The sequence below is a fragment of the Sphingomonas sp. LHG3443-2 genome (assembly GCF_049896405.1).
Lineage (GTDB): Bacteria > Pseudomonadota > Alphaproteobacteria > Sphingomonadales > Sphingomonadaceae > Sphingomicrobium.
Genome location: NZ_JAFCUG010000001.1, coordinates 2,438,438 through 2,493,000, shown reverse-complemented (window position 1 = coordinate 2,493,000; position 54,563 = coordinate 2,438,438). Strand labels below are relative to the sequence as shown.

62 protein-coding genes and 2 tRNA genes (2 of these 64 running past the window's edge) are annotated in these 54,563 nt (G+C 65.6%); 42 read left to right on the top strand and 22 right to left on the bottom strand.

Annotated elements, in window-relative coordinates:
* Window positions 1-376 carry the 5' end (the start) of a replication-associated recombination protein A gene (locus ACP69Z_RS12515; protein ID WP_426267802.1) on the bottom strand. The gene continues 941 nt to the left of window position 1, outside the view, so only the first 376 of its 1,317 coding nucleotides appear in the window; it begins with the start codon at window positions 374-376; the stop codon falls past the left edge of the window.
* A gap of 98 nt (window positions 377-474) precedes the next feature.
* Here ACP69Z_RS12515 and ACP69Z_RS12510 point away from each other — a divergent pair, with 98 nt between their 5' ends.
* On the top strand, window positions 475-1,104 hold the full coding sequence (locus ACP69Z_RS12510; RefSeq protein ID WP_426267801.1) for a PadR family transcriptional regulator: 630 nt from the start codon (window positions 475-477) through the stop codon (window positions 1,102-1,104).
* A gap of 61 nt (window positions 1,105-1,165) precedes the next feature.
* On the opposite strand, the gene ACP69Z_RS12505 is transcribed toward ACP69Z_RS12510, so the two are convergent.
* The 4 genes from ACP69Z_RS12505 to secB form a co-directional block, all read right to left on the bottom strand.
* Complete coding sequence (locus ACP69Z_RS12505; RefSeq protein ID WP_426267800.1) at window positions 1,166-1,891, bottom strand: DUF4136 domain-containing protein; 726 nt, start codon at window positions 1,889-1,891, stop codon at window positions 1,166-1,168.
* A 112-nt stretch (window positions 1,892-2,003) separates the two neighbouring features.
* Window positions 2,004-3,053, bottom strand: a complete 1,050-nt coding sequence (gene trpS, locus ACP69Z_RS12500) for a tryptophan--tRNA ligase (protein WP_426267799.1) — start codon at window positions 3,051-3,053, stop codon at window positions 2,004-2,006.
* On the bottom strand, window positions 3,046-4,617 hold the full coding sequence (murJ, locus tag ACP69Z_RS12495; protein WP_426267798.1) for a murein biosynthesis integral membrane protein MurJ: 1,572 nt from the start codon (window positions 4,615-4,617) through the stop codon (window positions 3,046-3,048). The genes trpS and murJ overlap by 8 nt, the downstream gene beginning before the upstream one ends.
* A gap of 47 nt (window positions 4,618-4,664) precedes the next feature.
* Window positions 4,665-5,186, bottom strand: coding sequence for a protein-export chaperone SecB (gene secB / locus ACP69Z_RS12490; RefSeq protein WP_426267797.1), 522 nt, complete (start codon window positions 5,184-5,186; stop codon window positions 4,665-4,667).
* 206 nt (window positions 5,187-5,392) lie between these two features.
* Between secB and ACP69Z_RS12485 the strand changes: the two genes are divergently transcribed.
* Genes ACP69Z_RS12485 through ACP69Z_RS12470 form a run of 4 tightly spaced genes read left to right on the top strand, consistent with a single transcriptional unit; the run spans window position 5,393 to window position 9,525 of the window.
* Window positions 5,393-6,055, top strand: a complete 663-nt coding sequence (locus ACP69Z_RS12485) for a Tim44/TimA family putative adaptor protein (RefSeq protein ID WP_426267796.1) — start codon at window positions 5,393-5,395, stop codon at window positions 6,053-6,055.
* A 1-nt stretch (window position 6,056) separates the two neighbouring features.
* Window positions 6,057-7,262, top strand: coding sequence for a murein transglycosylase A (gene mltA / locus ACP69Z_RS12480; protein ID WP_426267795.1), 1,206 nt, complete (start codon window positions 6,057-6,059; stop codon window positions 7,260-7,262).
* Complete coding sequence (locus tag ACP69Z_RS12475; RefSeq protein WP_426267794.1) at window positions 7,243-7,788, top strand: Smr/MutS family protein; 546 nt, start codon at window positions 7,243-7,245, stop codon at window positions 7,786-7,788. Before mltA ends, ACP69Z_RS12475 begins: the two co-directional genes overlap by 20 nt.
* Window positions 7,789-7,845: 57 nt before the next feature.
* On the top strand, window positions 7,846-9,525 hold the full coding sequence (locus ACP69Z_RS12470) for a putative bifunctional diguanylate cyclase/phosphodiesterase (protein ID WP_426267793.1): 1,680 nt from the start codon (window positions 7,846-7,848) through the stop codon (window positions 9,523-9,525).
* Here ACP69Z_RS12470 and dapE read toward each other — a convergent pair.
* Entirely contained in the window at window positions 9,522-10,655 is a 1,134-nt protein-coding gene (gene dapE / locus ACP69Z_RS12465; RefSeq protein ID WP_426267792.1) for a succinyl-diaminopimelate desuccinylase, read from the bottom strand. The two genes, ACP69Z_RS12470 and dapE, sit on opposite strands and share 4 nt — an antisense overlap.
* A 27-nt stretch (window positions 10,656-10,682) precedes the next feature.
* Between dapE and ACP69Z_RS12460 the strand changes: the two genes are divergently transcribed.
* Window positions 10,683-11,132: a cupin domain-containing protein gene (locus ACP69Z_RS12460; protein ID WP_426267791.1), complete on the top strand. Its 450-nt coding sequence runs from the start codon at window positions 10,683-10,685 to the stop codon at window positions 11,130-11,132.
* Window positions 11,133-11,138: 6 nt separating this feature from the next.
* Here the strand turns inward: ACP69Z_RS12460 and ACP69Z_RS12455 are convergent, their stop codons facing one another.
* From ACP69Z_RS12455 to ACP69Z_RS12420, 8 genes are all read right to left on the bottom strand, one after another.
* Window positions 11,139-11,495: a hypothetical protein gene (locus ACP69Z_RS12455; RefSeq protein WP_426267790.1), complete on the bottom strand. Its 357-nt coding sequence runs from the start codon at window positions 11,493-11,495 to the stop codon at window positions 11,139-11,141.
* Window positions 11,496-11,516: 21 nt separating this feature from the next.
* Entirely contained in the window at window positions 11,517-12,188 is a 672-nt protein-coding gene (locus ACP69Z_RS12450; RefSeq protein ID WP_426267789.1) for a glutathione S-transferase family protein, read from the bottom strand.
* 24 nt (window positions 12,189-12,212) lie between these two features.
* Window positions 12,213-12,854 (bottom strand): ribosome biogenesis GTP-binding protein YihA/YsxC, encoded by a 642-nt coding sequence (gene yihA / locus ACP69Z_RS12445; RefSeq protein WP_426267788.1) that lies wholly within the window; start codon window positions 12,852-12,854, stop codon window positions 12,213-12,215.
* Window positions 12,854-14,596: a membrane protein insertase YidC gene (gene yidC, locus ACP69Z_RS12440; protein ID WP_426267787.1), complete on the bottom strand. Its 1,743-nt coding sequence runs from the start codon at window positions 14,594-14,596 to the stop codon at window positions 12,854-12,856. Before yidC ends, yihA begins: the two co-directional genes overlap by 1 nt.
* 17 nt (window positions 14,597-14,613) lie before the next feature.
* The gene (gene yidD / locus ACP69Z_RS12435) at window positions 14,614-14,826 is read right to left on the bottom strand and encodes a membrane protein insertion efficiency factor YidD (protein ID WP_426267786.1); all 213 of its coding nucleotides are present in this window, start codon (window positions 14,824-14,826) and stop codon (window positions 14,614-14,616) included.
* A complete protein-coding gene (gene rnpA / locus ACP69Z_RS12430) occupies window positions 14,823-15,149 on the bottom strand; it encodes a ribonuclease P protein component (protein ID WP_426268105.1) in 327 nt (108 codons plus the stop codon). The genes yidD and rnpA overlap by 4 nt, the downstream gene beginning before the upstream one ends.
* Window positions 15,149-15,283 (bottom strand): 50S ribosomal protein L34, encoded by a 135-nt coding sequence (rpmH, locus tag ACP69Z_RS12425; RefSeq protein ID WP_085219331.1) that lies wholly within the window; start codon window positions 15,281-15,283, stop codon window positions 15,149-15,151. The genes rnpA and rpmH overlap by 1 nt, the downstream gene beginning before the upstream one ends.
* A gap of 93 nt (window positions 15,284-15,376) precedes the next feature.
* Entirely contained in the window at window positions 15,377-15,823 is a 447-nt protein-coding gene (locus ACP69Z_RS12420) for a hypothetical protein (RefSeq protein ID WP_426267785.1), read from the bottom strand.
* A 135-nt stretch (window positions 15,824-15,958) separates the two neighbouring features.
* On the opposite strand from ACP69Z_RS12420, the gene ACP69Z_RS12415 reads away from it, so the two are divergent.
* The 7 genes from ACP69Z_RS12415 (at window position 15,959) to ACP69Z_RS12385 (ending at window position 21,048) form a co-directional block, all read left to right on the top strand.
* Window positions 15,959-17,467 (top strand): YifB family Mg chelatase-like AAA ATPase, encoded by a 1,509-nt coding sequence (locus ACP69Z_RS12415; protein WP_426267784.1) that lies wholly within the window; start codon window positions 15,959-15,961, stop codon window positions 17,465-17,467.
* A 62-nt stretch (window positions 17,468-17,529) separates the two neighbouring features.
* Complete coding sequence (locus tag ACP69Z_RS12410) at window positions 17,530-17,793, top strand: hypothetical protein (RefSeq protein ID WP_426267783.1); 264 nt, start codon at window positions 17,530-17,532, stop codon at window positions 17,791-17,793.
* A 58-nt stretch (window positions 17,794-17,851) separates the two neighbouring features.
* Window positions 17,852-17,935, top strand: a tRNA-Leu gene (locus ACP69Z_RS12405).
* A gap of 80 nt (window positions 17,936-18,015) precedes the next feature.
* The gene (locus ACP69Z_RS12400; RefSeq protein ID WP_426267782.1) at window positions 18,016-19,305 is read left to right on the top strand and encodes a cation:proton antiporter; all 1,290 of its coding nucleotides are present in this window, start codon (window positions 18,016-18,018) and stop codon (window positions 19,303-19,305) included.
* A gap of 9 nt (window positions 19,306-19,314) precedes the next feature.
* Window positions 19,315-19,656, top strand: a complete 342-nt coding sequence (locus ACP69Z_RS12395) for an Mpo1-like protein (protein ID WP_426267781.1) — start codon at window positions 19,315-19,317, stop codon at window positions 19,654-19,656.
* Between the two features lie 13 nt (window positions 19,657-19,669).
* Window positions 19,670-20,875, top strand: coding sequence for an AI-2E family transporter (locus ACP69Z_RS12390; RefSeq protein ID WP_426267780.1), 1,206 nt, complete (start codon window positions 19,670-19,672; stop codon window positions 20,873-20,875).
* 96 nt (window positions 20,876-20,971) lie between these two features.
* A tRNA-Asp gene (locus tag ACP69Z_RS12385) sits at window positions 20,972-21,048 on the top strand.
* Window positions 21,049-21,117: 69 nt separating this feature from the next.
* Here the strand turns inward: ACP69Z_RS12385 and ACP69Z_RS12380 are convergent.
* From ACP69Z_RS12380 to ACP69Z_RS12360, 5 genes are all read right to left on the bottom strand, one after another.
* Window positions 21,118-22,263, bottom strand: a complete 1,146-nt coding sequence (locus ACP69Z_RS12380; RefSeq protein ID WP_426267779.1) for a cell wall hydrolase — start codon at window positions 22,261-22,263, stop codon at window positions 21,118-21,120.
* A gap of 37 nt (window positions 22,264-22,300) precedes the next feature.
* The gene (locus ACP69Z_RS12375) at window positions 22,301-22,537 is read right to left on the bottom strand and encodes a DUF2842 domain-containing protein (protein WP_426267778.1); all 237 of its coding nucleotides are present in this window, start codon (window positions 22,535-22,537) and stop codon (window positions 22,301-22,303) included.
* Window positions 22,534-23,124, bottom strand: a complete 591-nt coding sequence (locus ACP69Z_RS12370; protein ID WP_426267777.1) for a 5-formyltetrahydrofolate cyclo-ligase — start codon at window positions 23,122-23,124, stop codon at window positions 22,534-22,536. Before ACP69Z_RS12370 ends, ACP69Z_RS12375 begins: the two co-directional genes overlap by 4 nt.
* 153 nt (window positions 23,125-23,277) lie before the next feature.
* Window positions 23,278-23,601, bottom strand: coding sequence for a cell division protein ZapA (locus tag ACP69Z_RS12365; RefSeq protein ID WP_426267776.1), 324 nt, complete (start codon window positions 23,599-23,601; stop codon window positions 23,278-23,280).
* 3 nt (window positions 23,602-23,604) lie between these two features.
* Window positions 23,605-23,778, bottom strand: a complete 174-nt coding sequence (locus ACP69Z_RS12360) for a hypothetical protein (RefSeq protein ID WP_426267775.1) — start codon at window positions 23,776-23,778, stop codon at window positions 23,605-23,607.
* A 135-nt stretch (window positions 23,779-23,913) separates the two neighbouring features.
* Between ACP69Z_RS12360 and tkt the strand changes: the two genes are divergently transcribed.
* The 4 genes from tkt to ACP69Z_RS12340 all read left to right on the top strand — a co-directional run bounded on the left by tkt (window position 23,914) and on the right by ACP69Z_RS12340 (window position 29,212).
* Window positions 23,914-25,956 (top strand): transketolase, encoded by a 2,043-nt coding sequence (gene tkt / locus ACP69Z_RS12355; RefSeq protein ID WP_426268104.1) that lies wholly within the window; start codon window positions 23,914-23,916, stop codon window positions 25,954-25,956.
* 101 nt (window positions 25,957-26,057) lie between these two features.
* On the top strand, window positions 26,058-27,065 hold the full coding sequence (gap, locus tag ACP69Z_RS12350; RefSeq protein ID WP_426267774.1) for a type I glyceraldehyde-3-phosphate dehydrogenase: 1,008 nt from the start codon (window positions 26,058-26,060) through the stop codon (window positions 27,063-27,065).
* A gap of 44 nt (window positions 27,066-27,109) precedes the next feature.
* Window positions 27,110-28,321: a phosphoglycerate kinase gene (locus tag ACP69Z_RS12345; RefSeq protein WP_426267773.1), complete on the top strand. Its 1,212-nt coding sequence runs from the start codon at window positions 27,110-27,112 to the stop codon at window positions 28,319-28,321.
* Between the two features lie 3 nt (window positions 28,322-28,324).
* Entirely contained in the window at window positions 28,325-29,212 is an 888-nt protein-coding gene (locus tag ACP69Z_RS12340) for a fructose bisphosphate aldolase (protein ID WP_426267772.1), read from the top strand.
* A 6-nt stretch (window positions 29,213-29,218) separates the two neighbouring features.
* On the opposite strand, the gene ACP69Z_RS12335 is transcribed toward ACP69Z_RS12340, so the two are convergent.
* A complete protein-coding gene (locus ACP69Z_RS12335; protein ID WP_426267771.1) occupies window positions 29,219-30,283 on the bottom strand; it encodes a winged helix-turn-helix domain-containing protein in 1,065 nt (354 codons plus the stop codon).
* A gap of 96 nt (window positions 30,284-30,379) precedes the next feature.
* Here ACP69Z_RS12335 and ACP69Z_RS12330 point away from each other — a divergent pair, with 96 nt between their 5' ends.
* Window positions 30,380-30,910: a hypothetical protein gene (locus tag ACP69Z_RS12330; protein ID WP_426267770.1), complete on the top strand. Its 531-nt coding sequence runs from the start codon at window positions 30,380-30,382 to the stop codon at window positions 30,908-30,910.
* A 9-nt stretch (window positions 30,911-30,919) separates the two neighbouring features.
* On the top strand, window positions 30,920-31,603 hold the full coding sequence (thiE, locus tag ACP69Z_RS12325) for a thiamine phosphate synthase (RefSeq protein WP_426267769.1): 684 nt from the start codon (window positions 30,920-30,922) through the stop codon (window positions 31,601-31,603).
* Here thiE and ACP69Z_RS12320 read toward each other — a convergent pair.
* Entirely contained in the window at window positions 31,590-32,246 is a 657-nt protein-coding gene (locus ACP69Z_RS12320) for an HAD family hydrolase (protein WP_426267768.1), read from the bottom strand. The two genes, thiE and ACP69Z_RS12320, sit on opposite strands and share 14 nt — an antisense overlap.
* A 110-nt stretch (window positions 32,247-32,356) precedes the next feature.
* Here ACP69Z_RS12320 and ACP69Z_RS12315 point away from each other — a divergent pair, with 110 nt between their 5' ends.
* The 4 genes from ACP69Z_RS12315 to ACP69Z_RS12300 all read left to right on the top strand — a co-directional run bounded on the left by ACP69Z_RS12315 (window position 32,357) and on the right by ACP69Z_RS12300 (window position 35,639).
* On the top strand, window positions 32,357-33,487 hold the full coding sequence (locus ACP69Z_RS12315) for a L,D-transpeptidase family protein (RefSeq protein ID WP_426267767.1): 1,131 nt from the start codon (window positions 32,357-32,359) through the stop codon (window positions 33,485-33,487).
* Window positions 33,488-33,499: 12 nt separating this feature from the next.
* Window positions 33,500-34,165: a M23 family metallopeptidase gene (locus tag ACP69Z_RS12310; RefSeq protein WP_426267766.1), complete on the top strand. Its 666-nt coding sequence runs from the start codon at window positions 33,500-33,502 to the stop codon at window positions 34,163-34,165.
* Window positions 34,166-34,235: 70 nt separating this feature from the next.
* A complete protein-coding gene (gene efp, locus ACP69Z_RS12305) occupies window positions 34,236-34,799 on the top strand; it encodes an elongation factor P (protein ID WP_168070227.1) in 564 nt (187 codons plus the stop codon).
* A gap of 24 nt (window positions 34,800-34,823) precedes the next feature.
* Window positions 34,824-35,639 carry an inositol monophosphatase family protein gene (locus tag ACP69Z_RS12300; RefSeq protein ID WP_426267765.1) on the top strand — a complete coding sequence of 272 codons (816 nt, stop codon included), beginning with the start codon at window positions 34,824-34,826 and terminating at the stop codon, window positions 35,637-35,639.
* A gap of 4 nt (window positions 35,640-35,643) precedes the next feature.
* Here the strand turns inward: ACP69Z_RS12300 and ACP69Z_RS12295 are convergent, their stop codons facing one another.
* A complete protein-coding gene (locus ACP69Z_RS12295) occupies window positions 35,644-36,162 on the bottom strand; it encodes a YbjN domain-containing protein (protein ID WP_426267764.1) in 519 nt (172 codons plus the stop codon).
* Window positions 36,163-36,490: 328 nt separating this feature from the next.
* Between ACP69Z_RS12295 and ndhC the strand changes: the two genes are divergently transcribed.
* The 19 genes from ndhC to ACP69Z_RS12200 all read left to right on the top strand — a co-directional run.
* The gene (ndhC, locus tag ACP69Z_RS12290; protein WP_426267763.1) at window positions 36,491-36,868 is read left to right on the top strand and encodes an NADH-quinone oxidoreductase subunit A; all 378 of its coding nucleotides are present in this window, start codon (window positions 36,491-36,493) and stop codon (window positions 36,866-36,868) included.
* Window positions 36,869-36,966: 98 nt separating this feature from the next.
* Entirely contained in the window at window positions 36,967-37,440 is a 474-nt protein-coding gene (locus ACP69Z_RS12285; RefSeq protein WP_168071064.1) for a NuoB/complex I 20 kDa subunit family protein, read from the top strand.
* On the top strand, window positions 37,437-38,327 hold the full coding sequence (locus ACP69Z_RS12280; RefSeq protein ID WP_426267762.1) for an NADH-quinone oxidoreductase subunit C: 891 nt from the start codon (window positions 37,437-37,439) through the stop codon (window positions 38,325-38,327). The genes ACP69Z_RS12285 and ACP69Z_RS12280 overlap by 4 nt, the downstream gene beginning before the upstream one ends.
* On the top strand, window positions 38,327-39,607 hold the full coding sequence (locus ACP69Z_RS12275) for an NADH-quinone oxidoreductase subunit D (protein ID WP_426267761.1): 1,281 nt from the start codon (window positions 38,327-38,329) through the stop codon (window positions 39,605-39,607). The genes ACP69Z_RS12280 and ACP69Z_RS12275 overlap by 1 nt, the downstream gene beginning before the upstream one ends.
* On the top strand, window positions 39,604-39,777 hold the full coding sequence (locus ACP69Z_RS12270) for a hypothetical protein (RefSeq protein WP_426267760.1): 174 nt from the start codon (window positions 39,604-39,606) through the stop codon (window positions 39,775-39,777). The genes ACP69Z_RS12275 and ACP69Z_RS12270 overlap by 4 nt, the downstream gene beginning before the upstream one ends.
* The gene (locus tag ACP69Z_RS12265) at window positions 39,770-40,456 is read left to right on the top strand and encodes a complex I 24 kDa subunit family protein (RefSeq protein ID WP_426267759.1); all 687 of its coding nucleotides are present in this window, start codon (window positions 39,770-39,772) and stop codon (window positions 40,454-40,456) included. Before ACP69Z_RS12270 ends, ACP69Z_RS12265 begins: the two co-directional genes overlap by 8 nt.
* Window positions 40,457-40,600 (top strand): hypothetical protein, encoded by a 144-nt coding sequence (locus ACP69Z_RS12260; protein WP_426267758.1) that lies wholly within the window; start codon window positions 40,457-40,459, stop codon window positions 40,598-40,600.
* A 1-nt stretch (window position 40,601) separates the two neighbouring features.
* Window positions 40,602-41,912 carry an NADH-quinone oxidoreductase subunit NuoF gene (gene nuoF, locus ACP69Z_RS12255; protein ID WP_426267757.1) on the top strand — a complete coding sequence of 437 codons (1,311 nt, stop codon included), beginning with the start codon at window positions 40,602-40,604 and terminating at the stop codon, window positions 41,910-41,912.
* Window positions 41,912-43,924 (top strand): NADH-quinone oxidoreductase subunit NuoG, encoded by a 2,013-nt coding sequence (nuoG, locus tag ACP69Z_RS12250; protein ID WP_426267756.1) that lies wholly within the window; start codon window positions 41,912-41,914, stop codon window positions 43,922-43,924. The genes nuoF and nuoG overlap by 1 nt, the downstream gene beginning before the upstream one ends.
* Window positions 43,921-44,991, top strand: a complete 1,071-nt coding sequence (gene nuoH, locus ACP69Z_RS12245; protein WP_426267755.1) for an NADH-quinone oxidoreductase subunit NuoH — start codon at window positions 43,921-43,923, stop codon at window positions 44,989-44,991. Before nuoG ends, nuoH begins: the two co-directional genes overlap by 4 nt.
* A gap of 4 nt (window positions 44,992-44,995) precedes the next feature.
* On the top strand, window positions 44,996-45,481 hold the full coding sequence (gene nuoI / locus ACP69Z_RS12240) for an NADH-quinone oxidoreductase subunit NuoI (RefSeq protein WP_426267754.1): 486 nt from the start codon (window positions 44,996-44,998) through the stop codon (window positions 45,479-45,481).
* Between the two features lie 15 nt (window positions 45,482-45,496).
* Complete coding sequence (locus ACP69Z_RS12235) at window positions 45,497-46,099, top strand: NADH-quinone oxidoreductase subunit J (RefSeq protein WP_426267753.1); 603 nt, start codon at window positions 45,497-45,499, stop codon at window positions 46,097-46,099.
* Entirely contained in the window at window positions 46,096-46,401 is a 306-nt protein-coding gene (nuoK, locus tag ACP69Z_RS12230; protein WP_168070202.1) for an NADH-quinone oxidoreductase subunit NuoK, read from the top strand. Before ACP69Z_RS12235 ends, nuoK begins: the two co-directional genes overlap by 4 nt.
* Before the next feature lies 1 nt (window position 46,402).
* Window positions 46,403-48,448 (top strand): NADH-quinone oxidoreductase subunit L, encoded by a 2,046-nt coding sequence (gene nuoL, locus ACP69Z_RS12225; protein ID WP_426267752.1) that lies wholly within the window; start codon window positions 46,403-46,405, stop codon window positions 48,446-48,448.
* 1 nt (window position 48,449) lies between these two features.
* Complete coding sequence (locus ACP69Z_RS12220; protein WP_426267751.1) at window positions 48,450-49,994, top strand: NADH-quinone oxidoreductase subunit M; 1,545 nt, start codon at window positions 48,450-48,452, stop codon at window positions 49,992-49,994.
* Window positions 49,994-51,421 carry an NADH-quinone oxidoreductase subunit NuoN gene (nuoN, locus tag ACP69Z_RS12215; RefSeq protein WP_426267750.1) on the top strand — a complete coding sequence of 476 codons (1,428 nt, stop codon included), beginning with the start codon at window positions 49,994-49,996 and terminating at the stop codon, window positions 51,419-51,421. The genes ACP69Z_RS12220 and nuoN overlap by 1 nt, the downstream gene beginning before the upstream one ends.
* Before the next feature lie 19 nt (window positions 51,422-51,440).
* Window positions 51,441-52,142: a biotin--[acetyl-CoA-carboxylase] ligase gene (locus ACP69Z_RS12210; protein WP_426267749.1), complete on the top strand. Its 702-nt coding sequence runs from the start codon at window positions 51,441-51,443 to the stop codon at window positions 52,140-52,142.
* Between the two features lie 4 nt (window positions 52,143-52,146).
* Entirely contained in the window at window positions 52,147-52,929 is a 783-nt protein-coding gene (locus tag ACP69Z_RS12205; protein WP_426268103.1) for a type III pantothenate kinase, read from the top strand.
* Between the two features lie 106 nt (window positions 52,930-53,035).
* Window positions 53,036-54,563 carry the 5' portion of a ribonuclease J gene (locus ACP69Z_RS12200; RefSeq protein ID WP_426267748.1) on the top strand. The gene runs 107 nt beyond the window's last position, so only the first 1,528 of its 1,635 coding nucleotides appear in the window; it begins with the start codon at window positions 53,036-53,038; its stop codon lies beyond the right edge, outside the window.

Sequence of the window (54,563 nt, the reverse complement as noted above, 5' to 3'; positions counted from 1 at the left end):
GCTGGCTCCGGTTGAAGCGGTGGATCTCGTCCACGAACAGCAGAGTGTGCTTGCCGGAGCGGGCGTGCATCTCGGCTTCCGCGAAGACTTTCTTCAAGTCGGCGACGCCGCTGAACACTGCCGAGATAGCGACGTAACGGTAGCCGACCGCTCCGGCGAGGAGGCGGGCGATGGTTGTCTTGCCGGTGCCCGGCGGCCCCCACAGGATCAGGCTGGACAAGCGGCCTGCGGCGACCATGCGGCCGATCGGGCCGTCGGGGCCGGTCAGATGCTCCTGGCCAATGACTTCGTCGAGGCTGGCGGGACGCAGGCGTTCGGCAAGCGGCGCGTCGGTTGGAGCGCTCGGACTGGGATCGGTTGCAAACAGATCGGCCATTCGTCGGCTCGTAGAAAGATGCGCGTTCAAGCGCCATGCCTCTCTTGCAAAGATCCCCCCAAGATATATCTTGAGCTTCTAAGATAGGAGACAGGCAGATGCGTTTTCATTTTCATGGCCGTCGTCCGGGCGGCTGCGGTCCCGAAGCAGGTTTTCAGTCCGGTAGCCGGGATTGGATTTTCCCCTGGGGCAACATCCACTTCGAGGGAGGTGGCGGACCGATGGGTGGTCACGGCCGTCACGGCGGCGGCCGGGAAGGGCGGCGGCGACGGATGTTCAGTTCGGAGGAGCTGCAACTCGTCCTCCTGAAGCTGATCGCAGACGAGCCGCGTCACGGTTACGCGCTGATCAAGGCGGTGGAGGAAATGACTCATGGCGACTACGCGCCTAGCCCGGGCGTGGTCTACACCAGCCTGGAACTGCTCGAAGACATGGGCCTGATCGAACGTCACGCCAGCGAAGGCTCGAAGAAGCAGTTCGCTGCGACCCGCGAGGGGCGGGCGCATCTCGAGGAGCGGCAAGAGGAGGTCGCCGCGCTGTTTGAACGGCTTGAAGCGACCGGGGAAGTGCGTCGCCGCTCGGCACGACCAGAACTTGGCCGTGCGGTCGGCAATTTGATGACGGCGCTGCGCAACCGCGCTGCCAATGGCGATTGGAACGACGAGCTGTTGAACGAGGTGATCGACATCCTCGACGATGCGGCCCGCCGGATCGAACGCGCCCGCTAGAAACGAGAAAGGCCGTCTCCGCTCTGGCAGGGACGGCCTCTTTCGTAGGTTCGACGGTGGATTAGCGCTTCTGCGCAGGCACCGTGATCTTGATCGTTTCGCCATTGCGGCCGGGGAAACCGGTGAACATGGCCTGGATCAAATTGGGGACCAGCACCTGCGTGTTGTCGGTGGTGGAACGCGCCTGGGCGCGACCGTCGAACAGCTGCTGGTTGTCGACCCGGCGACGGATGTCTAGGTCGAGCTCCGACTTATACTCGGTATATTCGCGGACGCTGGCGCCGCCATACCAGAAGGGATCGTCCCACCCATAATAGAAGGGCGAACGGTAGGAGCCGTAATAGCCGAAGCGACTGTAGTAGGGGCGCCCGTAATAGACCCCGAAGCGGGGATCAAAGCGGCTACCGAAGCGGCCATACGGACTGTAGAAGCCACGATAGAACGGATCGTATCCGCGCGGCCCGATAGGATCGACCACGCGCCGTTCCGTCCCATTGTCGACAGTATAGCCGAGCTGGACGATCATGGTCGCCTGGTTAGGACTGGCCGCCTGAGTATAGCCCTGCGCCTGGAGCTGCTGAGCAACCAGCGCCGCATATTGGCTGAACTCAAGCCCGCCGCCCTGCGCCCGGCCCTGACCGGGCACGACATAGAAGCTCTGGCCCTGCGGAGCGGGCATCGCCTGGAAGCGGGTGACCTTGGCGGGCAAGCCGGTGGCGCAGCCGGACAGGCCGATGCTGGCCGCGCCGACCAGTGCGGCGGCGGCGAGTTTCTTGAGGAATGTCATAACGCGATAAACCCTCGACTCGGGGAAAGTCCCCGTAAACGAGACGCTTATAGCGCGAAGTGAGTTGAACCGTCGATGAAGAGTGCAGGTGCGGCGGTGAACCGAACCTGTCTTAGCGTCCGAGGCCGAGGGCCCGCTTGGCCGCCAGCAGGGTAGGAGCGGCAAGTTCGACCGCCCGTTCGGCACCTTGGTCAAGCAAGCGGTCGAGCTCCGCATGATCGCCCTGCAGCGCTTCGTAGCGGGCGCGGATTGGCGCAATGGCGGCCACCAGCGCATCGGCCAGCGCAGGCTTGAAGGCGCCAAAGCCTTGGCCTTCGAAGCGGGCAAGGATGGCGGCTTCGCTCTCGCCCGTGATGGCAGCCATGATGCCGACGAGGTTGCGCGCTTCGGGCCGCTCTTTGAGCAGCTCCGGGTCGCCCGGCAGCGGTTCGGGATCGGTGCGGGCCTTGCGGATCTTGGCCGCGATCTCGTCGTCGCTGTCGATGAGGTTGACCCGGCTCATGTCCGAGGGATCGGACTTGCTCATCTTGGCGCTGCCGTCGCGGAGCGACATGACGCGTGCCGCGACACCGCCGCCGATGAAGGGCTCGGGCACGACAAAGGTCTCGGTGCCGGTGTCGAGGTTGAATTTGTTCGCGATGTCGCGGGTCAGCTCGATATGCTGCTTCTGGTCTTCGCCGACGGGCACGTGGCTGGCCTGGTAGAGCAGGATGTCGGCGGCCTGGAGCACGGGATAATCGAACAGCGCGACAGAAGCGCCTTCCTTGTTCTTGCCCGACTTGTCCTTCCACTGCGTCATGCGGTGGAGCCAGCCCATGCGGGCGGTGCCGTTCAAGAGCCAGCAGAGCTCGGCATGGGCGGGGACGTCGGACTGAGCGAACAGCACCGCCTTGTTCGGATCGATGCCGCTGGCGATCAGCGCCGCCGCCATGCCGCGCACCTGCGCGCGGCGGGTATCGGCGGGGATGTGGTCGCTCAGTGAATGGAGGTCGGCGAGGAAGAACAGGCACGGGGCCTCCTCCTGCATCCGGACCCAGCGGAAAATCGCGCCGAGCAGGTTGCCGAGGTGCAGGTTGCCGGTCGGTTGAATGCCCGACAGGACTCGGGTGACGGGCGCCACCGACGCGCTTGTCGCGGCGGCCATCGAAGTATCGTCAGGCATTGGCAGCGGGTCTCTTGCGGCGGAGGAGGTCCTTGAACGCCTGCCGATCCACCCCGCCGATCGCCCAGCACAGCGGAAAGTAGATCGCCATGCCAATGCCGACCAACGCGCCTACCGCGATGATGCGGCGACCGGCGCCACCGGTGAACCAATCGGCGAACATCATCTCAAGGCCATAGAGAGCGGCAACCATCACCGCCCCGGCGAGGAGCTGCCGGAACACCCGGTTTGCCAGCCATCCTGGCATCCGGAAAAGCCCGCGGCGATGGAGAATGACGTAGAGAATGGCGCAGTTGAGCCAACTCGTAATGGCGATCACGGCGCTCAAGCCCGCGATGCGGAACAAGGGGTCGGTCGAGAGCGACTGGACCACGAAGTTCAGCAACACGTTGACCACCAGCACGACAGCGGCGGTCTTGACCGGGGTGGCGGTATCCTGGCGCGAATAGAAGCCGGGGGTGAGGACCTTCACCAGCACATAGGCGGGCAGGCCCAGCACGATGATCGACAGCACGGTAGCGGTGATGTCCGCGTCCCGCGCGGTGAACTCACCGCCCTGGAACAGCGCGCCGACGAGCGGGCCGGCGGCAACGCACAGTGCAAGTGCGGCGGGCAGCGTCAGGAACATGCCGAGGTCGAGCGCCTGGGCCTGGACGTGCGCGGCCTTATCGGGCTCCGAGGCGCCCACATGACGGCTGATCGCGGGCAGGATCGCGGTGCCGAGCGCGGCGCCGATGACGCCCAGCGGAAGCTGGTTAAGGCGGTCGGCGTAGTTGAACCAGCTCAGCGCCCCGGTGCCGATCCGGGCCAGGAAGAAGGTGTCGATGAACGCGCTGATCTGGTAAACGCCGGCGCCGAGCGTGGCGGGAACGACGACCACGAGGAACTGCTTCACGCCGGGCGTGACCTTGGGTCGGCGCAGACGCAGCGACACGCCGGCGCGCATCGCCGAGATGATCAGCAAGGCAAGCTGAACGACACCGCCTAGGGTGACGGCAACAGCCAGCCAGAAGGCCGTGTAAGCGCCGCCCTGCGGAAACAGGATCAGCGCCAGCATCATGCACAGGTTGAGTAATGCGGGCGCAAAGGCCGCCGCGGTGAAGCGGGCAAGGCTGTTGAGGATACCCGCCCAAAGCGACACGAGGCTGATGAGGATCAGGTACGGAAAGGTGATCCGGGTGAGGTAGGTCGCAAGCTCCAGCTTCTCGCCCGAATAGCCCGAAATGGCGGCAACGAAGGCCGGCATGATCAGCTGGAAGACGAGGGTGAAGATCACCAGCGTCGGCAGGAAGACCGCGAGGACTTCCTCGGAAAACTTCTTGGCCTCCGCCTCACCGTCCTCACCCTGCAGCCGTTGCGCGTAAAGCGGGACGAAACCGGCGCTGAACGCACCTTCGCCGAACAAGCGGCGGAAGGTGTTGGGAAGGCGGAACGCCACGAAGAACGCATCCGCCGCCGCCGACGCGCCCATGATCCGGCTCATCAGCATCTCGCGCGCAAAGCCGAGGATGCGACTGACCAGGGTCAGCCCGCCGATGGTGCCGGTGGCCTTGAGGAGATTCATGGCGCCCTTGTTCCCCCTCATCCTCCCCGTGACCGGGGAGGGGATGCTTACTGGACCGTGGTCTCGCCCTGCGGCTGGTCACCGCCCTGCGCCTGCGCCGCCTCGACCTGGCTGAGGTAGATGCCGGCGAAGTCGATCGGGTCAAGCATCAGCGGCGGGAAGCCGGCGTCCTGAGTCGCAGCAGCGACGACCTGGCGCGCAAACGGGAAGAGGAGGCGCGGGCCTTCGACCAGCAGGAAGGGCGCAAGCTGCTCTTCCGGCAGGTTGCGAAGCCCGAAGATGCCGGCGTAGCTGAGATCAAGCACGAACTGCACGCCCGACGCCGAGCGGGCTGAGGCGTCGATCTTCAGCACCACTTCGTGAACGTCGTCGGCGACCTTGTTCACGGCGATGTTGAACTGGACATCGAGCTGCGGCTGCTCGTTCCACTGGAAGACCTGCGGGGCCGAGGGATTCTCGACCGACAAATCCTTCACATATTGCGCCAGCGCGGCGACCTGCGGCGCATCGCTTGCGCCTTGGTCGGTGGAGCCGTTGGCGCCGGCGGAAACGGGATCGGAAGCGGCCATGTGTCTCGTGCCCTCAAACATGCTAAAGGAGTGGCGGGAAAACGGCTGCTTACCGCGCCTTGTTCGGGGCGGGCGACTAGCAGCCGGGTCGAAGCGGTGCAATGGCGCGAGCAAGGCTTTAGGCTATGGGTTTGCGAGGCGGGCACCAGCGCCTATGTTAAGCGTTGCTCATCAGAACTTCCCGACGGGAAAGAAGGCGAACACTCTTGGTTTCGATCATCATCCTCGCACTGGTCGCTTTGTTTGTCGGGCTGCGGCTGTACAGCGTCCTCGGCGAACGCACCGGTCACGAGCAGCAGCTGCCGCGCAACGCCAACGAAGCGCGGCCGCAGCTCGCCCGCCAGGCCGAGGTGGCGCAGGCTGCGCAGGGCAATGTCGCCAATCCCGCGGCCGAACCGCTCGACACCGCCTATCTCCCGACCGCCGGACCTGGCGTCCGTGCCTTGCTGTCGGCTGATCCGAGCTTCGACGTCGCCCGTTTCCTTGAGGGCGCCCAGGGCGCTTACCGGATGATCCTGGAAGCTTTCTGGGCCGGCCGCATCGATGAGGTCCGTGGCTTCCTCGATCCCGAGATCGCCGCTGCCTTCGACGAGGCGATCACTGAGCGTGAGGCCGCCGGTCAGCGGCTCGATAACCGCCTGATCGCGGTCGAGCAGGCGATCATCGCCGCCGCCAATGTCGCAGGCAAGGTCGCCACCGTGACTGTCCGCTTCGAGGCGGACATCGCTGCGGTGACCCGTGATGCCGAGGGTCACGTCCTTGCCGGCAGCCTGAGCGACGCGGTGCAGACCCGCGACCGTTGGACGTTCCGCCGCGACCTTGGCAGCAATGATCCCAACTGGATCCTGATCGAAACCGACGACGACTGAGGTGACTTTGTTCAAGTTCGGGCTGGGAGCGCTGCTCGCCCTGTCGTTGGCCGCCTGCGCCACCCGCCCCTTGCCGCCGGTCGAACCGGGCCAACCCGTCGCCACGCCACAGCCTGAGCCGGTCCCGGTGCCGACCCCGCCCAAGCCAGCGACGGCTGCCCTGTCCGGGATCACATCAGCCGCGCCGCGCCCAATCACGGGTGAGGCGGCGCTGCGTGCACTGACGGCCTTCCGTATTTCCTGTCCCTCGGTGGTCCGCCGTCCCGACACGTCGGGCCTGACCCAAGGACAGGATTGGCGGGCAGTCTGTGACGAGGCGCGGGCCGTTCCTGATACGGCCGCCGACGCTCAACGCTTCTTTGCCAACAGCTTTTCCTGGGTGAAAGTTGGCAACGAGCCGGCGTTTGCCACTGGCTATTGGGAGCCCGAGATCCTGGGCTCACGCGTGCCGGGACCTGGTTATGCGCTGCCAATCTACCGCACCCCGCCCGATCTCGTGCGCTGCACGCGTGCCGACGGGACCACCGGTCGCGGACGGCTCGATGAGACCGGCCAGTGCGTGCCCTACTGGACGCGCGGCGAGATCTATGACGGCGCGCTGGCCGGCAAGGGCTTGGAGCTCGCTTATGCCGCCGATCCGGTCGACATGTTCTTTCTCGAGATTCAGGGTTCAGGCCGGCTGAAGCTGCCGGACGGCAGCGTGATGCGGATCGGCTACGACAATCAGAACGGCCGCGAATATGTCGGGGTCGGGCGGCTGCTGCGCGATCGCGGTATCCTGCCGCCGGGCGGAGCCGACATGGACTCGATCAAGCGCTGGATGCGGGCGCAGCCCGATGGCGGCATGAGCCTGATGCGCGAGAACCTGTCCAAGATCTTCTTCAAGGAACTGACCGGTCCGGGGCCACTTGGGGCGCTCGGCCTGCCGGTGACGGCGCGCGGCACTGTTGCCACGGACCCGATGTTCGTGCCGCTCGGCGCGCCCATTTGGCTCGATGTCGTGATGAACGATGCCGACGGCCTGTGGGTGGCGCAGGATACCGGCGGCGCGATCAAGGGCGCCAACCGTTTCGACACCTTCTGGGGTGCGGGCGAGCAAGCGCGGCGAATCGCCGGCGGCATGTCCGCCAAGGGTGAGGCGCTGATCCTCCTGCCCAAGGTCAGTGTCGAGCGCCTGCTCGCCCAGAATGCGGTCGCTCAGCCCTGAGGAAGCGGCGTTGTGGGCGCGGGTCACCGCTTCCATCACGCCGCTGAGCAGGGACAAGGCACCTGTAGCTCCGGCTAGTCCGGTTGTGGCCCACGCAAGCCCTGCCCTTCCCGTGGCGCCGCCGCGGCTGGTGAAGGGGCGGGTGCCCCCACCGCGGGCAGTTACGGCAGCGCCGCTGCGCCGGGCTACCATCCACGGCAATCTCGATGGGCATTGGGAGCGGCGGCTGAAGACCGGCAACGTGCCCGTTGACCGGACGATTGACCTTCATGGGCACAATCTGGAGCGCGCCTACGAAGCGCTCGATGCGGCCCTGGAACGCGCGGTGGCGCTCGGCGATCGGGTCCTACTTCTCATCACCGGCCACCACCGGCCTGGCGAGCCGCCCATCCAGCGCGGCAAGATCCGCGCCGCGGTGCATGACTGGCTGGCGGTGTCGCGCCACGCCGAGCGGATTGCCGCCGTGCGCAGCGCGCATCGCCGTCACGGCGGCGGCGGGAGCCTGTATCTGATCTTGCGCCGCTGAGGCGGGGCCTCACGCTAAACCGCTTCTTAACTCCCCATCCCTAACGGTGCAGGCGTGATGAAGGTCGGCGCCGCACACAAGATCAGCAACATGCTCCTGTCGGGGCTGGCCGGCATCGCGTCCTTCGTCTTCTCGCTCTACGTTTTCATCACCATCACGCAGCTTCCCCAGCAGATCACCGCTGCCCTGGTTGCCGGCGCCTTCTGCCTGGTCGTTTGCTACATCGCCGCGGAACGTCCCAACAGCGAAGGCGCGCGGGCATTGGCGTCGTTGCGCGATCGCCTGCTCGCGGTGGAAGAGGGCGACCTTACCAGCCCAGCGCCGGAATCGGTGCGCCGGGTGATGCCCAAGGTCGCAGCGGCGGTCGACAGCCTGTTCGCCGAGGTGCGCAGCTCGATCGACAATGCCCAGGCGCTTGGGATGTACGATCCGGTCACCAGCCTGCCCAACCGGCTCAATTTCCGCTCGGAAGCGGAGCGGCTGCTGGCCAAGGCCGACGGCCGCACCACCGCCATGCTGTTCATCGACCTCGACCGGTTCAAGGCGGTGAACGACAATCTCGGCCATGCACGCGGCGACCAGCTGCTGGTGATGGTCGCGAACCGCCTGCGGGTGCTCATCAACAGCGAGGCCGTCGGCAACGCCCGTCGTCCGCTCCTTGCCCGCCTTGCCGGCGACGAATTCACGCTCTTCTTTCCCGACGTCGCGGGCGAACCGGAGGCCGAACGCATCGCGCGCCGTGTCGTACTCGCAATAGGAGAGCCGTTTGAATTGCACGGCCACAGCATTGACGTCGGTGCGTCAGTCGGCCTGGCGATGGGTCCGTGGCACGGGCGCACCGTCGAAGAGCTGATGCGCGCGTCCGACATTGCCATGTATCGCGCCAAGGCACGCGGCGGGCACCAGCACTGCCTGTTCAGCGACAGCCTCGCGCAAGAGCATCAACATCGTCTCGACACGGAGAAAGCGCTCGCCGACGCGGTCGGGCGCGACGAATTCCAGCTGGTACTCCAGCCGCAATTAAGCCTTGGCAGCGGCGCTGTGACGGGGGCCGAGGCGCTGTTGCGCTGGAAGCATCCCGTGCTGGGCTCCGTGTCGCCCACCCATTTCATCGCCATCGCCGAGCAGACGGGCATCATCAACGAGATCGGCGACTGGGTGATGTGCGAAGTTGCCGCCATGCTGGCGAGCTGGGACGAGCATGGCGGGGGTTCACGCCGGGTCGCCTTCAATGTCTCGCCGCGCCAGCTTGAGCGGCACGATTTCTTCCCGCGCTTGCGGCAGATCTTCGGGGAAGCCGGTGTGGGGCTGGACCGGATCGAGATCGAGATCACCGAAACGGCCGCGATGGAATGCTCGGAAGCCACGCTGCTCGACATTGCCGAGCTCCGACAACAAGGCGCAACCATCGCGCTTGATGATTTCGGCACCGGCTATTCCAACATCGCCCGGTTGCGCCAGTTACCGATCGACCGGGTCAAGCTCGACCAGTCATTGATTCACGACATCACCACCAGCGAGCAGGCACGCAATGTGGTGCAGGCGGTAATCCAGCTCGTCCGCGGCGTTGATTGCGAGCTGGTCGCCGAGGCGGTCGAGACCGTTGCTCAGGCCGATATCCTGCGCACCATGGGTTGCGAAACCATCCAGGGCTTTGTCTTTGCCGAGCCGATGATGGAGCGGGAATTCCTGGCCTGGACCAGCCACGCCGTCACCGAAGGGCGGAGCGCCGCCTAAAGGCCAAGACCGCCTGCGAAGACGCGGCGGTAGATCCGGGCCAGCGTCTCGATGTCACTAACAGCGGCGCTTTCGCCGACCTTGTGCATGGTTGCATTCGGAAGGCCAAAGTCGACTACCGGGCATAGCTTGATCAGGAACCGACCGTCCGATGTCCCACCGCCAGTGGAGAGCTCGGGCTCGATCCCGCATTCGCTGCGGATCGCATCGGTGACCAGATCATAGAGCTTGCCCGCTGGGGTCAGGAAGGCTTCGCCCGAGATCCGGGTGCGCACCTCGCAGGTCGGATCGACCGAGTGGGCGGTGTCGGTCAGCAGGCGGATCAGCTCGTCACCCGTATGCAGGTTGTTAAACCGAATGTTGCCTTGCGCGGTCGCTTCGCCCGGAATGAGGTTGCTGGCGGCTGTGGGCGTGCCCAGCGCAACAAACTCGAGATTGGAGGGCGGAAAGGCGTCGGTCCCGTCGTCGAGGTGCAGCGTCGATAGGGCGGCAACGACCTTGGCCAGTCGAGGCACCGGATTATCGGCCTTGTGCGGGTAAGCGACGTGGCCTTGCACGCCCTTGCCAGTGAGCCAGAAATTGAGCGATCCGCGTCGCCCAATCTTCACCGTATCGCCAAGCCGCGTCTCGCTCGTCGGCTCGCCGACCAAAATCATGTCGGGGCGGATCGAACGCTCGTTCAGCCAGTCGATGATCCGCGGGGTCCCGTAGGTGGCATAACCTTCTTCGTCGCCAGTGATGAGGAAGGAGAGGGTGCCGCTTTGCTGGTCGATCTCGGAGACGGCAGCGACTGCAGCGGCGATGGCGCTCTTCATGTCGTTGGCGCCGCGACCGACCAGCCGCCCGTCCTCGATCCGTGCTGCGAAAGCGTCACCGGTCCAGCCCTCGCCGGCGGGCACGACGTCGAGGTGGCCGGCGAAGCCGATGTGCGGCCCAGGTCTACGCTCGCGGATCGCCACCATGTTCTCGGTCGGGCCGTCGGGGGCCTCACCCAGCGTGAAGCGATGAACGGTGAAGCCAAGCCCTGCCAGCGCCTCGTCCAGCACGTCGAAGACCTCTCCGCGGGCAGGGGTGACTGACGACACGGAGATGAGCCTTGCGGCAAGATCGACGGGATCGATAGAAGACATGAGCCACGCGCTAGCATGGGGAAAGCGATGCCGAAACTGGACCTGGGGGCGATCGAGGAGGTCAACCGCACCGGCTATCCGCCGCCGCACGACGAGGCGGTGAAAGGACGCTGGTACCGCCGCCTTTCGCCTGCCTCCGGCCTTTCCGACTTCGGCGCGAGCCTCGTCCGGCTCGAACCCGGCGCCTGGTCGAGCCAAAGCCACTGGCACAATTGCGAGGACGAGCTAGTTGTCATGCTGGAGGGCGAAGCCGTGCTGGTCGAGGATTCAGGCGCCACGGTGCTTCGACCCGGCGACATTGCCGCCTTTCCGAAGGGGACGGGAGACGGCCACCACCTTCGCAACGACAGCGATGCCGAGTGCCGTTTCCTGGTGGTCGGCAGCGGTTCGCCGGTGAGTGGGGGCTATAGCGACATCGACATGCGCTTCACCGCCGACGGGCGCTATACCCGCAAGGACGGCACCCCGCTCAGCTGATCGCCCTCAGGCGTCGTCCATGTCGAGCTTGGCGGGGGCGAAGCCCAGCGGCGTCAGGCGGCAGCGGCCGGCGGCCTTGGCGACCTCGATCGAAACGCGGGGATCACGCACCTGGCTGGCGACGCGGAGCAGATCGTCCACCGTAAGGCGCGACGGGTTGGGGTCACGCTCGCGAAAGGCGCGGGCTGCGGCGGCGAGCTCTTGCAACTGTCCGAGCGAGAGGTGGCGCTGAAGCTCCGCGCCGACGCAATCCGCGCGGGCTTCGTCGAGGCCATAGCCGGTCAGGCTATCCGCGATCCGCTCCCTTGGAGTGGCACAGGCGGACGCGGTAAATACCGCGGCGATAAGGAAAAATTTACGCACTCTTCCGAAGCGAATGGGTCGTCAGGCGGTTCCCTGATCGCCCTCATATTGTTCGATGACCCACGGCTCGTCCTGCGCCGATTCGATCCATTCGGCGACGTGGGGATGGCGAAGGACATCGGACATATACTGCCTGGCGAAGGGCGGCACGGGAATCGAATAGGTGAGGAAGCGGGTCACCACCGGCGCATACATCATGTCCGCCGCGCTCCATTCGCCGAACAGGAACGGACCGTCGCCGCCATGCCGCGCGCGGGCCTGCGCCCACAGCACGAGGATGCGGTTGATGTCGGCGATGGTTTCCTGGCTGAGATCGGGCATCGGCACGTTGCGCCGTACATTCATCGGGCATTCGCGGCGCAGCGATGCGAAGCCCGAGTGCATTTCGGCGGCCATCGACCGGGCCATGGCGCGCGCGGCCAGATCGTCCGGCCAGTAGCGGCGGATTTCCGTCAGGTCGGCGCAATATTCGACGATCGCGAGGCTGTCCCAGACGACGAGATCGTCGTGCCACAACAGCGGCACCTTGCCCGACGAGGGGGCGAATTCATCGCCTTCGCGCCGTTCGTCCCACCCGCCGTCGTATAGCGGCACCACCAGTTCTTCAAAGTCGAGGTTCGACGCTTTCAGCGCCAGCCAGCCGCGCATCGACCAGGAGGAATAGGCCTTGTTGCCGATGATGAGCTTGAGCAAGTGGGTCTCCGACGTACTGGTGAATTAGCTCAACGCATCCTCGAGCACCGCGGCCCGCACTTCCGCCAGACCCATGCCTTTTTCGGACGAAGTGGCAATCAGCTGCGGAAACGCGGCGGGGCGTTTGCGGGCTTCCGCTTCGGTCGCGATCTTCACGGCGTCAAGCTCGGTTGCCTTGATCTTGTCAGCCTTGGTCAGGACGAGGCGATAACCGACGGCGGCGGCATCGAGCATGTCCATGATCTCGCGGTCGACCGGTTTCACCCCGTGGCGGCTGTCGATCAGCACCACCGCGCGCTTCAGGACCTGGCGGCCGCGGAGGTAATCGTTGACCAGGAAGCGCCAGCGCTTGACCATGTCGCGCGGCGCTTCGGCAAAGCCGTATCCCGGCATGTCGACCAGCCGCAGGGTGAGCGGCGAGCCGACGTCGAAGAAGTTCAGCTCCTGCGTCCGGCCCGGCGTGTTGGACGTGCGCGCCAGCTTGTTGCGCCCGGTGATGGCGTTCAGCAGCGAGCTCTTGCCGACGTTGGAGCGGCCGGCAAAGGCGATCTCCGGCACGTCGGCGCCCGGCAGGAATTCGAGCCCCGGCGCGGACTTGAGGAACTCGACCGGACCCGCGAACAGTTTGCGCGCGCGTTCGGTGAGATCGGGGGCAGGCTCGTCCATCAGGTCTTCACCGTTGCCACGCCGGCTTTGGCCGCGATCTTCTCGGCGTCATACTTGGAGTAGAGATACTTCTGCTGGACGATGCCGAGGATGTTGGACACCACCCAGTAGAGCTGCAGCCCGGCCGCGAACGGGGCCATGGCGAACATCATCACCCACGGCATGATCGAGAAGATCTGCTTCTGGACGTCATCCATCGGCGCCGGGTTGAGCTTGAACTGCAGGTACATGGTGATGCCCAGCAGGATCGGCAGCACGCCAAGATGCAACAGGCCCGGCGGGTCGAAGTTGAGCAGCCCGAACAGGTTGACCGGGGTCAGCGGGTCAGGCGCGGACAGGTCCTTGATCCACAGCGCCCACGGCTGGTGGCGCATCTCGACCGTCACCGTCAGCACCTTGTAGAGCGCGTAGAAAACCGGAATCTGGAGGAAGATCGGAAGACAGCCGGCCGCAGGATTGATCTTCTCCCGCTTGTAGAGCTCGAGCAGCTCGGTCTGCATCTTGGTCCGGTCGTCCTTGTGACGCTCCTGGATCTCCTTCATCTTCGGCTGCATCGCCCGCATCGCCGCCATCGAGCGGAACTGGCGGTCGAAGATCGGGTACATGATCAGGCGGACGATGAAGGTCAGCGCGATGATCGCCCAGCCGAAGTTGCCGATGGTGTGGAACAGCCAGATCAGCAGCGCGAAGATCGGCCGCATGAACCATTCGAACCAGCCCCAGTCGATCGAATCGGAGATCAAGGGCACGGCGCCCGACGCCTCATAGCTGTCGAGCCACTTCTTCTCCTTGGCGCCGGCGAACAGATGCGTGGTCGCCTGGATCGCCCGGCCGGGCGCGACGACCGTCGGCTCCAGCGCATAGTCGGCCTGATAGCTGGTGCCGGTGCCCTTGCGCAGGGTGGCCTGCAGCGGCGCCTCGCCGGCCGGCGCGAGCGCAGTCAGCCAATACTTATCGGTAAAGCCGAGCCAGCCGCTGTTGCCTGAGAAGCGCTTTGAGGACTCCTCGTCGAGGGTGCCGTAATTGACTTCATATTCGGCGCGGCCGTCGAACACGCCCATCGGACCGACATGGTGGGTCCAGCCGTCCGACTTGGCATCGGGTCCGGCATTGGCGCGGCTGAGCAGCCCGAAAGGCCGCACCGCGACGGGGCCATCGCCAAGGTTAGAGACCTTCTGGTTGACCGTGAACAGATAGCCATCGTCCACCGCCACGATCAGCTCGAAACGCTGACCGGTCGGGTTGGTCCAGCTCAAGGTCACCGGCTTGCCGGGAGTCAGCGTCGTCGCACTCGGGGTCCAGACGGTGTTGGCGTCGGGCACCGCAACGCCTTGGCCAGTCCAGCCGAAGCGCGCGAAATAGGAGCCTTGCGCGCCGGCCGGGCTCAGCAGGCGGGCGGGTTGGGCATTGTTGCCGACGCGGTCGGTGTGGGTCACCATGCGCAGGTCGTCGAAGGTCGCGCCCTTGAGGCTCAAGGAGCCCACCAGGCTCGGCGTCTGGATCGCGACGCGCGGGACGCCTCGCAGCGCCTGGGCGCGGGTCAAGGCTGGGGCCTGCGCAGCGGCGGCCGGGGCGGCGGGCGTACCAGCCGGACCCGCGGGCTGCGTCGGCGCGCCGCTCTTGGTCGCGGTGACCGCCGGCTTTGGCGCCGGGAAATACTTCTCGGAGAACAGGCCCCAGCCGAGCAGCACGGCGGCGCTCAGCACGATGGCGAGGATCATGTTGCGGGTATCGCTGCTCACGTCAGATCATGTCCTCGTCAGGGTACCGGGTCGGGGCCTTGGCCGCCCCACGGGTGACAGCGGCCGATTCTCTTCAGGGCCAGCCAGCTTCCGCGCAGCGCCCCATAGCGACTGAGCGCCGTGATTGCATAGGCGGAACAGCTGGGCTGGAAACGGCAGGATGGCGGCAGGATGGCGGAAGGGCCGATCTGCCAGCCGCGCGCGATCAGGATCAGGAGCTTGGCGATCACGTCCGGACGACCTTGGCCAGCGCCTTGGTCAGCTCGGCGCGCAGCAGCGCATAGTCGCGCTCGATGCCGCTCTGACGGCCGATCAGCACATGATCCGCGCCGCGCACACCGCTCTCCGGTAGCAGTTCCGCAGCAAGCGCCCGCAGGCGCCGCTTCATGCGGTTGCGCACAACCGCATTGCCGACTTTCTTGCTGACGGTGTAGCCGATGCGCATCTGGTCGCTGCCGTCGCCGCGGGGGCGGACCAGCAGAACAAAGCCGGGCATGGCAGCGCGCCGGCCGCTGTTCGCAGCCAGGAAATCAGCGCGCTTTCGTAAGGTGATTAAGCGCTGAGCTTCTTGCGGCCGCGCGCACGGCGGGCTGCCAGCACCTTGCGGCCGCCAACCGTCGCCGAGCGCGTGCGGAAGCCGTGACGCCGCTTGCGGACGAGATTGCTGGGCTGAAAAGTGCGCTTCATCGCTCATTGCCTTCAAGTTTGGAACAAAAAGGGCCGCCCAATCAGGGGCAGCCGCATTGCTTGACGCGCCCCTACGCAAGGTGGTCGCCCAAGTCAATGCCGCGGAGCCTCTTCGGCGCTGGCCGCTGCCTCGGCCGGGGCCGTCTCGGTCGGCGTCGGATCGATCGGCGCCAGCTCGAATCCGGCCTTGGGCAGCGGATCGTCGATGCGCGGGACTTCGGACGGAGGCGGCGACTCCTGCCGCTCGCGCTCCTTCCTTAGCGCCTCCCGCCGTTTGGCGCTGCCGCGGCGCAGGCCCCAGTCGAACCAGCTTCCCGCGCGTGGCTGCCAGCGCTTGAAACGCACATAGCGGCGCTTGGCCCACAAACTGGTGCGAAGGATCAGGGTCAGACCCGCCACTGCGAGCAAGGTCCCGCCTGGGCCTGGCAGCGGCGATGACAAGGGCGCGGCAACGAGCAGGAGGAAGAGGCCAAGGCCGAACAGCAGGCTCTGCGCCAAGCGAGCGTCGCGAAAGGCCTGAAGTCGTTCGCCAAGCGTCATCGGCAGTGATGTAGGTGACTAAGACGCCGCGGCAAGGGCGCGCTTGCCCGCCGGCAGCAATGCGCTTAGCCTCGGTTTCGCCGAGCTAGGGGGCCAATTGCGTTCGACACTGCTGGTAATGGGGGCACGCGCCTGATGGTCGCGATCGTGTCCACCGTTGCCTATCTCGGCCTCGAGGCCCGCGCCGTGGAGGTGCAGGTCCAGCTTTCGACAGGTATTCCCCGCTTTGTCATTGTCGGCTTGCCCGACAAGGCGGTGGCCGAAAGCCGCGAGCGGGTACGGGCCGCGCTGACCGCCATCGGCCTTGCGCTCCCGCCAAAGGTCATCACCGTCAACATGTCGCCGGCCGACCTCCCCAAGGAAGGCAGCCACTTCGACCTTCCGATCGCGCTCGGGCTGTTGGCGGCGGTCGGTGTCGTCGATGCCGAGACGCTGAGCCACTACGTGGTCGTAGGCGAATTGTCGCTCGATGGGCGCATCAACGCTTCGCCGGGCGTGCTGCTTGCCGCGCTTCATGCCTCGGGCGAGGAGAAGGGGCTGATCTGCCCGGCGACGCAGGGCGCGGAAGCAGCTTGGGCGGGGCAGGTGGAAGTGTTGGCAGCGGCCGATCTCCTGTCGCTGCTTGCTCACCTCAAGGGAACGACGTTGCTGCCAGCGCCGCCTCCCGGGAAAGCCGAAGCCGCGGCGGGCGGTCCCGATCTGCGCCAAGTGAAAGGCCAGGAAGTCGCCAAACGCGCGCTGGAGATCGCCGCTGCCGGCGGCCACAACCTGCTGATGAGCGGACCGCCTGGCTCCGGCAAATCGCTGCTCGCCTCCTGCCTTCCGGGCATCCTTCCCCCGCTGACCCCGGCTGAGGCCTTGGAGGTGTCGATGGTCGCATCAGTCGCGGGAGAGATGGAGGGCGGACAGATGAAGCGGCGGCGGCCCTTCCGCTCGCCGCATCACAGCGCCTCGATGCCGGCGCTGGTCGGCGGCGGGCTCAAGGTGCGTCCGGGTGAAATCAGCCTCGCGCACCTTGGCGTCCTGTTCCTCGACGAGCTTCCCGAGTTCCAGCGCGCCGTGCTCGACAGCCTTCGCCAGCCGCTCGAGACTGGCACGGTAAGCGTGGCGCGAGCGAACAATCATCTCACCTTTCCCGCCCGCGTTCAGTTGGTCGCCGCGATGAACCCGTGTCGCTGCGGCCATCTCGGCGATCCAGCGCTTGCCTGCGCCCGTGCACCGCGCTGCGCCGCCGACAATCAGGCGCGGGTGTCCGGTCCTTTGCTCGACCGCATCGACCTTCATGTCGAAGTGGCAGGCGTGTCGGCAGCCGACCTCTCGCTGCCGCCCCCCGCGGAAGGCAGCGAGGCCGTGGCTCAGCGGGTGGCGCAGGCCCGCACAGTGCAGTCGCGCCGCTACAATGGCCATGGTCCGCGGACCAATGCCGAAGCGGACGGCGAACTGCTGGACGAAGTCGCGACGCCCGACGAACCCGGACGGAGGCTCCTCGCCGACGCGGCCGCCGCCACCCGGCTCAGCGCCCGCGGCTATCACCGCGTGCTCCGGGTCGCTCGCACGATCGCCGATCTGGCAGGGAGCGACACAGTGGGCCGCCTCCATATCGCCGAAGCCCTGAGCTATCGCCGTGCCGCGCCGCGCAGTTGAGGCTGCCTGCTGGGACACTATGTCCAATTCCAGCCAAGCCAGCGCCACACTAGATCCCCTTCATGCCGACTGACCGCAGCAAGGCCGCCGCCGATTTCCGCCGGGTGATGAAGCTCATCATCCTGTCCGGCCTTGTGCTCACCGCCGGCGCCTTGTTGTATCTTGGCGCAACGGGCGAGTTGTACCTCCACATGGTGGTGGCGGTGATCGGGGGCGTGTTCATCTCGGTGCTGCTCGGCTGCGGTTTGTTCGCGGCGGCCTTCTTCAGCGACAAGAGCGGCCATGACGAGAGCGTCAGCACCGCGACCAGTCGCAAGGGCGACTAAGCCCCCGCTCACCGCAGCCTTGCCCGCCGCGCCGCCTTCTCCTACGAAGCGCCGCAGTGCCCCCGTGGCGGAATGGTAGACGCGACCGACTCAAAATCGGTTGTCGAGAGACGTGTCCGTTCGAGTCGGACCGGGGGCACCACTTCCGAATAATTTATTTGCCCGGCGCCTTATTGCTCCGCCGACGCAACAAGCATGGTCAACGCGCATTGAGCGGCGGACATGTTCGGCCTTGAACCCTACCACATCGGTCTGGCCGGCATCGGTCTTGCCATCCTGATTGCCTTCTGGCTTCCGCGCTTCATCTCGGGCCGGGAGCCTGCCGCGTCGGCGCTGCTGATCGTCGCCGGCTTTCTTGCCTTTTTGCCCTTTCCAACCGTGCGCGAGGCGCTCGACCCCGTCGCGCAGCCGCGTGGGTGGGAGATCATGGCCGAAATCTGTGTCATCGTCGGGCTGTTCGGAACCGGCCTCCGGATCGATCGCCTTGCCGACCGACGGCAATGGTCGCCGACGCTGCGCCTGTTGCTGGTCGCGATGCCGCTCTGCATCGCCGCCCTGGCGCTGTTCGGCTGGTTTGCGGCGGGCATGACCTTTGCGGGTGCATTGCTGCTGGGAGCTGTTCTGGCCCCGACCGATCCGGTCCTTGCCGCCGACGTCGCGGTGGGACCGCCGCTGGAAGGCGGGGAGCATCCTGTGCGCTACACGCTGACCACAGAGGCCGGCCTGAACGACGGCCTTGCTTTTCCCTTCGTCCACCTCGCCATCCTCATCGCCGGCGCCGGCATGATCAATTGGGACATGGCAGGCGAATGGGTGCTGCGGGACGTCGTTTACCGCGTCGTGGTGGGCGGCGTGTCAGGGGCGGTGGTCGGATGGTTACTCGGCAAATTGTTGTTCGACTGGCCACGCCACAATGCGCTTGCGAGGACCGAAAGCGGCGTTATCGCCTTTGCCGGCGTGCTGCTCGCCTATGGCGCGACCGAGCTGGTCGAAGGCTATGGCTTTATCGCAGCGTTCGTCGCTGGACTGACCCTTCGTCGCTCCGAGAGCTCGCACGACTTCCACAAACGGCTGCACGACTTCTCCGTCTCGCTGGAGCATGCGCTCACCGCCATCCTGCTGGTCGGGCTTGGCGCAATCCTGCCGCTCTTGTGGCCGCACTTCACCGCGGCAAACGCGCTGATCGCCGCCGTGCTGATCCTGCTGATCCGCCCGGCCGCCGCGTGGCTGTCGCTGGCCGGCACGGTGCTGCGCGGGCGTGAGCGGGCCGTGGTCGCCTTCTACGGTGTGCGCGGGATCGGCTCGATCTATTATCTCGCTTATGCCGGGCACCATGTGGAGCTCACCAACGAGTATGAACTCTGGGCCACCATCGCCGGCACCATTCTCTTCTCGACCCTGGTTCACGGACTCACCGCCGGCATCGCAGTGGAGCGCGTGACGGGCGAGCAGCAGACCGGCCCCACCGTGCCGCCGTCGAACCCGGTTGAGAGCCCGGAGGCTCCGCGCTAGGCTGCGCTGATGGCCGAGCGAACCTACACCACCTTTGAGGAATTCTGGCCCTACTATCTGCGCGAGCATTCGGGCCGGCAGACACGCGCGATCCACTATGCGGGAACGGCGCTGGTGATCGCCGCCGCAATCGCGCTGGCGCTCACCGGCAATTGGTGGTGGCTCCTCGCCATGCCGCTCGCCGGCTACGGCTTTGCCTGGTTCGCGCATTTCTTCGTCGAAAAGAACCGCCCGGCCACCTTCACCTACCCGTGGTGGAGCCTTCGGAGCGATTTCCGGATGTTCTTTCTGGCGGTGAGCGGCCGGCTCGAGCCCCACCTCCGGGCCGCTGGCGTCCTGCCCCGCGGCTGAGTAGGGTGGCGCCATGGACGCGCCCATCTCTCGCCCCGATCACGCCGAGGATGATGCGGCGGTCATTGCCGAGCATATCACGATCAAGCGCGACCGGCTTCTTGCCTCTCTCACGCTGATTGCCGGCCTCGGACTGCTTTTCGCCATCCCGTTCGCGCTTAGGGCGGGGGCCGAATTCTTTCTTCCCGTCACCGCCGCCCTCGTCATCGCCATTGCGCTGGTGCCGCTGCTCGAATGGTTCGAGCGCCGCGGGCTTCCATCGGCGCTGTCGGCCTTGTCGTGCGTGATCATCTTCCTGTGCGTCATGGCCTTCGCCCTGCTGTCGATCGTCATTCCGGCGATCGACTGGATCGCCTTGCTGCCCGAGCGGATCGGCCGGGTGCGTGAGGCGCTCGAACCGGTTCTCGCCTTGGTCAAGAATCTCGAGCGCTTCGTCGACCGCATTCTCAACCAGTTGCCGAGTGCCAGCACCGGCGGCGCGCGCACGGTGCAGGTGGAAACACCCAACAGCATGTTCGATCTGCTTACGAGCAGTGCGCCGCATGCGCTGATCCAGCTGTTCTTCGCGCTGCTGGTGATCTTCTTCTTCCTGTCCGGCTGGACCGCGATGCGCAAGCAGACCATCACCAGCCGCGGCAGCTTCGAAGGGGCGCTGACCACCGCCCGCGTGATCCAGCAGGTGGTCGCCGCCACCTCTACCTATCTTGGCACCATTACCCTCATCAACGTGACGCTGGGCACGCTGGTCGCCGGCATCCTGTGGTGGCTGGGCATGGATTCGCCCTTGATGTGGGGCGGCATCGTCGCAGTGTTGAATTACATCCCCTATCTCGGACCGATCGCGGCGGCGCTGCTGCTGGCGCTTGGCGGGCTGATCAGCTTCCCCGACCCGTGGACGGCGTTGCTCCCGCCCTTGATCTTCATCGGCCTCCACATGATCGAAGCCAATGCGATCACTCCGCTGGTGGTGGGCATGCGCGTCCGGATCAATCCGCTGCTGATCCTGCTGTCGCTCAGCTTCTGGGCGTGGGTATGGGGCACCACAGGAGCGCTGCTCGCCATTCCGCTGCTGATCATCATCAAGACTGTCATTGCTGCCGCCGGCACGCCCGACATTGCCGGTTTCCTGTTCGAGCAAGGCACGCTGACCCACGCCGGCGAGGAGGATGACGAGGAGAATGAGGCGCCGCCGCCGCCGGTCGTCGCAGGAGCGAGCTAGAACTTTCGGCACGCCAAGCGCCAACAATCTCCTTCAGGCCAAGAAAGGCGGTTGACGCTCCCGGCCTTGTCTCCTAGTTGGCCGCCCACACCAAACGCGGGTGTAGCTCAGTTGGTTAGAGCGCCGGCCTGTCACGCCGGAGGTCGCGGGTTCGAGCCCCGTCACTCGCGCCATTTCCTGTTATCGTTGGAGATGCGGATAAACCGCACGGTCGCCACATCGCGGCCGGTCCGAAGCTGCGCTTATTCTGCGCCGCCAGGGGCTGCGCTTGACGCTGCCGAAGCCGTTGTGGTGTCCGCTGGCTTTCGGCCAAGCGGCGCCTGCTCGGCCTCACCGGCCGGAGCACCCGTCAGACCCCAGTTGAGACTGCTCGAGCCGCCTGCCGCCGGCTTGGCGTCGCGCGTCGCTTCCTCGACCTTGCGGCGTGCCTCCAGACGCAAGGCGATACGCTTGCCGCCGCCGGCAGCGATCTCCGGCTCGACCAGCTTGGCAAGCTCGGGCGGCAAGTTCTGGCGCGCTTCGGCAATCGTGGTCACCACTGTCGCCTCGGGCGTCATCGCTGCATAGCGCGCTTCCGCGGCCAGTGCGGCACTGCGCAGGAAGGCGGGATCGCTCTCGCGCTTGGCCCAGGCCTGGGTGAAGGCCGCAGGCTGTCCCCAGCCACCGCGCCAGCGATAAAAGATATGGGCGCCGATCACGGCATTCTTGGTCAGCGTCGGCGCCCAGTACGGCGCGACATAATCGGCATGGTAGTGCGTCGCATTGCCGACTGAGGACGCGACATAGCCCTTCAGCGCTTCGTCGGCGACGCGGCGGGCGCGGTCCCAATAATCGCGCATCGGCGCGCGGGCGAGCGAGCCGTCGCAGGTGAAGCTGAACTGGCAACCGGTCGGCCGCTCAGCGCCCTGGTAGACGACGGCGCAGACGCTTGACGGATAGGCAGGGTGCCGCATCCGGTTCAGCACCACTTGCGCAACGCCGCGTTGCCCTTCCTCGGGCTCCCGCGCGGCTTCGTAGTAGACGGCCTGCGTCAGGCACTCGAGCGCCCGATTGTAGGTCTTGCTGTCGGCCTTCAGCACAAACGGCGCTGCGGCCGGGTTCGGACCGCCGGCGAGCGGGACGGCCGCGTTCAGCTTCTGCGCGTCGGTGGGCGCGATCTGGCGCACGGCAAATGGGGTCATGTCCTGTACGGCGGGAGCAGCCGCCGCGACGGGCGCTTGCGGACGAGCTGGAAGCGCCCGGCTGTCATTGGCGAACGCCGCCACCGACAAGCAGGCGGCAAGCGCCAGCAGCCCTGCGCCGGCGCTCTCACGCGGGCGGGCGCGAAGCAGGCTCAGGGCCTGGCTCACCGGGCCGGGCCGGTCGGAAGGAAAGGTCAGGGAGGTCATGGGAAGGTGTATGAGGTAGCTAAGTCAGCCCGAAATTTCAAGGTTGGGGCGGGTCTGCCCGCCAGCGTCCGGTCTCGCTCCAGCGCAGGATCGGGCGCAGGGGCAGGATCCAGATGATGCCGGCCACCATATAGAAAACGAACTGAACCAGCGCTGGCCAGGAGGTGACGATGTCCGACACCGAGGCGATCAGGACCGCCCAGACGATGATGATGCCGATGATCATGAACGCCCCGGCGGCGGGCCGCGGACGGGGTTCTTCTTCGTGGTTCACGTGCGTGCAAACTCCATGAGTCCGGCGGGGGAAGCGAAGGCGTCCAAGCGCTGATCCCATGGATCGGCCGGAATGGCGACCTCCAGCAGTTGAAAGTCCCAGCCGATCCCGATCAGCCGTGCCGTTTCCCGCAATCCTTCCAGCGCGCGGTCGTAATGGCCCTGACCCATGCCGATGCGGTTGCCTTCGCGATCACAACCGACCAGCGGAATGAGGACAAGGTCCGGCTGCAGCGGCGGTGCCGACAAGGGCGGCTGGAGCAACCCCCAAGGCCCGGCCTCGCTTGCCTCGCCAGCGCGGAACGTCATGCGCGAATCGCGCGCCGCAAACGCGGGAAGGGCAGTCGCCTTACCCATCGCCTCAGCCTCGGCGAGCGTGGCGAGCGGGCTGATCTCGTCCTTCATCGGCTGATAAGCGGCAATGACTTTTGCCCCGAACAGCAACGGCTGAAGCGCCGCGGCGAGGTCGGATTCCAGCGCCTTGCGCGTGTCCGGGGCGAGGCTTGCCGCATAATCCCGCCGCCGGGCGCGTAGCTCGGCGCGCAGCGCGGCCTTGTCGGCTAAAGGAGAGGGTGACGGGACCACCATGAGGTCGATGCCTTGTAATCCTCTGACGCCTGTAACGTCAGGTGGGGACCATATGTGCCGGGCCAGGGCCCAGCCAGGGACAGCCCCCATGGATCGGGAATAGCCTCAGGGATTTCATGAGGCGCGTGCCAGGCAGTACCCGTCCACTCCTATCTAGGCGCTTGCGACCTCTTTCTCAAGCTTCGCGGCAAGAAGCTCGAGCCGTTCGGCCAAGGCGTCGACCCGGCGCACTACCTGGGGGTCGGGCGGCATGGAGGGCGGCGGCGAGACCACCCCGCGCTTCTCGATCAGCTGGTCGGCCAGCAGAAGCGAGGCAAACAGCAGGGTGCGTCCTTCCGACAGCGCGCCCAGCCCGGCCAGCGCTTCGCGGCCCTTGGCGTCGACCATCTCGGCAGCGTGGCGAAGATTCTGCTCCTCGCCGTCGCGGCAAGCGACCTTGTACTGGCGCCCGGCTATCTCGATCGCGATCTCGGCCATGCCTTACGCCTCCACCTTGCCGATGATCTGGTCGAGTTCGGCGATCGCTGCCCGAACTTTCTGACGCAGCCGCTCTTCGCCCTCGCCGCGCTTTCCGACCTGCTCCGCGACGCGCTCGATCCGGGCAAGCGCCCGCTCGGCGCGCGTCAATGCCGCTTCCAATGCTTCCTGTGTCATGGGCCTGACCTATGCCTCCCGATGCCCCCTGCCAAGCGGCGTGGAGGTTGACGCTCAACGGCTCACCGCCCAAAGGGGCCGCACTACCGGCGCGGCCGACTCCGGTGCGGCGCCGTCATGAAAAGCGGAGTCATGATGCAGCCGACCCAGCGCCGTCTCGCCAATGCCATCCGGGCACTGGCCATGGACGCGGTCGAGGCCGCGAACAGCGGTCATCCGGGCATGCCGATGGGGATGGCAGATGCCGCCACCGCCCTTTTCACCAAGGTGATGAAGTACGATCCGGCTGATCCCAAGTGGCCCGACCGCGACCGCTTCGTACTGTCGGCCGGCCACGGCTCGATGCTGATCTACGCGCTTCTGCACCTGACCGGCTACGAGCGGCCGACGCTCGACGACATCAAGAACTTCCGACAGCTCCACAGCCCGTGCGCCGGGCACCCCGAAAACTTCGAGCTTGCCGGTGTCGAGACGACCACCGGCCCGCTTGGCCAGGGCCTCGCTACCGCGGTCGGCATGGCGATCGCCGAACGGCATCTGAATGCCCTTTATGGCGACGATCTGGTCGATCACCACACCTATGTCATCGCCGGCGACGGCTGCCTGATGGAAGGCATCAACCACGAGGCGGTGGGTCTTGCCGGGCACCTCAAGCTCGGGCGGCTGATCGTGCTGTGGGATGACAACAAGATCACTATCGACGGCTCGACCGAGCTCAGCCGCTCGGAAGACGTCATGGCCCGCCATGCGGCGAGCGGCTGGCACACGATCGAGTGCGACGGCCTCGACGCCGGCAAGGTAGCGCAGGCGCTGGAGAAGGCCAAGGCCGACCTCCGGCCCAGCCTCATCCGCTGCAAGACCATCATCGGCTATGGCGCGCCTAACAAGCAGGGCACGTCGGCGACGCACGGCGCGGCGTTGGGCAAGGATGAGGTCGAAGCCGCGCGCAAGGGTCTCGGGCTCGATCCCCAGGAATTCACCATTCCCGCCGACGTGCGCGAGGCTTGGCTCAAGGCTGGAAGCCGCGGCGCCGCCGAGCGCGAAGCATGGGAGCAGCGCCTTGCCGCCAGCGACAAGGCCGACGACTTCCGCCGCCGCATGGCCGGTGACCCCGACGAGCGCTGGCTCCAGCCTTATGTCCAGGCCCTGATCGAAAACCCGCCCACAGTCGCGACCCGCAAGGCAAGCGAAATGGCGCTGGAGGTCATCAACGTCGCGGTGCCCGCCACCATCGGCGGGTCGGCCGACCTCACCGGCTCAAACAACACCAAGACCAAGACCACCGGCCCGCTCACCGCAGAGGATTATTCCGGCCGCTACGTTTATTACGGCATCCGCGAGTTCGGCATGGCCGCGGCGATGAACGGCATGGCGCTGCACGGCGGCGTCATTCCCTACGGCGGCACCTTCCTCGTCTTTTCCGATTATTGCCGCGCCGCGATGCGCCTTTCCGCGCTGCAGAACGCTCGGGTCGTTTACGTGATGACCCACGATTCGATCGGGCTCGGCGAGGATGGGCCGACCCACCAGCCGGTGGAGCATATCCAGAGCTTGCGGCTGATCCCCAATCTCGAGGTCTGGCGCCCGGCCGATGCGGTGGAGACGGCCGAAGCCTGGGCCGATGCGCTCAAGCAGGACGGTCCCTCGGTGCTCTGCCTGTCGCGCCAGAACCTGCGTCCGGTGAGGACCGCGGCTGCAAACGAGAACCTGTCCGCTCGCGGCGGCTATATCGTTCGCGATCACGCCGCGCCGAAGGTCATTCTGATCGCCACCGGCTCGGAAGTCGAACTGGCGCTGGACGTCGCCGACAAGCTGGAGGGGGAGGATGTCGCCGTCCGCGTCGTCAGCCTGCCCAACTGGCGCCGCTTCGAAGCGCAGGACGAGATTTATCGCGAGCAGGTGCTGCCAAGCGCCGCGCCGGAGCAGATCCTGCGCGTCTCGATAGAAGCCGGCACCACCTTCGGCTGGGAGCGGCTGACGATGGTGCAGGGCCTGCGCTTCGGGCTCGACGGTTTCGGCGCCAGCGCGCCGGCCAGGGACCTCTACGAACACTTCGGCCTCACGGCCGACAAGATCGCGCCCAAGATCCTCGCCCGCCTGCACGAGCTTGGTGGCGCGACGCGATCAGCTTCGTCCGACACTGGCACACTCGCGGAAGCCGAAGCGCATCCGAGTTGATCGACCCGCTTTTCTCGGCCTTAGCAGGCCGGGACTGATAGCTTGAAGATTTGATCCGGGCCGACCTTTGCTCCGCCCGCCGTATTTGGGAGAACAGACGCATGACCAAAGTCGCCATCAACGGGTTCGGGCGCATCGGCCGCCTTGTTGCGCGGGCCATCCTGGAACGTCCGGATTGCGGACTGGAACTGGTCGCGATCAACGATCTCGCTGACGCGAAGGCCAATGCCTGGTTGTTCAGCCGCGACAGCGTGCATGGCAAGTTCCCGGGTGAAGTGACCGCCGAGGGCGATGCGATCATCGTCAACGGCAAGCGCATCGCGGTCACCGCCGAGCGTGACCCGGCGAACCTGCCGCACGCCCAGCATGGCGTCGAGATCGCGCTGGAATGCACCGGTTTCTTCACCGACAAGGCGGGCGGCGAAAAGCATCTCGCGGCGGGCGCCAAGCGCGTGCTCATCTCGGCCCCGGCGAAGGGCGCTGACCTGACGGTCGTCTACGGCGTCAACCACGACAAACTGACCGACGAACACAAGATCGTCTCCAACGCCAGCTGCACCACCAACTGCCTGGCCCCGATCGCCAAGGTGCTGAACGACGCGATCGGCATCGAACGCGGGCTGATGACCACCATCCACGCTTACACCAACGACCAGAAGATTCTCGACCAGATCCACACCGACATGCGCCGCGCGCGCGCCGCGGGCATGAGCATGATCCCGACCACCACCGGCGCTGCCCGGGCGGTCGGCGAAGTGCTTCCGGAATTGAAGGGCAAGCTCGACGGCTCGGCCGTGCGCGTGCCGACGCCGAACGTGTCGATGGTCGACCTCACCTTCACCCCCAAGCGCGACACCAGTCTCGATGAGGTCAATGGCGTGCTCAAGGCCGCATCGGAAAGCGGTCCGCTGAAGGGCATTCTGGACTACACGACCGATCCCCTGGTCTCGATCGACCTCAATCATTCGCCGGCGAGCTCGACCGTCGACAGCCTCGAGACGGCCGTGCTCGAGGGCAAGCTGGTCCGCGTGGTCAGCTGGTACGACAACGAATGGGGCTTCTCGAACCGCATGGTTGATACGGCCGGCGCGATGGCCAAGCTCGGCTGAACTCTTTTCCCCTGTCGCGCGCGGCAGGGGAAGAAGGATTGAGAATGCCCGATTTCCGTACCCTCGACGACCTGCCGAACGACCTTGCGGGCAAGCGCGTGCTGGTCCGCGTCGATCTCAACGTGCCGATGCAGGATGGCGCCGTGTCCGATGCGACGCGGCTCCAGGCGGCGCTGCCGACGGTGCTCGAATTGTCGGACCGCGGCGCGATCGTGCTGCTGCTCAGCCACTTCGGCCGGCCAAAGGGGCAGGTTCGCCCCGACATGTCGACCGCGCTGCTGGTGAAGCCGCTGACCGACCTCACCGGCCGTTCGGTCCGTTTCGTCGAGGATTGCCAGGGCGAGCATGCGACGCGGGCGATCTCGACCATGACCCCGGGCGCAATCGCGGTGCTGGAAAACACCCGTTTTCACGCGGGCGAAGAGAAGAACGACCCGGCGCTGAGTCAAGGCATCGCGGCGCTCGGCGACTATTATGTCAACGACGCTTTCTCTGCCGCGCACCGTGCGCACAGTTCGACCGAAGGTGTCGCGCACCTGCTGCCGAGCTTCGCCGGGCGGGCGATGGAAGCCGAACTGAAAGCACTTCAGGCGGCGCTAGGCTCACCCGAGCGGCCGGTCGCGGCGGTGGTCGGCGGAGCCAAGGTCTCGACCAAGCTGGCGGTGCTCCTCCACCTCGTCGGGAAGGTCGATCACCTGATCATCGGCGGGGGCATGGCCAATACCTTTCTCGCCGCACGCGGCGTGAATGTCGGCAAGTCGCTGTGCGAGCACGAGCTGACCGGCCAGGCCGACGCCATCCTCGATGCCGCGGACAAGGCGAATTGCACCGTCCATCTTCCCTACGACGTGGTGGTCGCCAAGGAATTCGCCGTCAATCCGCCGTCCCTTCGCACCGTCAACGTCCACGAAGTCGCCGAAGACGAGATGATCCTCGATGTCGGCCCGTCGGCGGTCGAGGCGCTCGGCGACGCGCTCAAGACCTGCCGGACCCTGGTGTGGAACGGCCCGCTTGGCGCGTTCGAAACGCCGCCTTTCGACACGGCTACCGTCGCCCTGGCGCGGATCGCGGCAGCATTGACCACCGACGGCAGCCTGGTCTCGGTCGCCGGCGGCGGCGACACGGTTGCCGCGCTCAACCATGCCGGCGTGGCGGGCGACTTCACCTTTGTTTCAACCGCCGGGGGGGCATTTCTGGAGTGGATGGAAGGACGCGACCTACCGGGCGTCTCCGCACTCTTGCAGCAAAAGGGATAATCGATGCAGTTCAACGACATGCGTGACAAGATTGCCGCCGGCCAGGGCTTCATCGCCGCGCTCGACCAATCGGGCGGCTCCACGCCCAAGGCGCTCAAGGGCTATGGCGTCGAGGAAGACGCTTACTCGAACGATGAGGAGATGTTCGGCCTCATCCACCAGATGCGCAGCCGCATCATCACCTCGCCCTGCTTTTCGGGTGAAAAGGTGATCGGCGCGATCCTGTTCGAAAAGACCATGGACGGTGAGGTCGAGGGCAAGCCGACCCCCGCCGCACTGATCGAGCGCGGGATCGTTCCTTTCATCAAGATCGACAAGGGCCTCGAAGACGAGCGCGACGGCGTCCAGCTGATGAAGCCGGTTCCTGGCCTCGACGAGCTGCTGACCCGCGCCAAGAGCCTCGGCGTGTTCGGGACCAAGGAGCGATCGGTCGTCAATCAGGCCAACGAGGCGGGAATTGCCGCCGTCGTGGCCCAGCAGTTCGAGATGGCCTTCCAGGTACTCCGCCACGGCCTCGTGCCGATCATCGAGCCGGAAGTGAACATCAAGAGCGCCGATCGCGCCGCGTCCGACGCCATCCTGCGGGACGAGATCCTCCGCCACCTCGACCGCCTGCCCGAAGGCGAGCAGGTTATGCTGAAGCTGTCGATCCCGGCCGAAGCCGGCCTGTTCGAGCCGCTGACCAAGCATCCGCGCGTGCTTCGCGTCGTGGCGCTGTCGGGCGGGTTCAGCCGTTCGGAAGCGTGCGAGCAGTTGGCCAAGAACCCTGGCATGATCGCAAGCTTCAGCCGCGCGCTGCTGAGCGACCTGCGCCATGGGCAGTCGGACGAGGAATTCGACAAGACGCTCGGCACTGCGATCGACGAGATCCACGCCGCTTCGGTGGCCTGAGATCAGTCAGTCGGCGCTGCGGTTCCGCAGCGTCAGGGCAAACGCAAGGGCGAGGGCGGCGATGAAGATCGCTCCCTCCACCGCGCCGGCCAACAACAACAAGGTCGGCGTGAGCGAGGCCAGCAAGGGGCCGAGCGGCGCCTCCGGGTGTGCGGCGGCGAGGCCGGCAAGGCTCCCCGCCATCATCTTGCCGCCGCCAAGCGTCACCAGCAGCCCGGCCAGTGCGCCCAGAAACGCGCCTCTGCCCGTAATGCCGACGAGGGTCGGCCGGCCACGCTCAGCCAGCCACAAGGCCGCGCCGGCCATGGCACCGACGAGCAGCCCTTCGCTGCCGCCGGTGATTGCCAGTGGACGGCTTCCGATCAGCAGCGAAAAGGCGTCGAGACCGATCAGTCGTCCTAGCGCGCCCACCACCATGCCGCCAAGCGCCCCGCCCAGCATCAGCGGCAACAGGCGTCCGCGCGCCACCATCCGCCCCAGCGCGCTTCCACCCGCGACGCCAAGCCCGCCGATCATGCCGACGAGGAGGCAGAGGCAGGTCATCACCAGGAGGATCGACACCGCTCCAGTGCCGGGCGGCGGCTCGGTGGCGGCAAGCAGGCCGTAGCCGATCCCGCCGAGCAGGCCGGCCGCCGCACCGCCGGCAAGGCCCCCACCGGCGAGAAGAAGAACGTCGAACCCCGGGACCCAGCGTGGCGCGGTTCTCGGCTCTCCGGCCGCAATCGAGGCCCGCTCCGTCGAAGCTGTCTGATTGCCGACCCGGACGTCGGCGAGGAAGCGATAGCCATGCCGCGGCACCGTTTCGATGAAGCGCGGACGTCCCGCTTGATCGCCAAGCGCCTTGCGAAGGCTTCGGATGCACTGGGTCAGCGCTTCGTCTGTGACCGGAACCCCGCGCCAGACCTCGGTCATGAAGCGGTCCTTGGTGATGAGTTCGCCAGGCTGGCGCGCGAGAAGCAGGAGGGCATCAAGGTACCGGCCGCTGACCTCCACCACCGCGCCGTTGCGGCTCAGCCGCCGCTCGGTCGGCTCCAACCTGAAGCCGCCAAACTCCAGCACCTCATTGCTCACGCCGCTCAGCAAACCCTCACCCCTTCCTCATGCCTTTGAGCAGAAGGGGGTGGCAGGAGACAAGCATCGCAAGCAATCTCTTGAGGAGTAAAGGCCATGAACAATCCCGACCGAAAGCGCCCCGCCTTGTGGCGCCTTGCCATGTGGGGGGTGCTGGCAACGCTGCTGTCGTTGCCAGCCATCTTTCGCTTTCCATGGACCGCCTCCGACTTTGTCATCATGGGAATCATGCTCGGCAGCGTCGGCCTTGGTATCGAATTCCTTGTGCGGCGATCGGGCAGCTATGCCTTTCGGCTTGGCGCCGTAGCGGCGGTGCTGACTTCCTTCATGACCGTGTGGGCCAATCTCGCGGTTGGGATGATCGGGTCGGAAGACAATCCCTACAACCTGTACTTCATGGCAATCCCGGTGGTGGTGTTCGTCACCGCCGCCCTGGTGCGTTTCGAGGCTCGCCGGACGGCTTGGATCATGGCGGGGGCGGCAGCCGTGCAACTCGCACTGGCGCTCGGCGGCATGGACGTCGATCTGCGCGGTGCGCGGTTCAGCTCCTTCTTCGCGTTCCTGTGGCTGGTCGCGGCGACCCTGTTCTGGAGCGCAGCCGTTGGAGAGCGCCGCAGGGTCCGCTAGGGCGAGCGGATGATCGACCAAGACAATGATTTGACCGTAGAAGGTTTCGCCGACCGTTTCGAGCCGCAGGGGAGGGGCGATGCGTCGCTCTACCTCATCAGCCCGCAAGAGGTCGGCGGCGACTTCCCCGATCGCCTGCAAGCGGCACTGGGCGGCGGAGAGGTGGCCGCATTTCAGCTCAGGGTAAAGGGGGTCGACCAGCACAGTCTTGCGCGCCTGGCCGAGCCGCTGCAGCGGATCTGCGCCGACGCCGGCACCGCCTTCATCGTCAATGACGACATGAGCCTTGCTAAACGGATCGGCGCAGACGGTGTCCACCTCGGCCAGAAGGACGGCGAACCGCGAGAGGCGCGGGCGCTGCTCGGGCCCGGCGCTCAGATCGGCGTCACCTGTCACGACAGCCGCCACCTGGCGATGGAAGCGGGTGAGGCCGGGGCCGACTATGTTGCGTTCGGCGCCTTCTTCCCGACCGCGACCAAAGAGGTCAGCCATGTGCCCGAGCTTGGTATCCTTGGCTGGTGGGCGACCTTGTTCGAATTGCCCTGCGTTGCCATTGGCGGGATCACGCCAGAGAACGGCGGGCAACTGGTCGAAGCTGGCGCCGACTTCCTCGCGGTGTGCGGATCGGTGTGGAACGCGCCCGATCCGGCCAAGGCGGTCGAGGCCTACCAACCGCTTCTCAAGCGCGGCTGAGCGGGCTCTCCTCAAAGCGCTCGAGCAGCTCCGCGACATTGTCGTAGAGGGCGATGGCGCCTTCCAGCCTGTTGTCCGGGAACAAGCCTGAGCGGACTGCGACGATCCTGATCCCGGCCGAGGTCGCCGCTTCGACGTCGTAAGGCGAGTCGCCGACCGCCAAGGCGTCTTCCGGCGCCACGCCTGCCTTTCGCGCCGCCGCTTCGTAGATGTCGGGACAGGGCTTGGAACAATCGACATCGTCGGCACTGGTCCAGCCATCGACGATCGCGCGCGCGTCGAGCACATCGAGGTGCCGTTCCAACTCCCTCTTGTTGGCCGACGAGGCCAGCATGACCGTCAGCCCCTCATTATGGCAGCGCTCCAGCAGCTCGCGCGCGTCGGGAAAGGGCTTCAGCCTGTGCATGTAGTCGCGGGCGAACACCTTGCCATGTGCTTTGCCGAGCGCCTCGGCTTCGTCCGCGGTCGCGTCTGGCAGGAGCGCGCGCACGAAATTGTCCGCGCCCTTCCCGATCTGCGCATGGATGGTGGCGAGCCGAAATTCGTGGCCGGCGGCGCGGAGCACCTCCGCCCAGGCGAGAACGTGGAAGTTGTTGCTGTCGACGAGCGTGCCGTCGATGTCGAACAGGATGGCCTTGGGCATGGCAGCCTCAACGAGGCACCGGTTCGACCGTTTCCTTGCGCGGACGGGAAAGAAGCCGCGCGTCGGTCGTTTCGGGTCACAACCGACAATGTTCTTGAGGTGCCCAAACGATGCGTAACGTCGTTCTCCTTCTTGCCGCGAGCGCGGGGCTAGCGGTCGCCGGCCATGCGCTGGCGCAGCAGCCGGCAACCAACCAGGCAAGCACCGCGCAGCAGCCTGCCGGCGTGCAGGCCTGGGTGCCGCCGGGCACGCCCGGCTCGCCGATCGACGGCACGGTCTTCCACGCGCAGGTGCTGCTCGACGCCGCTGGTTTTCCGAGCGGGGTGATCGACGGCAAGAAAGGCATGGTGTTTGAACAAGCGGTGCGTGGTTTCCAGCAGAGCCGCAATCTTCCGATCACGGGCGAGCTCGACGGGGCTACTCGCCAGGCGCTGCTGCAGCTCAACCGCCCGTCGACCCGCATGCTGCGACTGGGCGACAACGACCTCAAGGGGCCATTCGTGTTCCCGTTCCCCAAGGATGCGGCGGACCAGGCCAAACTCGACGGGCTGCACTACCGCAACTCGCTTGAGCAGCTCTCCGAGCGCTTCCACACCACGCCGCAGACGATCGTTGCGCTGAACGGCCCGGACAAGCCGATCGGACCGGGCGCGGTGCTGCGGCTGCCGAACGTGCTGCCCGGCTCGCGCGATTATGCAGGTGCGGTGGATGACAAGCAGGCCCGCCTGCTCAACTTCTTCAATGTCGACGCCAACCAGCCGCGCGGCGACTTCATCGTGGTCGACAAGTCCGAAGGGGTGATGCGCGTCTACGAGGGCGGGGTGCCGAAGGGCGAGTTCAGCACCAACAGCAATCCCGGACCAGCACCGAAGCTGGACGACAATCCCGGCAAGCTGGTCGCCCAGTTCCCGGTGACCATGGGATCGGCGCAGTATCCGCTTCCGATCGGGCGCTGGAAGGTCACGACCTACGCCTTTGAACCGCCGTTCAAGTATCAGCCGCGTCTTCTCAAGGGCAAGGACCCGAACGAGCCCGAGCAGATGCTCCCGCCGGGACCGAACGGGCCGGTCGGAATCGCCTGGCTCGACCTTACCAAGGAGCATTACGGCATTCACGGCACCGATTCGCCCGAGACCATCGGTCGCGCCGAAAGCTCGGGCTGCATCCGCCTTGCGAACTGGGACGTGATCCGCCTTAGCCGGATCATGAAACCCGGCTTCACCGCCATCTTCCAGGCCTAAGGAGAAACCCGCTTGAGCAGCCGCGCTTTCTCCGTCTTCGGCAATGCGGTGGTGTTCGCCTTGCTGGCATTTGGGGCGTGGCTGTGGTGGCGCAACGTCACTCGCACCGCGGATCCGCCCCCGGGCGCAGTCGCCATCCTTGCCGAGACCGCCGAGAAGGTCGGGGTCAACAGCACGGGCGGTGCGCCGCGGCGTGAGGTTGGACCTGCCCGTCCGCTGATCGTCTCGCGCTCCGGACTGGCGATTCCGGTCGCAGGCATTCGTACCGAGCAGCTGACCGATACCTACACCGCCAGCCGCGGCGGCGGGAGCCGGGTTCATAATGCGATCGACATCATGGCGCCGCGCGGCACGCCCGTCGTCGCTGCCACCGAAGGCACGGTCGAGAAGTTGTTCTATTCGCACGGTGGCGGCGGGATCACGGTCTATGTCCGCTCGCCCGACGAGCAATGGCTGCATTATTACGCGCATCTCGATTCCTACGCGCCGGGCCTGCGCGAAGGACAGCGGTTGCGGCGCGGTGATCCGATCGGCACCGTCGGGATCACCGGCAATGCCAATCCGTCCGGCCCGCATCTTCACTACGCCATCTACCGGATGAGCCCGGGGGAGCGTTGGTGGCAGGGCACGCCGATCAATCCCTATCCGCAGCTTGCCGGACGAGGCGAACGCGGGTAGGGGCCTGCCCCTCGGCCGGGCTCGTTCCTGACCAAGCTCTTTCAACCTGTAGAAGCGGAACAGCGGATCCATGAAGATCAGCGGCGTCGAAATTCGTCCCGGCAACATCATCGAATATGAAGGTGGCATCTGGCGTGCGGTGAAAATCCAGCACACCCAGCCTGGCAAGGGCGGCGCCTACATGCAGGTCGAACTCAAGAACCTGCGCGATGGTCGCAAGAACAATGTCCGCTTCCGCTCGGCCGAAAGCGTCGAGCGCGTCCGCCTCGACACCAAGGATTTCCAGTTCCTGTTCGCCGAGGGTGATGGCCTCGTCTTCATGGACAAGGAAACCTACGACCAGACCACGCTTCCGCGTGACCTCCTGGGGGACGCCGCGGCGTTCCTGCAGGACGGCATGGATGTCGTCATGGAGCTGTACGACGAGGAAGCGATCAGCGTTCAGCTGCCCGACACTGTCGAGGCAACGATCGTCGAGGCCGACGCGGTGGTGAAGGGGCAGACCGCCTCGTCCAGCTACAAGCCCGCGGTGCTCGACAACGGCGTGCGCGTGATGGTGCCGCCGCACATCGGCGCGGGCACCAAGATCGTGGTCGATGTGTACGAGCAGACCTACGTCCGCCGCGCGGACTGATCGAACAAGAACCGAGGTAGTTCAGTGGTTTCCCATTCCGGCCTGATCGCCGTCATGCAAAAGGCCGCCCGCAAGGCGGCTCCCAAGCTTCGCCGCGATTTCGGCGAGGTCGGCGAGCTCCAGGTGTCCAAGAAGGGCCCGGGCGATTTCGTCACCATGGCCGATAAGCGCTCCGAAGAGACTATCGTCGGGGAGCTCAAGGCCGCTCGGCCGGACTGGGGCTTCCTGCTCGAGGAAGGCGGCACGATCGAGGGCAATCCTTCCAAGCCGCGCTTCATCATCGATCCGCTGGATGGGACCACCAACTTCCTCCACGGCATTCCCCACTTCGCGATCTCGATCGCGGTGGAGGAGAAAAAGCCCAACGGGCAGCCGGACATTACCCACGCGCTGGTCTACCAGCCGCTGACCGATGAAACCTTCTGGGCCGAGAAGGGGCGCGGCAGTTGGCTGCACGACCGCCGCCTCCGCGTATCGGCCCGCCGCTACCTCGACGAGGCGCTGATCGGGACCGGGATTCCCCACCTTGGCCGGTCCGACGTGGCGCAATGGAACCGCATCTACACCGCCATCGCACCCGAAGTTGCCGGCATCCGCCGCTTCGGTGCTGCCAGCCTCGACTTTGCCTGGGTTGCGGCGGGCCGGATGGACGGCTTTTGGGAAGATGACCTCGACACTTGGGACAGTGCCGCGGGGATGTTGCTGGTCAAGGAAGCCGGCGGCTTCGTCTCCGACTATCGCGGTCAGGACCGGATGCTGGAACGGCGCGAGTATATCGCCGCCAATGGCGACCTCCACAGCCGCTTGCACAAGTTAATCGGTAACGCGCTTCGAGCCTAGAGCGCTAGGTAGCAGAGCGCTGCGGCGAGGTTCCGGCTTTCTTCTCCTGGTTCAGCGACTGCTGAAATTCGCCAAGTGCATCGACGAAGATGTCGAAGTTCTCCCGCCAGCTCGCCTCGTCCAGCTTGCCGTTGGTAAACAGCACGTCCATCTCAAGCGTTGGGTCGCCGTCATTGTCGAGATACGCCTTGGTAAAGCGCTTTTGCGCATTCCACTGATTGATCAGCTGTGCGCTTGGCTGTTTCTCATCCCCATAGTTCCAGCCGACATAGAATTGAACATCCTCGCACTTCGTCTTGCGGGTGCAATTGTAGAAGAAGATATTGAAGCTCACCCCGCCTTCCGAGGATCTGATAATGGGGCCGACGGAGGGCTCCTTCTCCTCTTTGTTGGGATCGATAGCTGCTCGATACCCTTCTGCCTGGAGCCAGTTCGCGACAGTTTGCGGTTCATAAGAAGATAGCGGCGCCTTGGTTGCGGCCACGGGAGCCGCGAGAAGCAGAAAGGCGGACATAAGGATCATGGGTACGCTTCACTCCGTCAGGTACGTCACCCTAGCGCAGGAAGGGTTGCGCACAAGCCATCGTGAGTAGCTGATCATTTTGCCATAGCTCTTTGGTTCCGCAAGGCTGTGCGTTAGCCCAAGACCGGCTGGGTGGCTGACCTGCTAGCGTGATGAAAACAAACGGCTTGGACAGCCAGCGACCGTACTTTTCTGCCTTGTTCATTGTCGCCGCCCGTCCATCTCCCCGCAATAGGGGAACAAAGCGGGCTTTATAGGCCCTTCTGACAGTTGTTTCAGGCCTTGCGCTGCTTTAGAGCGCGGCCAACCTCACGTACCGGAGTCACTCGTGGCCGCAGTCGCCGCACAATATCTGCCGATCCTGTTGTTCCTGGGCGTAGCGCTGGGCCTCAGCCTGGTGTTCGTGATCGCGCCGATCATCGCGTCCAAGTTCACCGGCGCCGACAAGCCGTATGCCGAGAAGCTCACCGAATATGAGTGCGGCTTCCCGGCGTTCGAGGATTCGCGTTCGCAGTTCGATGTCCGCTTCTACCTGGTCGCGATCCTGTTCATCGTGTTCGACCTTGAAGCGGCGTTCCTGTTCCCGTGGGCGGTCACCCTCGATTCCACCGGCTGGCTCGGCTGGGGCGCGATGATGGTGTTCCTCGCCGAACTGGCGCTTGGCCTTGCCTATGCCTGGAAGAAGGGAGCGCTCGAATGGGAGTGATGCTCGATCCCGCGGCGAACCCTTACCCGACTGAGGAAGAGCTTGCCCGCGCCTATGGGTTGGTCCCCGGTTCGCCGGAACATGCCCGCCTGACCGAAATGGGCAAGGACCTCGATGAGAAGGGCTTTCTCGTCACGTCGGCCGAAGACCTGTTCACCTGGGCTCGCACGGGCTCGCTGTGGTGGATGACCTTCGGGCTCGCCTGCTGCGCGGTGGAGATGATCCACGTCAACATGCCGCGCTATGACCTGGAGCGGTTCGGCGTCGCCCCGCGCGCCTCTCCGCGCCAGTCGGACGTGATGATCGTCGCCGGCACCTTGTGCAACAAGATGGCCCCGGCGCTGCGCCGCGTCTACGACCAGATGGCCGAGCCGCGCTACGTCATCTCGATGGGCAGCTGCGCCAACGGTGGCGGCTACTACCATTACAGCTATTCGGTGGTGCGCGGTTGCGACCGCATCGTGCCGGTCGACATCTATGTCCCCGGCTGCCCGCCGACTGCCGAGGCGCTGCTGTACGGGATCATGCAGTTGCAGCGGAAGATCCGCCGCGAAGGGACGTTCGAACGGTGACCCATTCGGCTCCCAGAACCGCGTCCGACGAAGGCGTGATCGCCGCCGCTGAGGCTGCGCTTGGTTCGCTGATTCTCGAGACCAAGGATCAAGCGGACGAGATCACGCTGACCGTGCAGCGCGACGGACTGGCTGACGTCTGCCGCCTACTGCGCGACACGCCGGGCCTTGAGTACCAGCAGCTTATGGAGATTGCCGGGGTCGATTATCCCGACAATCCCGAGCGGTTCGAGGTCAATTACCACCTCCTCTCGCTAACCCGGAATCGCCGCATCCGCGTCAAGGTGCGGACTGACGAGACGACTCCGGTGCCGACCGTCACAACCTTGTGGCCGGTAGCCGGCTGGCTCGAGCGCGAGGTTTTTGACCTCTATGGCGTGACGTTCGCCGGCAATGCGGACCTTCGTCGGATCCTAACCGATTACGGGTTCGAAGGGCATCCGCTGCGCAAGGATTTCCCGCTCACCGGCTATACCGAGATGCGTTATTCGGAAGCCGAGAAGCGGGTGGTCTACGAGCCGGTCAGCCTGGCGCAGGACTTCCGTGCGTTCGACTTCCTGACGCCGTGGAACGGGCCGGAATACCGCCTGCCGGGCGACGAGAAGGCGGAGCCGCAGGCTGCTGGCGCGCCGTCGCCCGCGCCTGCTTCGGTCAAGGCCGAGGAGCCCAAGATGGCGCCAGCCAGCGGTGCTGGTCATCGGGGCGGCGAGAAGCCCTACAACACCGACAATGAGGATCGCGGAACGGCCGGCAAGGCGGAAGCGTCCGCCGAAGCACGCAAGTCCAACACGGACAAGTCGGCGCAGCTTGGCGGCAAGGCTACCGACACCGACGAGCCGGTACCAGACAGCCCCAATGTGACCCGCGACAGCGGGGAGGCGCAATAATGGCGATTGACCAGGATATTCTGCCGACGTCGGAGCATCCGGCGACGGCGAGCGAGGTGCAGAAGCAGACCCGCACAGTCGAGCTCGGCGTGCAGTCTGAGCCTGGCGACCAGGCGATCAACAACTACACCATCAACTTCGGCCCGCAGCATCCGGCTGCGCACGGCGTTCTGCGCCTGATCCTTGAGCTCGACGGCGAGATCGTAGAGCGGGTCGATCCGCACGTCGGCCTGCTCCACCGCGGCACCGAAAAGCTGATCGAATACAAGACCTACGCGCAGGCGATCCCCTATTTCGATCGCCTCGATTACTGCTCTCCGATGTGCATGGAGCATAGCTTCGTGCTCGCGGCCGAGAAGCTGATGGGTCTCGAGATCCCGCTGCGTGCCCAATACATCCGGGTGATGATGGCGGAACTGACCCGCATCAAGAACCACATGCTGAACCTCGGCTCCCACGTCATGGACGTGGGTGCGATGACGCCCAACCTGTGGTTGTTCGAGCTGCGCGAAGATCTGATGCAGATCTACGAAAGCGTGTCGGGCGCGCGGATGCACGCCAACTATTTCCGCGTCGGCGGCGTCCACCAGGACATCGCGCCCAAAACGCTGGACGAGATCGGCACATTCCTCGACAAGCGCTTGCAGCTGTTCGAAGACGCGATCAGCCTGGTCGCCGACAACCGGATCTTCAAGCAGCGCAACGTCGATATCGCGATCGTTTCCAAGGAAGATGCGATCGCGTGGGGCTTTTCCGGCCCGATGATCCGCGGCTCGGGCATTCCGTGGGATATCCGCAAGTCGCAGCCTTACGAAGTCTACGACCGGATGGACTTCGACGTGCCGGTCGGCACGCGCGGCGATTGCTACGATCGCTTCATGGTCCGCGTGGAAGAGGTGCGGCAGAGCTGGCGGATCGTCCGCCAGTGCCTGAACGAGATGCCGGCGGGTCCGATTGGCTCCGACGATCGCAAGGTGTTTCCGCCCAAGCGCGCCGAAATGAAGACCTCGATGGAAGCGCTGATCCATCACTTCAAGCTCTACACCGAAGGCTATCACGTGCCGGCGGGCGAAGTGTATGTCGCGACCGAAAGCCCCAAGGGCGAGTTTGGCGTCTATCTGGTCGCCGACGGCACCAACAAGCCCTACCGCTGCAAGATCCGGCCGACCGCGTTCAGCCACCTGCAGGCAATGGACTTCATGATGAAGGGTCACATGCTGGCCGATACGACCGCCGTGCTCGGCGCGATGGACATCGTGTTCGGGGAGTGTGACCGGTGACCCGCGAGCAACTCGGCACCCTTAATCTGGTCTTTGCCTTGATCATCCTTGCGGCTGCGCTCGGCCTGCTTGCGTTTGGCAGCAACAAGACGGTGGGCATTGCCTTGCTCCCCGTCGCCTTTGCCAATCTGACGATCGGCCTCGTCAACCGGAAGAAGAGCAATGGCTGAGCGTCATTTCGCCCCCGACGTTCCCGAGCTGCGCGAGCGGTGGGGCAGCTTCACCTGGGACAAGGCGCATGCGCCCGAGGCCGCGCGTGCGCTCGCCAAATATCCGGAAGGCCGCAAGGCGTCAGCCGTGATCCCGTTGCTCGACCTCGCTCAGCGGCAGGTCGGCGCGGAGACCGGCACGCAGGGCTGGCTGCCTGTTCCCGTGATCGAATTCGTCGCGGCGGAATGCGGGTTGCCGCCGATCCGCGCGATGGAGGTCGCCAGCTTCTACACCATGTTCAATCTGGTGCCCGTCGGTAAGTATCACGTGCAGGTGTGCGGCACGACGCCGTGCATGCTGCGCGGCTCCGACGACGTGCTCAAGGCCTGCTACGCCAAGGGCATGAAGAAGGGCGGAACAACGGCCGATGGCCTGTTCACCCTCACCGAGGTTGAGTGCCTAGGCGCCTGCGCCAACGCGCCGATGGTTCAGATCAACGACGACAACTTCGAGGATCTGACCGAGGCCAGCATGACCAAGGTGCTGGATGCACTGGCGTCCGGCGCGCCGGTCAAGGCGGGCTCGCAGATCGGCCGGCAGACGAGCTGCCCCGAGGGCGGTCCAACCAGCCTCAAGAAGATGACCGAGCGCAACTACGACTATCGCCCGATGTGGTCGGAAGCCGGGGAGGGCGCCTGAGTGGACGGCTCCGTCATCCTTGTCATCGTCGGCGTGATCGCCGCCTTTCTCGCGCTCAAGTTCATCAAGGGCGTGGTCAAGCTTGCCGTCCTCGCGGCGATCGTGATCGCAGTCATCTACTTCCTCAGCCAGGGCTCGCTTTAAGATGGGCTACACGGGACCGCTGTCCGACAAGGACCGCATCTTCACCAACGTCTACGGCTTCCAGTCGCCCGATCTGAAGGCGGCGCAGGCGCGCGGCGACTGGGATAATACCAAGGCGCTGATGGCCGTCGGCCAGGACGCCATCATCGACGCGGTCAAGGCCTCGGGCCTGCGCGGACGCGGCGGGGCGGGCTTCCCGACCGGCATGAAGTGGAGCTTCATGCCCAAGGAGCCCAAGCCCGGCAAACCCAACTTCCTGGTCATCAACGCCGACGAATCCGAGCCGGGGTCCTGCAAGGACCGCGAGATCATCCGCCACGATCCGCACAAGCTGATCGAAGGCGCGTTGATCGCCAGCTTCGCGATGCGCGCGCGGGCCTGCTACATCTACATCCGCGGCGAATATATCCGCGAAGCACAGGCGCTCGAAAAGGCCATCGCCGAGGCCTATGCCGCCGGCCTGGTCGGCAAGAATGCGGCGGGGTCGGGCTACGACTTCGACATCTTCTGCCACCGCGGCGCGGGCGCCTACATCTGCGGCGAAGAGACCGCGATGCTCGAGAGCCTCGAAGGCAAGCAGGGCCGTCCGCGCCTCAAGCCGCCGTTCCCGGCGGGTGCGGGCCTCTACGGCTGCCCGACCACCGTCAACAACGTCGAATCGATCGCCGTGGTCCCGACCATCCTGCGCCGCGGCGCCAGCTGGTTCGCCGGCTTCGGACGCGAGAAGAACGAGGGCACCAAGCTCTTCCAGATCAGCGGGCATGTGAACAAGCCGGCGGTGGTCGAGGAGAGCATGAGCATCTCCTTCCGCGAACTGATCGACCGCCACTGCGGCGGCATCCGCGGCGGGTGGGACAATCTCCTCGCGGTGATCCCGGGCGGAAGCTCGGTCCCGCTGGTTCCGGCGGCCGAGATCATGGACGCGCCGATGGACTTCGATGGCCTGAAGGCTGTCGGTTCGGGCCTTGGCACCGCGGCCGTGATCGTCATGGACAAGTCGACCGACATCGTCCGCGCGATCAGCCGCATCAGCTATTTCTACAAGCATGAAAGCTGCGGCCAGTGCACCCCGTGCCGCGAAGGCACCGGCTGGATGTGGCGGATCATGGAGCGGCTTCGCGAAGGCGACGGCACGCCGGACCTCATCGACAAGCTGCACGACGTCACCAAGCAGGTCGAAGGCCACACCATCTGCGCGCTGGGCGACGCGGCGGCCTGGCCGATCCAGGGCCTGATCAAACATTTCCGCCCCGAGCTCGAACGCCGCATGGCGGAGCGCAACGGCGGGGCGATGCTCGAGGCTGCCGAATAATGCCCAAGGTCACTGTCGACGGCGAAGAGATCGAGGTCCCCGCAGGGGCGACCGTGCTGCAGGCGTGCGAGCTTGCCGGAAAGGAGATTCCGCGCTTCTGCTACCACGAGCGGCTGAGCATCGCCGGCAATTGCCGCATGTGCCTGGTCGAAGTCGCGCCCGGGCCGCCCAAGCCGCAAGCGAGCTGCGCGCTTCCGGCGGCCGACAATCAGGTGATCCGTACCGACACGCCGATGGTCAAGAAGGCACGCGAAGGGGTGATGGAGTTCCTGCTCATCAACCACCCTCTCGATTGCCCGATCTGCGACCAGGGCGGCGAATGCGACTTGCAGGACCAGGCGATGGCCTATGGCCGTTCGTCGAGCCGCTTCACCGAGAACAAGCGCTCGGTCGATGACAAATATATGGGTCCGGTCATCAAGACCTCGATGACCCGCTGTATCCAGTGCACCCGCTGCGTGCGCTTTGCCGAGGAAGTGGCGGGAACACCCGAACTCGGCATGCTGTATCGCGGTGAGGATGCGCAGATCACCGCGTATCTTGAGCGCGCACTGACCAGCGAGATGAGCGGCAACCTCGCCGATCTCTGCCCGGTGGGCGCGCTGCTGCAGGCGCCGCAGAATTTCGAATATCGCCCGTGGGAGCTGCGCAAGATCCCGTCGATCGACGTCATGGATGCGGTCGGCAGCAACATCCGCCTCGACGTGCGCGGGCCGCAGGTGATGCGCATCCTGCCGCGCATCAACGAGGACGTGAACGAGGAGTGGATCAGCGACAAGACACGGCATCATGCCGACGCTTTGGTCCGCAACCGCCTCGATCGTCCGTGGGTCCGCGAAGGCGGTAAGCTGCGTGCGGCGAGCTGGGCCGAGGCGCTTGAGGTGTTTGCCGCCAAGCTCAAGAGCGCTGGCAGCAAGGTGGCGGCAATTGCCGGCGACCTGCTTGACGCCGAGACGATGTTTGCCGCGAAGAAGCTGCTCGAAGGGCAGGGTTCTACCCTACTTGAAGGGCGCCAAACCGGCCTCGATTATGATGTGACCTCGCTGTCGGCAGTGGCGTTCAACTCGACACTTGCGGGCATCGAAACCGCGGATGCCATCCTGCTGATCGGCACCAACCCGCGCTGGGAAGCCCCGCTGGTCAACACCCGCCTGCGCAAGGCCGTGCGCCGCGCGGGCGCGGCGGTGTTCAGCATCGGGCCTTCGGTGGACCTCACCTATCCGGTCACCGACATTGGCGATGATCTCTCGATCCTCGGCAAGCTGCCCAAGGCGGTCACGGACGCCTTCGCCAAGGCGGAGCGTCCAGCGGTCATCGTCGGTCCGGGCGCGCTGGGTGCGGGAGCACTCGGCGCCGCGCTGGCGCTGGTCGGGCCGCTCGGCCTGGTCAAGGACGGCTGGAACGGCTTCAACGTCATCCACACCGCCGCCAGCCGAATGGCCTCGCTGATGCTGGGCTTCGGCCAGAAGGGTGGCATCGCCGATCTGGAGGCTGCGTCGCCCGAACTTGTCCTACTGCTCGGTGCCGACGAAATTGCGCCGGAGCGCTTCGCCAGTGCCTTCAAGGTCTATATCGGCCATCACGGCGACAAGGGGGCCCGCCAAGCCGACCTCGTCCTGCCGGGTGCCGCCTACAGCGAGAAGCATGGCACCTTCGTCAATCTCGAAGGCCGCGTGCAGCGCGCCGAAAAGGCAAGCTTCGCTCCGGGCGAGGCGCGCGAGGACTGGACCATCCTGCGCGCCGTGTCTGATCTCATCGGCAAGCCGCTGCCATTCGACCGCTTCGACCAGCTGCGCGCGGCGATGGTTGCCGAAGTCCCGGTGCTGGGCGAACTTGGCCTCATCGACCTGCCGTGGTCGCCGCCGGTGCTCGCCGCCGATGCCAGCGGCCCGGTCGGCCTGCCGGTCAAGGACTTCTACCTCACCAATGCCATCAGCCGCGCCAGCCCTGTGATGCAGCGCTGCTCCGCCGAGCTGATCCATGGCCAGACCTTCGCCGAGGCCGCTGAATGACCGCTACGTTCCAGGGCTGGGGCATGACCTATGAATGGTCGTGGTTCCTGGCGACCATCGCCGGCATCCTGCTGATCGCGCTTCCGCTCATGCTAGCGGTGGCGATGATCATCTATGCCGAGCGCAAGATCTGGGCTGCCATGGCGCTGCGGCGCGGGCCAAACGTGGTCGGCCCGTTCGGCCTGCTGCAAAGCTTTGCCGACGGCCTCAAGGTCTTCCTCAAGGAAACCATCGTCCCGACCAGCGCCAACAAGGGTCTGTTCCTGCTGGCGCCGATCATCAGCTTCACCGTCGCGCTGATCGTCTGGGCGGTGGTGCCGTTCGATGTCGGCGTGGTGCTCAGCGACATCAACGTCGGCCTGCTCTACATTCTCGCGGCGTCGAGCCTTGGCGTCTACGGCGTGATCATCGCCGGCTGGGCGTCCAACTCGAAATATCCCTTCTTCTCGGCGCTCCGCGCGGCGGCGCAGATGGTCAGCTACGAAGTGTCGATCGGCTTCGTCCTGATCTGCGTCGTGCTTTACGCCGGCACCTTCAACATGACCGGCATCGTCATGGCGCAGCAGGGGCATATCTTCGGGCTGCTCAACGGCTTCGGGTTCAATCCCCTGCTGTTCCCGATGGCGGTGGTGTTCCTCATCTCGTCCATGGCCGAGACCTTCCGCACGCCGTTCGACCTGACCGAAGCGGAGAGCGAACTCGTCGCCGGCTTCCAGACCGAATATAGCTCGATGAGCTTCGCGCTCTTCTGGCTCGGCGAATATGGCAACGTCATCCTGATGTGCGCGCTCAACGCCATCCTGTTCTGGGGCGGTTTCCTGCCGCCGCTCAACATCGACCTCATTCCGTGGTTCGATATTCCGGGCATCATCTGGCTGTTCGTCAAGATGCTGTTCTTCTTCTTCGTCTTCGGCTGGGTCCGCGCGACCGTGCCGCGGTACCGTTATGACCAGCTGATGCGGCTGGGCTGGAAGATCTTCCTGCCGCTGAGCCTGTTCTTCGTGTTCCTGATAAGTTTCTGGGTGATGGCAACGCGCTATTCGCCGATCCTACTTGGCTGGTGGTAAACCGATGAATGCCGCGCAGATCTTGAAGTCGTTCACCTTGTGGGAGCTGGTGAAGGGTCACGCCCTGACCCTGAAGTATTTCTTCAAGCCCAAGGCGACGATCAACTATCCCTACGAAAAGACGCCGCAGAGCCCACGCTTCCGCGGTGAGCATGCGCTGCGCCGTTATCCGAACGGCGAAGAACGCTGCATCGCGTGCAAGCTGTGCGAAGCGGTATGCCCGGCGCTGGCGATCACCATCGAGGCCGAACCGCGCGAGGACGGCAGCCGCCGCACCACCCGCTACGACATCGACATGGTGAAGTGCATCTATTGCGGCCTGTGCGCCGAAGCCTGCCCGGTCGACGCCATCGTCGAGGGGCCGAACCTCGAATTCTCCACCGAAACGCGGGAAGAGCTGTTGTACGACAAGTCCAAGCTACTCGCGAACGGTGACCGTTGGGAAGCGGCAATCGCGGCGAACCTTGCCGCCGATGCGCCCTACCGTTAAGCGCCCGGCCATCCCATGATCGCAGCTCTCGCCTTCTATCTCTTCGCGACCGTCACCATCACGTCCGCCGTGCTGGTGATCTTCGCCCGCAACCCCGTGCATTCGGTGCTGTGGCTCATCCTGGCCTTTTTCAACGCGGCTGGCCTCATGCTGCTGGTCGGGGCCGAGTTCATCGCCATGCTGCTGGTGATCGTCTACGTTGGCGCGGTCGCGGTGCTGTTCCTGTTCGTGGTCATGATGCTCGACATCGACTTCACGCAGCTGCGGTCGGGCTTCAACCGCAACCTGCCGTTCGGCCTGCTGATCGCCATCGTGCTGCTGGCCGAAATCGTGATCGCGACCTCGGCCTACAATGCAGGCCCGGCGCTGGCTGGCGCGCCGCTGGCGCAGCCCGTCCAGAACATCGAAGCGCTGGGGACCGAGCTCTACAGCCGCTACCTGCTGCCGTTCGAGCTTGCCGGCTTCATTCTGCTGGTGGCGATGATCGGCGCGATCGTGCTGACCCACCGCAGCCGCGGCGACGCGCGCGGGCAGAACGCCAATCGCCAGATCGGCCGCCGCCCGCAGGATGCGGTGCGCAACATCAATCAGCCCGTCGGCGAGGGGATCGAGCTGTGATCGGCCTGGTGCATTATCTGACGGTGTCGGCGATCCTGTTCGTGATCGGCGTGCTCGGCATCTTCCTCAACCGCCGCAACGTCATCCTGATGCTGATGGCGATCGAATTGCTGCTGCTCAGCGTCAACATCAACCTCGTCGCCTTCAGCGCCTTCCTTGGCGACATGAAGGGGCAGATCTTCGCCATGTTCGTGCTGACCGTCGCTGCCGCCGAGGCCGCGATCGGGCTTGCGATCCTGGTGATCTTCTTCCGCCGCCGCGGAACCATCGCGGTCGACGCCGCCGACCAGATGCGCGGGTAACATGCAGTCCTCGATCATCCTCATCGTCTTCCTGCCGCTGCTGGCCGCGCTAGTCGCGGGCCTTGGCGGGCGGGTCATCGGCAAGGTGCCGGCCAAGGCCATCACCACCGGTGCGCTGTTCATCAGCTGCGCGCTCTCCTGGCCGATCTTCCTCGGCTTCATGTCGGGCGCCAACGAAGCGGCCGTCGTACCGGTGCTGGAGTGGATCCGCTCGGGCGATCTGCAAGTCGACTGGAGCCTCCGCGTCGACACGCTGACCGCGGTCATGCTGGTGGTGATCACCACCGTCTCCAGCCTCGTCCACCTCTATAGCTGGGGTTACATGGACGAGGATCCGAGCCAGCCTCGCTTCTTCGCCTACCTGTCGCTGTTTACCTTCGCCATGCTGATGCTGGTGACGGCCGACAGCCTGATCCAGATGTTCTTCGGCTGGGAAGGGGTCGGCCTCGCTTCCTACCTGCTGATCGGTTTCTGGTACCACAAGCCCTCGGCCAACGCGGCCGCGATGAAGGCGTTCGTCGTCAACCGCGTCGGCGACTTCGGCTTCAGCCTCGGCATCTTCGGCACCTTCCTGGTGTTCGGCACCGTGTCGATCCCGGCGATCCTCGCCGCGGCGCCCGGCATGGCCGGTTCGACCATCGGCTTCGCCGGCCTGCGGGTCGACACCATGACCCTGCTCTGCTTGCTGCTGTTCGTCGGCGCGATGGGCAAGTCGGCGCAGCTTGGCCTGCACACTTGGTTGCCGGACGCGATGGAAGGCCCGACCCCGGTCAGCGCGCTGATCCACGCCGCGACGATGGTCACTGCGGGCGTCTTCATGGTCTGCCGCCTGTCGCCGATGTTCGAAGTCAGCCCGACTGCGATGACGGTGGTCACCTATGTCGGTCTCGCCACCGCCTTGTTCGCGGCAACGGTTGGCCTGGTCCAGAACGACATCAAGCGCGTGATCGCTTATTCGACCTGTTCGCAGCTCGGCTACATGTTCTTCGCCGCGGGCGTCGGCGCCTACGGCTCGGCGATGTTCCACCTGTTCACCCACGCCTTCTTCAAGGCGCTGCTGTTTTTGGGGGCCGGCTCGGTCATCCACGCGATGCACCACGAGCAGGACATGCGTTATTATGGCGCGCTTCGGAAAGAGATCCCGCTGACCTTCTGGGCGATGGTGCTCGGCACGCTGGCGATCACCGGCGTTGGGATCATCGGGGTGTTCGGCTTCGCCGGCTTCTATTCCAAGGATTCGATCCTCGAGAGCGCGTTCGCCAGCGGCAGCGTGCACGGGACGATGGCCTTCTTTGTCGGCTCCTTCGCCGCGCTGCTCACCAGCTTCTACAGCTGGCGGCTGATCTTCCTGACCTTCTTCGGCCAGGCCCGCTGGGCGGGTTCGGAGCATATCCAGCACGCGGTTCACGGCGATCATCACGATCACCCGAACGAAGAGCATGGCGACAGCAGCCATGGGGCCGCGCAGCCGGTGGTCGGCACCGCCGGCTATCATCCGCACGAAAGCCCGTGGTCGATGCTGGTGCCGCTCGGCGTGCTGAGCCTCGGCGCAGTGTTCGCGGGCTTTGGCTTCCACCACTACTTCATCGAGGCCGAAGGCGGCGCCGAATTCTGGCGCGGAAGCCTGGTCTTCAACGAGCATCTGATGCACGCCTCGCACCAGGTGCCGCTGTGGGTGAAGCTGACGCCGGGCATTGTGATGCTGATCGGTCTGGCGCTGGCCTGGAACAACTACATCCGCCGTCCGGACACGCCGGCCAAGTGGGTCGCTGCGACCGGCCCGATCCATGCCTTCCTGATGAACAAGTGGTATTTCGACGAGATCTACAACTTCTTGTTCGTCCGTCCCTCGCTGGCGCTTGGCCGCTTCTTCTGGAAGCGCGGCGACGTGCAGACCATCGACCGCTTCGGCCCGCATGGCGCGGCCTATGCGGTCGGCGTCGGCAATCGCATGACGGCCGTTCTGCAGTCGGGCTACCTCAACTCCTATGCGCTGGTGATGCTGCTCGGCCTGGTCGGCGCGGCCACCTGGGTGATGACCCGCTGATATGAGCTTTCCCATTCTCTCCGTGATGATCGCGCTGCCGCTGCTGGCGGCGCTCGGCTGCCTGTTCCTGCAAGCGAACGGTGCGCGCTGGCTGGCGCTTGGCGCGACGCTGGCGCTGTTCGTGCTCGGCTGCGTCCTCTGGGCTGGCTACGACGTCGGCGGCGCGCAGTGGCAATTCCAGGAGCGGGTGAGCCTTGGCACGCCCTACCTGAACTGGGCGCTCGGCATCGACGGCATCGCGCTGATGCTGATCATGCTCAGCGTGTTCCTGATGCCGATCTGCATCGGTGCCAGCTGGCGTTCGATCGACAAGCGCGTGCCCGAATACATGGCGGCCTTCCTGCTGATGGAGGCGCTGATGCTCGGCGTGTTCATGGCGCAGGACCTGCTGCTGTTCTACATCTTCTTCGAAGCCGGCCTCATCCCGATGTATCTGATCATCGGCATCTGGGGCGGGGTCGAGCGGATCAAGGCGAGCTACAAGTTCTTCCTCTACACCCTGCTCGGCTCGGTGCTGATGCTGGTCGCCATGCTGGTGATGATCGGCCAGACCGGCACCGGCGACATCCCGACGCTGATGGCGACCGACTTCGCGCCGGGCCTCCAGACCTGGCTGTGGCTGGCCTTCTTCGCCAGCTTCGCGGTGAAGATGCCGATGTGGCCAGTCCACACCTGGCTTCCCGATGCCCACGTCCAGGCGCCGACCGCGGGCTCGGTGATCCTTGCCGGCGTGCTGCTGAAGATGGGCGGCTACGGCTTTATCCGCTTCAGCCTGCCGATGTTCCCCGAAGCCAGCGCGCAGTTCGTGCCCCTGGTGTTCGGCCTGTCGAGCGTCGCCATCGTCTACACCAGCCTGGTCGCGCTGGTGCAGGGCGACATGAAGAAGCTGATCGCTTATTCCTCGGTCGCTCACATGGCGTTCGTCACCTTCGGCCTGTTCGCGTTCAATCGGCAGGGGATCGAAGGCTCGCTGATCGTGATGCTCAGCCACGGCCTCGTCTCGGGCGCGCTCTTCCTCTGCGTTGGCGTGATCTACGACCGCATGCACACCCGCGAGATCGCGAAATACGGCGGCCTCGCCAACAACATGCCGGCTTATGCCTTGCTATTCCTGCTGTTCACCATGGCGGCGGTCGGCCTGCCCGGCACCAGCGGGTTCGTTGGCGAGTTCCTGGCGATGATGGGCACCTACGAGGTGTCGACCTGGGGCGCGATCTTCGCCACCACCGGCATCATCCTCGGCGCGGCTTACATGCTGTGGCTCTACTGGCGCATCAGCTACGGCACCGCGCGGACGGAAGAGGCTTCGGCGATGGTCGATCTCGACCGCCGCGAATGGGCGCTGCTCGCGCCGATTGCCGCCATCGTGCTGTGGATGGGCGTCTATCCCGAAAGCTTCATGGCGCCGATGCGCGACGACGTCGGCCGGCTGCTGACGCGGATCGAGCGGGTGAAGCCGGCCGGTGACAGCCGTCCGACCGCCGGCAACCCGGCGGCTGCCGCGGCGGCCAAGGCCAACGAACATGGCGCCGGGGAGGCGCACTGATGAACTTCGCTCCGATCCTTCCCGAAGTCATCCTCGGCCTCGGCGCCGTGGTGCTGATGATGGTCGCCGCCTTTGTGCGGCGGTCCTCGACCATCACCCATGTCGCCGCCATCGCTTTGCTGGTTGGCGCCTGCTTCGCTCTGATCGGCGCGCCGCAGACCGCCGGATCGGTGTTCGACGGCATGTGGGCGGCCGACGGCTTCGCCGCTTTCGGCAAGGTCATCATCTACCTCTCGGCCGCGATCGCCATCGTCATGGCCCACGGCTGGTTTGACCAGAACCAGGAGCATGGCGCAGAATATGCGGTGCTGATCCTCTTGTCGGCGCTCGGCGCGTCGGTGATGGTCAGCGCGACCGACCTCATGATGCTCTACGTCGGCCTCGAGTTGCAGAGCCTCTCGGCCTACGTCCTCGCCTCCTACCGCCGTCATGACGAGCGCTCGGCCGAGGCCGGCCTTAAGTATTTCGTACTCGGCGGCCTTGCCAGCGGCATCCTGCTCTACGGCATCAGCCTGCTCTACGGCTTTGCTGGCACGACCTATTTCGACGGCATTGCCGCGGCGTTTGCCGGCCCCGAAGGCACCAGCCTCGGCCTGCTGTTCGGCCTGGTCTTCACGCTGGCCGGCATCGCCTTCAAGATCGCCGCCGTGCCGTTCCACATGTGGACACCCGACGTCTACGAAGGCGCGCCGACGCCGGTCACCGCCTTCTTCGCCGCCGGGCAAAAGGCCGCGGCGATCCTGCTCGCGACCCGGGTCTGCCTGGATGCGATGGGCCCGGTCACCGACCAGTGGCGCCAGATCGTCATCTTCGCCGCGCTCGCCTCGATCATCCTCGGCGCGGTCGCGGCCTACGGCCAGACCAACATCAAGCGCCTGCTCGCCTATTCGTCGATCAACAACGTCGGCTTTGCGCTGGTCGGCCTTGCCGCTGGCGGACGCGAAGGCGCGACGGCGGTGCTCGTCTATTCGGCGGTCTACGTCGTGATGACGCTCGGCGCCTTCCTGTGCATCATGAGGATGCGCGATGCCGAGGGCCGCCCGCTCGAAAGCCTCGCCAGCCTGTCGGGCTTGTCGCAGACCCGGCCGCTGCTGGCGTTGGCGATCGCCATGTTCATGTTCAGTCTCGCCGGCATCCCGCCGCTCTTCGGCTTCTGGCCCAAGCTGATGGTCTTCCAGGCCGCGGTCGATGCCGGACTGCAGCTACTGGCGCTAGCTGCCGCCGCGCTGACCGTGATCGGGGCATATTATTATCTGCGGGTCATCAAGATCATGTATTTCGATGCGCCTGCCGAGCCGCTGGCGCCGGCACGCGGGCGGACCGAAACGGTGCTGATCGCTGCCTGCGCCTTGATCATCAGCCCGCTTGGCTATCTGCTGATCAATCCGCTGACCACCGCCGCAGCCAACGCGGCCAGCGTCTTCTGATGCGCCGCGAGGCGCAGAGGTGACCCGCATCCGCTTTGTCGAGCGCACCGGCTCGACCAACAGCGATCTCCTGGCCGAGCCGCACGCGCCCGAAGGCGAATGGCTGATCGCCGCCCGGCAGGACGGGGGCAGGGGGCGCCAGAACCGCGCTTGGGTAAGCCCGGCAGGCAATTTTCACGGCTCGACCCTTGTCCGCTTGCGCCCCGGCGACCCGCAGGCCGGCTCCCTCGCGCTGGCTGCCGGCCTCGCCCTGATCCGCGCGGTAGAAGCCGCAGCGCCCGCCACCGGGCTGATGCTGAAATGGCCCAACGACCTGCTGCTGGGTTCGGCCAAGCTCGCGGGTATCCTGCTCGAAAGGCAGGAGGACCGCGTGGTCGCCGGCTTCGGGATCAATCTCGCGCACGCGCCCGAAATCCCGGGCCGTGAAACCGTAGCCCTCTCGTCGGTCGCCCTCGTCAGCCCCGAAGCCTTGGCCCCGCTGCTCGCCGCTTCCTTTGCCCGCGAACTGCAGCGGTGGCGCGACGATCCGCTTGGCCTCGCCGCGCTGTGGCTGGAAAGCGCGCATCCGGTCGGAACCCCGCTCTCGGTCCATGTCGCAGCCGACGAGAAGATCGAAGGCAGTTTCGCTGGGCTGGCCCCCGATGGAGCGCTTCGCCTTTCGTTGGCAAACGGCGAAGAGCGACGCATCCATGCTGCCGATGTCATGCTGGGGAGCGCCTGAGGCCATGCTGCTCGCGGTCGATGCGGGAAACACCAACGTCGTCTTCGCGCTGCTGGCGGACGACGGAAGCATCGCCGCGCGCTGGCGGATCGCCACCGACCCGCGCCGGACGGCCGATGAATATGCCGTCTGGCTGCACCAGTTGCTCAGCCTCGAAGGCTATGCCCGCGGCGACGTGACCGGCGTCATCATCGGCACGGTGGTTCCGCGCGCGCTGCACAACCTCCAGGTGCTGTCGCGCAAATACTTCGGGCAGGAGGCGTTGGTTGCGGGGCAGGGCGACGCGACCTGGGGAATCAGCCTCGACGTCGATGAACCGCACAATGTTGGCGCCGACCGCGTGCTGAACGCCATCGCGGGTCATGCCGCTTATCCTGGCGATCTCGTGGTCATCGACTTTGGCACCGCCACCACCTTCGACGTCGTCGATTACGACGGCGCCTACAAGGGCGGGATCATCGCCCCGGGGATCAATCTCAGCCTAGACGCTCTAGTCGCCGCTGCCGCAAAGCTTCCGCGCATTGCCATCGAGGCGCCGGACGACACGACCGTTATCGGCCGCACTACGGCCAGCCAGATGTTGTCGGGCATCTATTGGGGCTATGTCGCCATGATCGGAGGGCTGCTCGCCCGTGTCCGCGCCGAAATCGGCCGCCCGGTGACCTGCATTGCGACCGGCGGCCTTGCGACCTTGTTCCAGCAACACAATCTATTTGATGCGGTTGAGCCCGATCTGACCATTCGTGGATTGGCGCTTCTGCATGCGCGGAGCCTCCGGCCCGCCTGACCCGAGATCATGAGGAGCCCGGCGGCAAGGTAGTCCAGCCGCCGCTCCTGACCTTCGCAATGGACTGCGACAAGGCGCTCTCAACGGGCCAAAGACAGGAAATATTGTGACACCAGGCAACGAACTTCTCTTCCTCGCCCTCGGCGGGTCGGGCGAGATTGGCATGAACGTCAATCTCTACGGTACCAACGGCAAGTGGCTGATGGTCGACTGTGGCATGACCTTCGGCGACACCGATTATCCCGGCATCGACCTGATCCTTCCCGACCTCGAGTTCATCGAGAAGCGGCGCAAGGACCTTGTCGGGCTGGTCCTGACCCATGGCCACGAGGATCATATCGGTGCCATCCCCTATCTCGCCGCCGACCTCGGGGTGCCGCTATACGCGACGCCCTTTACCGCCGGCCTGATTGCGCACAAGCTGGAGGAGGAAGGGCTGAGCGGGCAGGTCAAGGTCCGGCTGATCCATCCCGGTGACGTGCTCGACCTCGGGCCGTTCAGGGTCACTCCGGTGCCGCTCGCGCATTCGATCCCCGAAGCCAACGGGCTACTGATCGAGACGCCGCACGGCCGTGTCTTCCATACCGGTGACTGGAAGCTAGATCCCACCCCGGTGCTCGGCAATCCGACCAGCCCCGAAAAGCTGCGCGCCATCGGCGACCTTGGCGTGGATGTCATGGTCTGCGATTCGACCAATGCCTTCACCGACAAGGCGTCGGGCTCCGAAGCCGAGGTTTTCGATGGGCTGCTCAAGGCCGTCGAAGAGTCGCCCGGCCGCGTGCTGGTCACCACCTTCGCCTCCAACGCCGCGCGGCTGCACACGATCGGCAAGGTTGCCGAAGCGACCGGCCGCCAAGTCGCGGTCGCGGGCCGTTCGATCGAGCGTTACCTTCAGGTGGCGCGCGCGACCGGCTACCTCACCGACTTCCCCGACACTGTCCGCTACGACGAAGCGATGCGCCTTCCGCGGCGCGAGTTGCTGATCGTCGCCACCGGCGGGCAGGGCGAACCGCGCGCCGCCCTTGGGCGCATCGCTGCGGGCAGCCATGAGATCAAGCTCGGCGAGATGGACACGGTGATCTTCTCCTCGCGCCAGATCCCCGGCAACGAGCGCGCAGTCGGGCGGGTTATGAATCAGCTCGCCGTGCTCGGCGTACGCACCATCACCGAGCGGCAGGCCCACGTCCACGTCTCGGGTCACCCCGGCCGTCCGGAACTGCAGCAGATGTACGACTGGATCCGGCCCAAGCTGCTCGTCCCCGTTCATGGCGAGCGCCGCCACCTGCTCGAACAGGCGCGTCTCGGGATCGAAAGCGGTGTTCCTGGCAGCCTCATCCAGGAAAATGGCGACCTCATCCGTTTGGCGCCTGGCGAGCCGAAGAAGATTGGCGAAGAGCGGGTCGGACGGCTGGTGCTCGACGGCGACGTCATCCTGCCGGCGGACGGCGCTACCATCAATGAGCGGCGTCGGATTTCCTTTCAGGGCGTGATCGCGGTCAGCATCGTCCTTCGAAGCAACGGCTCACTCGCTGCCGATCCGGTGGTGCGTGCAGTAGGTGTGCCGGTCGAGGAGGACCGCGACGATTTCATCCGCGACGCGCAGGCGACCGCCGCCAAGGCCGTGACGCCGATCC

Excerpts from the sequence above, each read along its gene's own strand:
- ACP69Z_RS12460 (WP_426267791.1), top strand. The coding sequence starts at position 10,683 with ATGCCGAAACTGGACCTGGGGGCGATCGAGGAGGTCAACCGCACCGGC.
- ACP69Z_RS12295 (WP_426267764.1), bottom strand. The coding sequence starts at position 36,162 with ATGATCCTTATGTCCGCCTTTCTGCTTCTCGCGGCTCCCGTGGCCGCA.
- ACP69Z_RS12370 (WP_426267777.1), bottom strand. The coding sequence starts at position 23,124 with ATGGTGGTCCCGTCACCCTCTCCTTTAGCCGACAAGGCCGCGCTGCGC.
- murJ (WP_426267798.1), bottom strand. The coding sequence starts at position 4,617 with ATGAATCTCCTCAAGGCCACCGGCACCATCGGCGGGCTGACCCTGGTC.
- rpmH (WP_085219331.1), bottom strand. The coding sequence starts at position 15,283 with ATGAAGCGCACTTTTCAGCCCAGCAATCTCGTCCGCAAGCGGCGTCAC.
- ACP69Z_RS12420 (WP_426267785.1), bottom strand. The coding sequence starts at position 15,823 with ATGACGCTTGGCGAACGACTTCAGGCCTTTCGCGACGCTCGCTTGGCG.
- ACP69Z_RS12400 (WP_426267782.1), top strand. The coding sequence starts at position 18,016 with ATGTTCGGCCTTGAACCCTACCACATCGGTCTGGCCGGCATCGGTCTT.
- nuoL (WP_426267752.1), top strand. The coding sequence starts at position 46,403 with ATGCAGTCCTCGATCATCCTCATCGTCTTCCTGCCGCTGCTGGCCGCG.
- secB (WP_426267797.1), bottom strand. The coding sequence starts at position 5,186 with ATGGCCGCTTCCGATCCCGTTTCCGCCGGCGCCAACGGCTCCACCGAC.
- ACP69Z_RS12390 (WP_426267780.1), top strand. The coding sequence starts at position 19,670 with ATGGACGCGCCCATCTCTCGCCCCGATCACGCCGAGGATGATGCGGCG.
- ACP69Z_RS12410 (WP_426267783.1), top strand. The coding sequence starts at position 17,530 with ATGCCGACTGACCGCAGCAAGGCCGCCGCCGATTTCCGCCGGGTGATG.
- ACP69Z_RS12470 (WP_426267793.1), top strand. The coding sequence starts at position 7,846 with ATGAAGGTCGGCGCCGCACACAAGATCAGCAACATGCTCCTGTCGGGG.
- ACP69Z_RS12415 (WP_426267784.1), top strand. The coding sequence starts at position 15,959 with ATGGTCGCGATCGTGTCCACCGTTGCCTATCTCGGCCTCGAGGCCCGC.
- nuoI (WP_426267754.1), top strand. The coding sequence starts at position 44,996 with ATGAATGCCGCGCAGATCTTGAAGTCGTTCACCTTGTGGGAGCTGGTG.
- ACP69Z_RS12380 (WP_426267779.1), bottom strand. The coding sequence starts at position 22,263 with ATGACCTCCCTGACCTTTCCTTCCGACCGGCCCGGCCCGGTGAGCCAG.
- ACP69Z_RS12285 (WP_168071064.1), top strand. The coding sequence starts at position 36,967 with ATGGGCAAGGACCTCGATGAGAAGGGCTTTCTCGTCACGTCGGCCGAA.
- nuoN (WP_426267750.1), top strand. The coding sequence starts at position 49,994 with ATGAACTTCGCTCCGATCCTTCCCGAAGTCATCCTCGGCCTCGGCGCC.
- ACP69Z_RS12315 (WP_426267767.1), top strand. The coding sequence starts at position 32,357 with ATGCGTAACGTCGTTCTCCTTCTTGCCGCGAGCGCGGGGCTAGCGGTC.
- ACP69Z_RS12275 (WP_426267761.1), top strand. The coding sequence starts at position 38,327 with ATGGCGATTGACCAGGATATTCTGCCGACGTCGGAGCATCCGGCGACG.
- efp (WP_168070227.1), top strand. The coding sequence starts at position 34,236 with ATGAAGATCAGCGGCGTCGAAATTCGTCCCGGCAACATCATCGAATAT.
- nuoF (WP_426267757.1), top strand. The coding sequence starts at position 40,602 with ATGGGCTACACGGGACCGCTGTCCGACAAGGACCGCATCTTCACCAAC.
- thiE (WP_426267769.1), top strand. The coding sequence starts at position 30,920 with ATGATCGACCAAGACAATGATTTGACCGTAGAAGGTTTCGCCGACCGT.
- ACP69Z_RS12505 (WP_426267800.1), bottom strand. The coding sequence starts at position 1,891 with ATGACATTCCTCAAGAAACTCGCCGCCGCCGCACTGGTCGGCGCGGCC.
- trpS (WP_426267799.1), bottom strand. The coding sequence starts at position 3,053 with ATGCCTGACGATACTTCGATGGCCGCCGCGACAAGCGCGTCGGTGGCG.
- nuoG (WP_426267756.1), top strand. The coding sequence starts at position 41,912 with ATGCCCAAGGTCACTGTCGACGGCGAAGAGATCGAGGTCCCCGCAGGG.
- ACP69Z_RS12220 (WP_426267751.1), top strand. The coding sequence starts at position 48,450 with ATGAGCTTTCCCATTCTCTCCGTGATGATCGCGCTGCCGCTGCTGGCG.
- ACP69Z_RS12320 (WP_426267768.1), bottom strand. The coding sequence starts at position 32,246 with ATGCCCAAGGCCATCCTGTTCGACATCGACGGCACGCTCGTCGACAGC.
- yihA (WP_426267788.1), bottom strand. The coding sequence starts at position 12,854 with ATGGACGAGCCTGCCCCCGATCTCACCGAACGCGCGCGCAAACTGTTC.
- ACP69Z_RS12365 (WP_426267776.1), bottom strand. The coding sequence starts at position 23,601 with ATGGCCGAGATCGCGATCGAGATAGCCGGGCGCCAGTACAAGGTCGCT.
- ACP69Z_RS12235 (WP_426267753.1), top strand. The coding sequence starts at position 45,497 with ATGATCGCAGCTCTCGCCTTCTATCTCTTCGCGACCGTCACCATCACG.
- ACP69Z_RS12475 (WP_426267794.1), top strand. The coding sequence starts at position 7,243 with ATGCGGTCGCTCAGCCCTGAGGAAGCGGCGTTGTGGGCGCGGGTCACC.
- ACP69Z_RS12360 (WP_426267775.1), bottom strand. The coding sequence starts at position 23,778 with ATGACACAGGAAGCATTGGAAGCGGCATTGACGCGCGCCGAGCGGGCG.
- ACP69Z_RS12265 (WP_426267759.1), top strand. The coding sequence starts at position 39,770 with ATGGCTGAGCGTCATTTCGCCCCCGACGTTCCCGAGCTGCGCGAGCGG.
- ACP69Z_RS12330 (WP_426267770.1), top strand. The coding sequence starts at position 30,380 with ATGAACAATCCCGACCGAAAGCGCCCCGCCTTGTGGCGCCTTGCCATG.
- dapE (WP_426267792.1), bottom strand. The coding sequence starts at position 10,655 with ATGTCTTCTATCGATCCCGTCGATCTTGCCGCAAGGCTCATCTCCGTG.
- ACP69Z_RS12205 (WP_426268103.1), top strand. The coding sequence starts at position 52,147 with ATGCTGCTCGCGGTCGATGCGGGAAACACCAACGTCGTCTTCGCGCTG.
- ACP69Z_RS12395 (WP_426267781.1), top strand. The coding sequence starts at position 19,315 with ATGGCCGAGCGAACCTACACCACCTTTGAGGAATTCTGGCCCTACTAT.
- gap (WP_426267774.1), top strand. The coding sequence starts at position 26,058 with ATGACCAAAGTCGCCATCAACGGGTTCGGGCGCATCGGCCGCCTTGTT.
- ACP69Z_RS12510 (WP_426267801.1), top strand. The coding sequence starts at position 475 with ATGCGTTTTCATTTTCATGGCCGTCGTCCGGGCGGCTGCGGTCCCGAA.
- ACP69Z_RS12345 (WP_426267773.1), top strand. The coding sequence starts at position 27,110 with ATGCCCGATTTCCGTACCCTCGACGACCTGCCGAACGACCTTGCGGGC.
- nuoH (WP_426267755.1), top strand. The coding sequence starts at position 43,921 with ATGACCGCTACGTTCCAGGGCTGGGGCATGACCTATGAATGGTCGTGG.
- tkt (WP_426268104.1), top strand. The coding sequence starts at position 23,914 with ATGCAGCCGACCCAGCGCCGTCTCGCCAATGCCATCCGGGCACTGGCC.
- ACP69Z_RS12340 (WP_426267772.1), top strand. The coding sequence starts at position 28,325 with ATGCAGTTCAACGACATGCGTGACAAGATTGCCGCCGGCCAGGGCTTC.